The sequence below is a fragment of the Amycolatopsis sp. NPDC051061 genome (genome assembly GCF_040682935.1).
In the GTDB taxonomy this organism is placed as follows: Bacteria; Actinomycetota; Actinomycetes; order Mycobacteriales; family Pseudonocardiaceae; genus Amycolatopsis.
Genome location: NZ_JBFBBZ010000069.1, coordinates 1 through 43,747, shown reverse-complemented (window position 1 = coordinate 43,747; position 43,747 = coordinate 1). Strand labels below are relative to the sequence as shown.

Genomic DNA, 43,747 nt, shown 5'->3' with positions numbered 1-43,747 from the left:
GGCCTGGCCGGCGACGGCGGCGCGGGCAACGCGCTGAGCGGGCTCGCCGGCGGCGCGGCCGGTGCCGCGGGCGCGGCGGCGGCCAAGGGCGCGATGCCGATGATGCCCATGATGCCGATGGGCATGGGCGGTGGCGGCGACATGGGGTCCGGGCGCCGGATCCCGGCGTGGCTGGTCGAGACGGAGAACGTCTGGGGCCAGTCGGCCCCGGTCGCGCCGCCGGTGATCGGCGAAGAGCCGGAAGCGTACTGAACCACTCTGACTCACTCTGAGAACGGAGGCGGGCCGTGACGGCTGCCGGCTATCGCGTCGCCCCGGCCCGCCTCGACACGGTCGCGGGCGAGTTCGGCACGCGGGCGGACACGCTTTCCTCGGCGCAGTCCGCGGTGGCGGGCGAGAAGGTCCCGGCCGCCGCGTTCGGCCGGGTCAGCGAGTCCGCCGCCGCGGCCAAGACGTTCGAGAAGACGATGACGGAGCTGGGTTCGAAGCTCGGCGAGCACGTCACGCGTCTCCGTAAGCTCCAAAGTGGACTGACCGAGTCGGCGGCCGGGTGCCGGCGGGCCGACACGCAGGTCGCCGCGATGTACCGGGCCCTCCTGCCCGAGGATCCCCTGCCGGCCGCCGGAAACCCCGCCGGGATCGGCGGTTCGGCCGACACCGGCGCGTGGGCGCGGGCGATCGAGCAGAACCGTGCGAAGGTCACCGACGCGCTGACCGCCGAGCGCTCGAAGCTCGCGGGGCTCACCGACGCCGACGAGATCGCGCGGTCGCAGTCGCGGATCAAGCTGTACGAAGACATCCTCGCGAACAACCGGCAGATCCTGAAGTTCGACCCGTCGGGCAACGGCCGGATCGCCGAGCTCGTCGGGCACATCGAGCCGGGGACGCGCAACGTCGGGCTGTTCGTCCCCGGCGTCAACACGCAGATGTCCAACTTCGACGCCTACGCCGGGCTCGGGCGCAGCCTGGTGGCCGCGGACCCGACCGGGCGCACGGCGATGGTCGTCTGGGCCGACGGCGTCTTCCCGCAGAACCCGGTGGTGCAGGGCCCGGACGCGAGCTACGCGCAGACGATGGCCCCCGGCCTCAAAAACTTCACCGACGACCTGCGCGGCGAGATCTCCAGCCACGCCGGCTCCGACGTCACGCTGACGGCGATCGGGCACAGCTACGGCGGCGCGACGGTCGGGCTGGCCGAGACGCAGGGCCTCGACGTCGACCGCGTCCTGCACGTCGAGTCGGCGGGCATGGGCCACGGCGTCTGGTCGCCGTCGGACCTGCCGGCGAGCCAGGCGGGCGTCCAGCGGTTCTCGATGACCGCGCCGCTCGACCCGATCGAGGTCGCGCAGGGCAACGCGTGGGGCCTGGAGTGGACCGGCATCGGGCACGGCGCGGACCCGGACACGTTCCCGGGCGTCACGGAGCTGGAGACCGGGCGGGACGCTTCGGGCGATCAGCTGTGGGGCCTGTCCTCGCACAGTGACGTGCTGAAGCCGGGTTCGGAGTCGTGGACGAACGTGTACCGGGTGATCACCGGCGGACCGACCTTGGCGAACGGCACCTTCGACCCGGATGGCATCCTCGAGAACGGCGTCGAGTTCCTCAACGACGGGGGTGTGCTGTGATGAGCCCCGAACTGGACCGCTTGGCGGCCGAGCTGACGGACGTGATCGACGGCGTCGCGGCGGTGTTCGGCCCGTCGGCGGACCCGACGGTGAACGGCGAGCTGGACTGCGACCCGACGAGCCCCGGCAACCTCTTCTGCTGGCAGTACGGCGTCCGGCTCGAACAGCCGGACGAGCCGGAACGCCACCTCACCGAGCTCGTCCCCACCTTGGAACAGCGCGGCTGGCAGGCCCACGACCGCAGCACCCCGCGCGAACTGATCGCGAGGTTCAGCCGCGAGGGCGCGGACTTCACGATCCACGTCGCCCGGGCCGGCCACGCGGTGGCGATCATCGGCTCGACCCGCCCGGTCCCCGCCTGACCGTGATGCCCCTTCAATCACGCGAGATCGCTCTCTGATCACGCGAGTTCCGCCTTCAATCACACGAGTTCCGGCGAACCGACCCTCCAGGTACGCGAGTCGTCCCTCCAGGTACGCGAGTTCGCCGTTCCGGTACACCGAACTCACGTGATCAGGGACGTGACTCGCGTGATTGAGCGCGTAACTCGCGTGATTGAGCGGGTATCTCGCGTGATTGAACGGGCATCACGGCGTGAAACGGGACGGGCGCCAGTTCCGGCGCCGGGCCCGGCGGACCGCCGCCACCGCCACTCCGGCGGCTGCCGCGAGAGCCACCCCGGCCAGGGCGATCGTGCCCGCGGCGACGTCGGACGACGGACGCGCGGGAGCCGCCGCCGGGACCACCGCCGCGGCCGAAGCCGACGCGGGAACCGCGCCCGGCGGGGCGACGTCGGCCGGCAGGGTCGAGGACACCGCCGCGTACGCGTCCAGCACTCCCCAGCCCAGCCGCGCGTCGTGGCCGCCCGTACCCGGGCGGTGCGCCGTGAGCTCGAGCCGCGTGACGACCTGGTCGCCGGTCAGGTCCGGGTGGTAGGCCCGGACCAGCGCCGCGACGCCGGCGACGTACGCCCCCGCCAGTCCCGGGTCGGTCACCGGCCAGCGGTGCGCCACCGCGCCGCCCGCTCCCGCCGACGTGCTGACCAGCTCCGCCCCCGGCGCCGCGACGCCGACGTAGTCGCCCGCTTCCGTCTGCACCGGCTCGCCCGCGGGGTTCACCGACCCGACCGACAGCACCCCGGGTGTCGCCGTCGGGTACGACCGCGCGCCCTGCTGGGTCGCCGACGCCGCCGAAACCACCACGGCGCCCGAAGATCGCGCCCGCGCGACCGCGCCGGTCAACGCCGGGTTGTCGAACGCCGCGGGCACCGCGATCAAGACGACGCTCGCGTGCCGGTCCACCGCCGTGTCGATCGCCCCGGCCAGCGCACCGGGGTCGCCCCCGCCGCCGTCGGACGCCGACGAGCCCGAGCCTTCCGTGTACCGGATCGGCAGCAGGTGTGCGCCGGGCGCGACGCCGGCGAACGTCGTCGACGAATCCGGTTGTGCGCCGACGATCCCGGCCGCGATCGTGCCGCGGCCGTCGCAGTCCGACCGCTCGGTGCCGGAACCGCCCTCGAGCTGCCCGGGCGCGAACTGCGTGTTCTGCGCGTCGACGCCGGTGCCGATCACGGCGACCAGCTGGCCCTCGCCCCGGGTCAGCGGCCAGAGCCGCGCCGGGTCGACCAGTCGCTGCCCCCACGGGACCTCGCCGGTGTAGGTGCCGGACGGGTTCGCGCACTGCCCCGGCGGCGCCGCCACGGCGGACGCGGGCAAGCCCAGCGCCAGGAGGCCCGCGACCGCGAGCACCGCCGGTATCCGCACCCGAACCCCCGAACCGAAAGACGGTGGCGGAAAAGGACTTCCGCCACCGCCAGTCTACCCGCGAAACCCCCGTCAGCGAAGGTCCATGCCCAGATCCAACGCGGGTGAAGAGTGGGTCAGCCCGCCCACGGACAGATAGTCCACACCGGACTCGGCGTAGGCTTTACCACGGTCGAGGGTGAGCCCACCAGAGGATTCCAGCCGCGTCTTGGGGGAAACCTCGTCGCGGCGCGCCACGGCCTGACGGCACTGCTCCGGCGTGAAGTTGTCCAGCAGCACCTCGTCGGCGGCCGCGGCCAGCGCCTCCTCCAGCTGCGCAAGCGTGTCGACCTCCACCTCGCAGGCCAGTTCCGGCGCGTGCGCGCGGGCCGCGGCCAGTGCCGCGGTCACCGAACCCGCGGCGACGACGTGGTTGTCCTTGATCAGCACCGCGTCGCCCAGCCCGAGCCGGTGGTTGACGCCGCCGCCGCACCGGACCGCGTACTTCTGCAGCAGCCGCAGCCCCGGCAACGTCTTGCGGGAGTCCCGGATCGCGCAGCCGGTACCGTCCACTTCGGACACCCACGCGGCGGTCGCGGTCGCGACGCCGGAGAGGTGGCACAGCAGGTTCAGCGCCGTGCGCTCGGCCGTGAGCAGCCCGCGCACGGGACCGCGCAGCACCAGCGCGGGCTCCCCCGCGACCAGCCGCTCGCCGTCCTCGCGCCCGGCCAGCACCTCGTACTCGGAGCCCAGCACCATGTCGAACACGGCCAGCGCGACCGGCAGCCCGGCGACGACGCCGTCGACGCGTGGGGTCAGCTCGGCCACCGCGGTCGCCTCGAGAGGCACCGTCGACGCGGTCGTCGCGTCCGGCCCGTAGCGCAGGTCTTCGCCGAGTGCCGTGGAAACCACCCGCGTCACGTCCTCGACGTCGAGGCCGGAAGCCGCGATCAGGCGAAGGACCGGTTCGGAGATCGGGAAAGTCATGCCACGCCCTCCAGGGGGATCGGGTCGGCCAGCACGGGCTGGCCGGACGGGCTGAGCCGGATGAGCTGGCTGCGCCGCCAACCGTCGTCGAGCGACGGGAAGTCGGACCGCACGTGGCAGCCGCGCGACTCGGTGCGCCGGACGGCCGCGGCGAGCAACGCCTGCGCCACCACGGTCAGCGCCGCGTCCTCGACGGCCGCATGCGTCCACAACGGACTGTCCTGAGCGGACAGGTCGAGCACGGAACCCGCCGCCGCCAGGCCGTCGGCGTCCCGGCCGATCGCCGCGTACCGGCTCATCACGCGCTGGAGCGCGTCACGATCCGCGGCCGGCGCGACCGTCCACGACGGCAGCCGCCCCCGCGACGGGTCGGCCAGCAGACCCGCGGCCAGGTCCGCCGCGACGGCCTCCGCGACGCGCTGCCCGACGACCAGGCCTTCGAGCAAGCTGTTGGACGCCAGCCGGTTCGCGCCGTGCAGGCCGGTCCGCGCCACCTCGCCGGCGGCGTAAAGACCCGGCACCGAAGACCGGCCGTCCACAGTGGTCACCACGCCGCCGCACGAGAAGTGCGCCGCGGGCGCCACCGGGATCGGGTCGGAAGCCGGGTCGAGTCCCAGCACCGCGCACGCCGCGGACACCGTCGGGAACCGCCGGGCGAACCCCGCGATCGACGTCGCGTCCAGGAAGACGTGGTCGTCGACCCCGCCGGGCGCCAGCGCCATCCGGCGGGTGATCGCCGCCGAGACGACGTCGCGGGGAGCCAGGTCACCGAGCGGGTGCACGCCCGCCATGACCGCTTGCCCGGCGCCGTCGACCAGCGTCGCCCCTTCGCCGCGGACAGCCTCGGTGACCAGGGGGCAGCGTCCCCGCGCGCCCGGGGTGAACAGGACGGTCGGGTGGAACTGGACGAACTCGACGTCCGCCACGCTCGCCCCCGCCCGCAGCGCGAGCGCGAGCCCGTCGCCGGTGGCGATCTCCGGGTTCGAGGTGACCTGGTAGAGCTGCCCGATCCCGCCGCTGGCCAGCAGCACGGCCGGCGCCCGGACGACGCCGGGAACTCCGTTGCGATCGAGCACGGTGACCCCCGCGACCCGCCCGCCCGGCGTGCGCAGCGCGTCGACGGCGATGTGGTGCTCCAGTACCGGCACCCGCGCCTGCCCGGCCTGCGCGACCAGGGCGCGTTCGACCTCGGCACCGGTGGCGTCGCCGCCCGCGTGGATGACGCGGAACGCGCTGTGCCCGCCCTCGCGGGTCCGGGCCAGCAGGCCGTCACCCGAAGAGTCGAACGTCGCCCCGTCCGCCCGCAGCCGGGCGATCGCGGCCGGGCCGCCGTCGAGGATCGAGCGGGCGGCGGCCTCGTCGACCAGCCCGGCACCCGCGGTGAAGGTGTCCTCCGCGTGCTTCGCGACCGAGTCGTCGAGGTCGTGCTGGTCTTCCAGGACCACGGCGACGCCGCCCTGGGCCCAGCGCGTGTTGCCGTCCTCGACCGCCGCCTTGGTGACCACCAGGACGTGCAGCCCGAGGGCCTGCGCGCGCAGCGCCGCGGTCAGCCCCGCGACGCCGCTGCCCACCACGACGAGGTCGGCGCGGGCCTCCCAGACCGGGGTTTTCGCCTCTGAATCATTAACCGGCGTGGTCATTCTCCGCCGCCAGGCTGCCCGATCTCGATCATCCGCTGCACCGAAGCCTTGGCGCGAGCGGCCGTTTCGAGGTCGACGTGGACCTCGTCGAGACCGTCACGGAGGCACCGCAGCAGGGCGGCCGGGGTGATCATCTTCATGTACCGGCAGGACGCGCGGTCGTTCACCGCGCGGAAGTCGATCCCCGGCGCGGCCTTGCGGAGCTGGTGGATCATGCCGATCTCGGTGGCCACCAGGACGGTCTTCGCCTTCGTGTCGCGGGCCTCGTGGACCATGTCGCCGGTCGAGAGGATCTTGACCCGGTCCGGCGCCACCGCGCCCTCGCCGGCCAGGTAGAGCGCCGACGTCGCACACCCGCACTCGGGGTGGATGAACAGGTCGGCATCCGGCTCTTCGGCCGCGCGGGCGGCCAGCTCGGCGCCGTTGATCCCGGCGTGGACGTGACACTCCCCCGCCCAGATGTGGATGTTGTCCCGGCCGGTCACGCGCTTGACGTGCGCTCCGAGGAACTGGTCCGGCAGGAAGAGAACTTCCTGGTCAGCGGGGATGGAAGCGACGACGTCGACCGCGTTCGAGGACGTGCAGCAGATGTCCGTTTCGGCCTTCACCTCGGCCGTGGTGTTGACGTAGGAGACGACCACCGCGCCCGGGTGCTCGGCCTTCCAGGCGCGCAGCTCGGCGCCGGTGATGGAGTCGGCCAGGGAGCAGCCGGCCCGCGCGTCCGGGATCAGGACGGTCTTCTCCGGCGCGAGGATCTTCGCGGTCTCGGCCATGAAGTGCACGCCGCAGAAGACGATGGTGGACGCGTCGCTGCTCGCCGCGATGCGGCTGAGCGCGAGGGAGTCGCCGGTGTGGTCGGCGATGTCCTGGATCTCCGGGACCTGGTAGTTGTGCGCGAGCAGGACCGCGTCGCGCTGCTTCGCCAGGCGCCGCACCTCCGCCGCCCACTCCGCGTTCGCCTCGACCCCGCCGAACGGGGTGAGACCTTCCGGAACCAACGTGCTGGTCATCGGGCCCTCCTGGACCTGTCTCCGGTTTTCGCCTTATAATCGAAAACCGTGCGAAGTCATCTTAACACCCAGGCCCCCCTGGCCCACGAGGTTTTGGGAGCGGTCCTTCAAGTGCGCTCGGACACACTGCGGGTGCTGCTGTGGCGCCGCGCGCTCGACCCGCACCTCGGCCGCTGGTCGCTGCCGGGCGGGCGGCTGCGGCCCGACGAGGACGTCGAGACGTCGGTCCGGCGCCAGCTCAAGGAGAAGGTCGACGTCCGCCGGATCGAGCACGTCGAGCAGCTGGCGGTGTTCAGCGACCCGCACCGGGTCCCCGGCCCGCGCGTGGTGGCGACGGCGTTCCTCGCCCTGGTCCCCTCCGACGCCGACCCGGAGGTGCCCGAGGACACCGAGTGGCACGACGTCGCGAAGCTGCCGCGCACGGCGTTCGACCACGAGGCGATCGTGCTGCGCGCCCGCGACCGGCTGCGCTCGAAGCTCTCCTACACCAACCTCGGGTTCGCCCTGGCGCCCGACGAGTTCACGATTTCTGCGCTGCGCGGGCTGTATTCGGCGGCGCTGGGCTACCGCGTCTCGGCGACCAACCTGCAGCGGGTGCTTTCGCGGCGCGGGCTGCTGGTTCCCACTGGTCACACGGCCCCGCCGGGTCGCGCGGGCGGGCGCCCGGCGGCGCTGTTCTCCTTCGCCGGCAAGGGCATGCAGATCACCGATCCGTTCGCGGTGTTCAAGCCGCCGAACCGGTGACCATCCTGCGCCGAACGCGTTCTCCCCTTACGGTTGACGCGTGACCGAGCCGGAATCCGATAGCGACGCGACGACGACCTTGCTGCCGTTGTTCCCGTTGCAGACGGTTCTGCTCCCGGGGACCAAGCTGCCGCTGCACATCTTCGAACCGCGGTACCGGCAGCTGGCGGCGGACCTCGTCAGCGGCACGGTGCCGGGGCGCGAGTTCGGCGTCGTGGCCCTGCGGTCCTCCCTGACGCGCGAAGTACGTGGTCTGGACCAGCTGTACGAGATCGGCTGCAGCACCGTGCTCCGTGAGGCGAAACGCCTGCCGGACGGCCGATTCGACGTCATCACGCAAGCCCAGCGCCGCTTCCGCCTGACCGACCTCGACTGCGTGTCGGCGCCCTACATGATCGCTTCCGTGGAATGGGTCGACGACGACCCGGTGGCGCCGTCCGGGGACATGGCCGAGCGCCTCGCGACGGTCGCCCGCACGGCGCACCGGCGTTACTGCGAAACGGCGTGGCGCAGCGACGACTGGAACACCCCGGACGCCGACACCGAGCTGGCCGAGCTGGCCTACCAGCTGGCCGTGGACTGCCTGCTGCCGCTGGAAGACCGCCAGTGGCTGCTCGAGGAACGCCACCCCCTGCGCCGGCTCCGCATCGCGTGCCGGCTCCTGACGCGGGAGGCGGGATTCCTCGACGCGCTGGGCGCGGTGCCGCTGCCGCCCGGCGAACTGACCGACCTCGGCAAGCCGGCCAGCCTGAACTGACTCAGTCGCCGGTGCCGAACTTGGTCCACACCTTGCCCGCCGTGCTGGAAACCGCTTCGCCGACGTCGCTGAAGACCTTCGTCAGCGGGTCCGTCGACGAGCTCCACGAGTCTTTGTACGACTTCGCCGCCGACTTCAGGTCGTCCTTCCAGTCGGACGTCGGCGCGTCGTCGTCGCGGCGCGGGTAGTCGCCGGCCAGGATCGCGCGGTACTCCGCCGACGCCGCCCACTTCTGCAGCTGCGCTGCGCGGACGACCGCGAACGGGTGCGTCTCGGTTTCGACGTACCGCAGCTTGAGGAAGCTGTCGCGGATGTCCTCGACGGACTCGTACTCACCGGCCTGCCGCAGGAACGACGGGATGTCGATGCGGGACGGGTCGATGCCGCCCGCGACCTGGATCTGGGCGCGCAGCGCGGCGGTCGGGTCCTGGCCGCACAGCAGCCCGGCGCGGTCGCACGACAGCTCGGCCTTGCGGTACCACTCGCGCAGCGCCGCGATGACCGCCCGGATGCCGAGCGCGCTGACCGGCGTCCACGACAGCGACATCTGCAGGCCGATCAGGCGCACCATGATCGTGCGGTAGACGGTGTGCCCCGAGAGTACGTGCCCCATCTCGTGCCCGAGCGCGAACCGCAGCGACTCGTGGCCCATCAGCTCGACGAGCCCGGTGCTGACCCGGATGAACGGCTCGTCCATCCCGACGGCCGACGCCTGGACGCGCGGGTCCTGGTGGACGAACACGTTCGGCACGGCGGGCAGGTCCAGCGTCTCGGCGCATTCGTGGCGCAGGCGATCGAGCTCCGGGTACTGCTTCGGCCCGACGCGGATCGACGACGCGAGCGCCATCAGCCGCTCGCCGCGCTCGTTGTAGAACCCCGAAACGGCTTTGACGACCTGAGCGAACCCGGGCACCGCGCGCAGCGTCGCGAGCGCGCCGCGGTCCACCGGGTGCTCGTACGCGCGCGGGCTGATCCCCGGGAACCGGACGGCGTTGTGCCGCGAGACCTCGATGTCTTCAGTCACTGAACCCCCTGTGTCGAGGGCACCAGCCTAGGGGACGGCGCTCGGCCGGGGACGCGGTTCAGCCGAGGCGGCGGCCGAGGTCGTCGCGGCCGTTCCAGGTGGCGAGCAGGCTGTAGGCCAGCGTCACGCCGAGCGGGCCGGTGAGCAGCACCCACCCCGACTCCAGGCGCGGCGCCAGTTCGATCACCGAGCCGAGCGCGGGCGCGCTGGAGATGGCGTAGTGGCTGTTCGCCCAGCCGACGCCGAGCAGCATGGCCAGGGCGCTCGCGAGGGCGACGCCGAGGACCGCGGCGAGCACCACGACCGGGCCGCGGCGCTCGCGCAGCAGCCAGACGACGACACCGACGACGATCCCCAGCCCGAGCGTCATGAGCCCGAAGACGGCGAGGTCGTCGAAGCGGTGCCAGCTCTCGAGTTCGAGGGCACCCTGGGTGCCGTCGGAGCCGATGATGCGCACGCGCTCCGGCGGCGCGAGGCGGGACCAGGCGAAGGCGAGCGGGAAGCTCAGCAGGCTGAGGGTGCCGAGCACGCTCACGGCGGGCAGCAGGTCGGCCTTGACGACGACCCGCGGCCGCCGTTCGCGGACCAGCACGGGCACCGACCACGGACCGGCCACTGCCGACGGCCGGTGCGCGGGCCCCGACGACTCACTCACCCGGACTCCCTCCTACTGCGTGCGACCGAGCGTAACCGGTCGGTGCGAAGAGGCGGTGAGCCGCTGGCCGTGTCGCGGGCCGGACGACGGGAACGAGTCAGTCACCGCACCGAACGACAGGGGCTCCGGCAAAGTCACGGCCGCGCGGAGTCGAGTGTCGCGAATGAGTCATTGGGGGCGCCGGAGGTCCCGAATGAGTCATTCGCGACGTTCAGCGGGGTTGGCGACGTCATGAACGACTCGTTCATGACGTTCCCGCAGCCCCCGCAGCGCCGTCGTCAGCCGCTCGCCGTCTCGCCGTGCCTGCTGCAGCGGGCCGTCCAGCCGAGCGGGCTCACCTGGACCACCAGCCGCCGCGCGCAGAACGTGCAGTAGCGCGGAGGCTCCAGCGCCGTCCTCGGGTTGTGGCACGCCGGGTGGTCCGCCCCGCCCGGCGAGTCCTGTCCACAGTGGACACAGAAGGTGGCGTCAGAGGCTGTCACTGAGCGCCTTGATGGGCATCTTCAGCTCGTCGAGCATCTCGAGGTCCGCCGAAGCCGGGCGGCCCAGGTTGGTCAGGTAGTTGCCGACGATGATCGCGTTGATGCCGCCGAGCATGCCCTGCTCCGCACCGAGGTCACCGAGGGTCAGCTCACGGCCGCCGGCGAAGCGCAGCATCGTGCGCGGCATCGCGAGCCGGAACGCGGCCACCGTGCGGAGGGCGTCCTTGCCCTCGACGATTTCGTAGTGCTCGTACGGGGTGCCCGGCTGCGGGATGAGGAAGTTCATCGGCACCTCGTGCGGGCTCAGCTCGGCCAGCTGCACCGCGAACTCCGCGCGCTGCCTGACCGTCTCCCCCATGCCGATGATGCCGCCGCAGCAGACCTCCATGCCCGCCTTCGCGACCATCCGGAGGGTGTCCGCGCGCTCTTCCCACGTGTGGGTGGTGACGACGGCCGGGAAGTGCGAGCGCGCCGTCTCGAGGTTGTGGTTGTAGCGGTGCACGCCCATCTCGACGAGCTCGTCGACCTGCTCCTGCGTGAGCATGCCGAGCGAGCAGGCGATCTGGATGTCGTTGCCATCCTCGCGGATCGCCTTGACACCCTCGCGGACCTGCGCAAGCAGCCGCTTGTCCGGGCCGCGGACGGCGGCGACGATGCAGAACTCCGTCGCGCCGGTCTCGGCGGTCTGCCGGGCGGCCTTGACCAGGTTCGGGATGTCGAGCCACGCCGAGCGCACCGGCGTCGGGAAGCGGCCGGACTGGGAGCAGAAGTGGCAGTCTTCCGGGCAGCCGCCCGTCTTGAGGCTGATGATGCCCTCGACCTCGACCTCGGGGCCGCACCAGCGCATCCGCACGTCGTGAGCGAGCGCGAGCAGGTCGGGCAGCCGGTCGTCCGGCAGCCGCAGCACCTCCAGGACTTCGGCTTCGCCCAGGCCGACGCCGTTTTCGAGGACGTGCTCGCGCGCGTAGGCGAGGACATCGGTGTCCGGGACTGCGGTCACGGCGTCTCCTTGGTCGTGGTGGAAGCGTCCCTCATCGTGCCCGAACGCACCCCGGGACGACAGCGACGCAGGTCACTTCCCGGCGGAAGCGCATCCCGCGAAAAGCTCGGGGTCGAACTCGCCGCCGAACCACGGCGAGAGCCCGGCCCGCGCGGCGGACCGGAACTCCTCGGGCGACGCCTCGCCGAGCCCGGCCGGCAGCGCGCCGAGCAGCGGCGCCCCGGCCGCGACGGGCAGGTCTTCGAGGTTGGACAAAGCAGCGAGGTCCGGTTCGGCGGGCCACGAGCCGATGATGACGCCGGCGACGGTCAGGCCCCGCTTGGTGGCGACCTCGGCGGTGAGCGCGGTGGCGTTGAGCGTGCCGAGGCCCGCCTCGGCGACGATGATCACGAGCGAGCCGAGCGACCACGCGACGTCGGCGAGGCTGGAGCCGCTCCGGTCGAAGCGCACGAGCAGGCCGCCGGCGCCTTCGATCAGGGTGAGGTCGTGCCCAGTGTCGAGGTCGGACGCGGCCCGCGCGATCTCCCCGGGATCGAGCGTGGGAAGACCACTCCGGCGCGCGGCGGCCTCGGGTGACAAGGGGTCGGGGTACCGGCGCAGCTCTCGCGTGGTGACGTCGCCGCCGGCGAGGCGCCGGACATCGGCGAGGTCGCCGGGCTCATCGGGGCCGACCCCGGTCTGCGCGGGTTTCAGGACGGCGACGCGCTGCCCGCCGGCCGCCGCCAGGGCGGCGATGGCCGCCGTGGTGATCGTCTTGCCGACCCCGGTCCCGGTCCCCGTCATCACCAGCATGGTCACGGGCCATCAACTTAGTGACTGCGGGCGGAGGCGTGCACCGCGGGCACCGGATGGCTAGGGGTGGCGGGGGAAGATTCCCTGGTCGGAGGCGGGTTCGTGGTCGCGGGTGGTGGGAGGCGGCCCGGGTGCGGCCCCGGGCGACGAATCTCCGACCGGAGCCGCGGACGCTGCTGGCTCGGCCCGGACCGAGAGGCTCGAGCCGGCCGGGCCGAGCCCGGGCCTGCCCTAGCCGGGCGGGCGGGCGGGCCGACCCGAGCGGGCTAGCCGGGCGGGCGGGCCGACCCGAGCGGGCCAGCCGGGCGGGCGGGCCGACCCGAGCGGGCCAGCCGGGCGGGTGGGTGGGTGGGTGGGTCAGGCCGAGCCTGGGGCCCGCAGCCGCAGCCCTCCCCCGGCGCGGCCCGGACCCACCCGGCCCGGCCCGCGCCCGCGCCCGCGCCACCCTCAAGCCCCCGGCACCACCACCGCCGCCCCGGCGGGACGGAACGTCCGTTCCGCCGCGTCGAACAGGTACACCTGGGCGGTCCCCACCGCGAAGTACATCCCCGTCAGCTGCACCTTCCCGGCCTTCTCGGTCGCCGCCACCGACGGGTACTCCCGCAGGTGCTCCAGCTGCTGCAGCACGTTGTGCAGTGCCAGCCGGTCGCCCTCCCGCTCCGGAACCCCGCCGTCCAAGGTCGCCGAGCCCGTCCGGTGCGCGCTCGGCTCCGCGTGCCGGAGCCACACCTCCAACGGGCCCGGTGGCGGGCCGTCGGCCAGTGCCGCCATCGCGCCGCAGCCCGAATGGCCGCACACCACGATCTCCTCGACGCCCAGCACTCCCACCGCGTACTCGATCGACGCGTTCATGGACGGGTCGGCCTGCCCCGGCGGGACGAGGTTGCCGATGTTGCGGATCGTGAACAGGTCGCCCGGGCCGCTGGTCGTGATCAGGTTCGGCACGATCCGGGAGTCGCCGCACGTGATGAACAACGTCCGCGGCCGCTGGCCGTCCGCGAGGCCGGACAGCGTGTCGCGCAACAGCGGAGCCGCGCGGCGGTGGAACTCCGTCGCACCGCGGCGGGTCTGCTGGGCCGGGATGCCTTCCACCGCCTGCCATTCCGACCACGGCGCGAGCCAGCGCGGCACCGCCCGGCTCGCCGCCAGCCGCGACCGCGTCGGACGGCCCGCCTTGCCCTCGCCGAACCACGGGTGGCCGACCTCGTCGACGTCCACCGTGCCGCCGGCGCGCTCGCGCGCCTGCTGCCACGCGGTGAGGCTTTCGAACGCCGCGTGGTCGAGGTAGTCGACGACCAGCTCCAGCCGCACTGCCGCCCCGGCCGGGATGGCGCCGAGCACCTTCGACAGCCGCGGCACCGACAGGAACGTCAGGACGCCTTCGACGACCACGCGCCAGGCGTCGCCCTCCCGCTCGACGTGGATGCCGGACCAGAGCGTGCGGCGCAGCATCAGCACCAGCGCGAGCCCGATCCCGGCGAGGACGCCGGTGAGCAGGTCGAAGACCACGACACCGCCGAGGGTGAGCAGGTAGACGGGCAGGTCGCCGTGGGCGAGGACGGTCCTCATGTGCCCGGGGTCGACCAGCTTCGCGCCGACGTGCACCAGCAGGCCGGCGAGCGCCGCGAGCGGGATGCTCTGGATCAGCCCGGCCAGCAGGACGACGAACACCAGCACCCAGACGCCGTGCAGCACCGCCGACGCCCGCGTCTTCGCGCCGGCGGCGACGTTCGTGGAGCTGCGGACGATGACGCCGGTGACCGGCAGCCCGCCCACCGCCCCGGACAGCATGTTGGCCGCGCCCTGGCCGACGAGCTCGCGGTTGAGGTTGGCGCGCGGCCCGGTGTGCAGGCGGTCGACCGCGACCGCCGAGAGCAGGCTCTCCACGCCCGCGATCAGGGCGATGGTGACCACGGCGAGCGCGAACCCGCCCCAGCCACCGTCCGGGAGCCGCGGGACCAGGTGGACGTCCAGCAGGTCACCGGGCAGTTCGACGCGGGGCAGCGTCATCCCGGCCAGCACCGAGACCAGGGTCGCGGCGGCGATCGCGGCCAGCGGCCCCGGCACCTTGCGGACGGCGGCCGGGAGCTTGGGCCAGAGCAGCAGGATCGCGATGGTGAGCAGGCCGATCAGGGCGGCGGAGTCGTGGTGGGCGACGATCTGGCCGGGCAGCTCGGCGATGTTCTCGATCGCGGAGCTCTGGGCCTTGCCGCCGAGGATGACGTGCAGCTGGCCGAGCACGATCGTGACGCCGATGCCGGCCAGCATGCCGTGCACGATGGCCGGCGAGATGGCGAGCGCGGCGCGGGCGATCCGGCTCAGCCCGAGCAGGATCTGCACCGCGCCGGCGGCGACGGTGATCGCGCAGGTGACGGCCCACCCGAACGTCTGGATGGTTTCGGCCATGACCACGGTCAGGCCGGCGGCGGGCCCGCTCACCTGGAGCGCGGAGCCGCCGAGGGCACCGGCGACGACGCCACCGACGACGGCGGCGACGAGCCCGGCGGCGACCGGCGCGCCCGAGGCGAGGGCGATGCCGAGGGACAGGGGTACGGCTACGAGGAAGACGACCAGTGAGGCCGGCAGGTCGTGGCGGAGCACGGCGAGGGGTCTCATGATCACCATGCAACCGGAAATCAGGTGAAATGTCCGCTATGCGCCACCCGATCGAGTGAATAACTGGCCATATTTAGCCTGAATGTCACAAATCGGACAGGTCGTTTACGCGGCGTTCACAAGATCACTTTCTGTCAGGTGACAGTTGAATCCCGTACGACACAAGGGTTCCCGCCGTCCGACCCGAGCGCCCCAATGTGGCCTTCGGTGCGTCCAACGCACCGAAGGGCCCCTTGGGTGCGTCAGACGCAACCAAGGCCACATTGGGGCGCTCTCCGGTCAGTGCTCCAGCGCGCCCGCCGGGACGAACCCGCGCGCCGCATCGTCCAAAAGGGACACTTGCGCGGCGCCGACGTCGAAGTACATCCCGGTCAGCCGGAGCCCACCCCGCTCCAGCGCCTCCGCGACCACCGGGTAGCCGCGCAGGGTTTCCAGCTGCTGCACCACGTTCTGCAGCGCGAGCTGGTCGGCCTCGACGGCCGGTCGCTCGCCGCCGAGCAGCAGCGGCGCCTCACGACTCCGCCGTCGCACCGTCGCCTCGCCGTGACGCAGCCAGCTGCCGAGCTGCACCAAGCCGTCCGGCGCCCGGCCGAGCAGCGCCTTCATCGCGCCGCAGCCGGAGTGCCCGCACACCACGATCTCGGCGACGCCGAGCACGCCGACGGCGTACTCGATCGCCGCGCCGACCGAAGAGTCGTCGCCGTCCGCCGGTGGCACCAGGTTGCCGATGTTCCGCACGGTGAACAGGTCGCCCGGCCCGCTCGTGGTGATGAGGTTCGGCACGATCCGCGCGTCGCCGCAGGTGATGAACAGCGTGTGCGGCTGCTGCCCGTGCGCCAGCCCGCTCCACGTGTCGCGCAGCAGCGGTGCGGTGCGGCGGTGGAACTCCGAAGCACCACGGCACAACAGGGAGCTGGCCGTGCGCTGGGCGGGCAGCACGACGTGCTCGGCCTGCCACTCCGACCACGGCGCGAGCCACCGCGGCACGACCCGCGCGGCGACGCTGCGGCGCACGGTCGGCGCGCCCGAGCGGCCGCGCTCGAACCACGGGTGCCCGATCTCGTCGACCGTCACCGGCCCGGCGTGCGCCTGCTGCCAGCCGCGCAGGCAGTCGAACGCGGCGTGGTCGAGGTAGTCGACGAGCAGCTCCAGCCGGACTTCGGCGTGCGGCGGCACCTCGGCGAGCACCCGGGTCAGCCGCGGCACGGACAGGAACGTCAGCGCGCCTTCGATGACGACGCGGTGGCGGTCGCCGTCGCGCTCGACGTGGATCCCGGAGAAGATCATCCGCCGGAGCATCATCGCGAGCGCCAGCAGGATCCCGGCCGCGACGCCGGTCAGCAGGTTGACGGCGACCGCGCCGGCGAGCGTGACGGCGTACACCGGCAGGTCGCCGTGGCGGCGCACTTCCTTGAGCCCGTGGAGGTTCACGAGCTTCGCGCCGACGTAGACCAGCAGGGCGGCGAGCGCGGCGAGCGGGATCAGCCGCAGGACACCGGTGAACAGCAGGCACGCGGCGAGGATCCAGACGCAGTGCAGGATCGCCGACGCCCGGGTGCGCGCCCCCGCTTCGTAATTGGTCATGCTGCGCACGATGACGCCGGTGACCGGGAACCCGCCGAGCGCGCCGGCGGCGACGTTCGCCGCGCCCTGCCCGATCAGCTCGCGGTCGAGGTCGGTGCGCGGGCCGCCGCGGAGCTTGTCGACCGAGACCGCGGACAGCAGGCTCTCCAGGCCGGCGATCAGCGCGATGGTGAGCGCGGCCAGCGCGAAGCCGCCCCAGCCGCCGTCGGGCAGCCGCGGCACGAGGTGCAGCGTGGGGAGCCCGGCCGGGAGGTCGACGCGCGGCAGGGACATGCCGGTCGCGACGGACAGGCCGGTGGCCAGCGCGACGGCGGCCAGCGGCGCGGGCATCCGGCGGACGATCTGCGGCAGCCGCGGCCACGCCAGCAGCACCGCGAGGGTCACGACGCCGATCAGCACGGCCTGGTCGTGGTGGGCGGCGATCTGCCGGGGCAACGCGAGGACGTTGGCGAGCGCGGAGCCCTGCGCCGAGCCGCCGAGCACGACGTGCAGCTGCCCGAGCACGAGCGTGACGCCGATGCCGGCGAGCAGGCCGTGGACGATGGCCGGCGACACGGCGAGCGCGGCGCGGGCGAGGCGGGTGAGCCCGAAGAGGATCTGGAGCAGGCCCGCGGCGACGGTGATCGCGCAGGTGGCGGGCCAGCCGTGGGTGGCGATCGTGTCGGCCAGCACCACGGTGAGAGCGGCGGACGGGCCGCTGACCTGCAGCGGCGATCCCCCGAAGAGGCTCGCGACCAGCCCGCCGACGACGGCGGAGATCAGGCCCGAGAGCAGCGGCGCCCCGGCGGCGAAGGCCACGCCGAGGGACAGGGGGACGGCAACGAGGAAGACGACTAGCGAAGCGAGGACATCTTGCTTGAGGTACTGGAAGTTCTTCGGCGACGGCGGTCCGGTGTCGTGCTCTCCGCGAACGATCTCGATCATGGGGGCAGGATCGCCGATACCGCGCGAAAAGTCCGCTACGCAAGCATTTCTCGCGTTTTCCCCGGTACGGATCGGTTCGGTTTCCCGGATCTTTCAGGCGAAAACCGCCCGGGAACCTCCGCCGATCGCGTGGTGTGGACCGCCCACCGGCACGCAGCGCGACGGTGAGGAACCTTCGGGTCTCGGTGTGCGCGTGGTCACACCCGATGTGCTGAATTCACGCCTTTTCCGCCACGGCAAGCATCGCGCGGGTGATCGCGGCCAGGTCGTCGTCAGTCGAAACGTAGGGCGGCATCGCGTAGACGAGGTCCCGGAACGGCCGCAGCCAGACGCCCTGCGCGGTCACGACGTCGGTGGCCACCGCCAGGTCGACCGGGTGGTCGAGCTGCAGCACGCCGATGCCGCCGAGGACCCGGACGTCCACCACCGAGCCGAGATCGCGCGCCGAAGCCAGGCCGTCGAGCAGGCCCTTCTCAAGCCGGCTGACGTCGTGGCGCCACGCGCCGTCGGCGAGGAGCCCCAACGAGGCGTTCGCCACCGCCGACGCGAGGGGGTTGCCCATGAACGTCGGCCCGTGCGCGAGGACCGGCAGCGCGCCGCGCGAGATCCCGGCCGCGACCTCCGGCGTGCACAGCGCCGCCGCCATGCTCAGGTAGCCGCCGGTCAGTGCCTTGCCGAGGCAGAGCACGTCCGGCGTCACGCCCGCGTGCTCGGCGGCGAAGAACGCGCCGGTGCGGCCGAAGCCGGTCGCGATCTCGTCGAAGATCAGCAGCACGTCGTGCGCCTCGGTCAGCTCCCGCAGCGCGCGCAGGTAGGCGGGGTGGTGAAAGCGCATCCCGCCGGCGCCCTGCACCACCGGTTCGACGATGACCGCGGCCAGTTCCCCGGCGTGGGCCCCGATCGCGTCCGCCAGCGTGTCCACATAGGACTGGTCGGGCGGGGTGTCGAAGCCGGTCGGCGGTTCCGGCACGAAGACCTGTTCGGGCAGCACACCGCGCCACAGCGAGTGCATGCCGCCGTCGGGGTCGCACACGCTCATCGGCGTGAACGTGTCGCCGTGGTAGCCGCCGCGCCAGGTCAGCAGCCGGCGCTTCTCCGGCAGCCCGCGGGAACGCTGGTACTGCAGGCACATCTTCGCGGCGACCTCGACCGACACCGAGCCGGAGTCGCAGAGGAAGACGTGCTCGAGCCCGTCGGGGGTCAGGTCGACGAGGGTTTTCGCGAGGGTGATCGCGGGCTCGTGGGTCAGGCCGCCGAACATGACGTGGCTCATCCGCCCGGCCTGCTCGGCGAGCGCGGCGTCGAGCACCGGGTGCCGGTAGCCGTGCACGGCCGACCACCACGAGGACATCCCGTCGACGAGCTCCCGGCCGTCGGCCAGCTTCAGCCGGACGCCGCTCGCCTCGGTCACCAGCAGCGAAGGCACCTTCGCCGGCATCGGCGCGTAGGGGTGCCAGACGTGCTGAGCGTCGAGGGCGAGCAGGTCGGCGGAGTCCATCCGCCGACCATAACGCGCTCAGGCAGGCTGCCTCGTGAACACCCAGCCGTTCTGGTTCATGGCCTCCGACGCGACGTACACCGGCCGCTCCCCCACCAGTACCCACGGCCCGGCCACGGACAGGCGGTAGCGGCCGGTGGGCCCGGCGATGGTGAGGTTCCCGTCGGCGTCGGTCGTCGCGGTGAGCACCTGGCCGGTGTCGACGTCGGTGGCCGTCACCTGCTGCCCAGCCACGCCCTCGCCGGTTCCGGTGACGATCCGGCCCGTGCTGGTGCCGTCGAGGCCGAGGATCTTCGCCGTGTCGCCGGCTTCGGGCACGCCCTCGTGGTAGGCCTCGTCCTGGGTGAAGTCGCAGATCTGCTCGAGGACGCCCCAGCGGCCGGCGCGTTCGGTGACCGTGCCGGGCACCCGGAACGTCCGGGTCTCCCCCGGCCGGATCGTCGCGCCCGGGCCGAAGTAGTCCAGCTCGCCCCAGCCGGCCGGGGTGATGTCGAGGGAGCGGCCGATGTCACCGCGGTCGCAAGCGCCGTAGACGCCCGAAACGACGCGCTGACCGGTGTTGGCCAGCTCGACCGTCAGCACCGCCGGGTCGCCGACGCGATAGCTGTCGTTGTCCAGCGCGACTTCCGCGTGCAGTGTCTCGGACAGCGGCCGCAGCGCCCGCAGCGGCACGTCGACCACCGGCGTCGAGCCATCGGCCCGCACGCTCGTGCCGCCGCCCAGGATCCAGCCGCCGGGCGCGTCGGCCGGGTAGACGTCGTAGCGCCCCGGCGGCAGGTCGTCGAACGAGTACCGGCCGTCGGCGTCGGTCGTGCGGGTCTCGTTCCCGTCGAGCCGGACGTGCGCGCCGGCGAGCGCCTCCCCCGGGTCGGCCACGCCGTCTTCGTCCGCATCGGCGAACGCCTGGCCGCTGATCGTGGTCGTGCCCGTGGCCAGCGGCACGACGACGTCGACCGGCGCCAGCGGCGGGGTCATCCCGTCCAGCCGGGACAGCGAAAGCCGGAACCGCGAGTCGCCCGCGAACGGCGCGATGAAACCGCCGGTCAGCCGGAACTCGCGGGTCTCCCCGGTCTGGAAGGTCGCGCCGGGCCCGCCGGGCCCCAGGTCACCCCAGCCCGAATCCACCCAGAAGGGCGTGCCGCCCTGCTGGTCGACGATGCCGGCGGCCACGTAGGCGCTGTCCCCGGCGTTGGTGACCGTGTACTTCACGGTGACCGGCTCCCCGGGCACGTACGGCCCGCCTTCGACCACCGCCGTGCCACGCAGGTCGTACCCGGCCGCGGCCGCCGGGACCGCGAAACCGGTGACCGCTACGAGCGCGGCGGCCAGAACCATCAACGCGCGCGGAATTCTCAAGGTGGCTCCCCCTCACCAGAGCCCGCACCTCCAGTGCGGGCTTCGGTGCTTTCACGCGCGAAGGAGCCACCCGGCCACTACCAAGTGAGGCACGTCACAGCCGGACGGGCAGCGACTCCAACCCGTGCACCAGGGAGCTGTACCGGTAGACGAGCTCGTCCGGCTTGGCGTCCAGTGCGAGGTCCGGGAACCGCGCCAGCAGGCCGGCCAGCGCGATCTCGGCCTCCAGCCGGGCCAGGGGCGCGCCGACGCAGTAGTGGATGCCGTGCCCGAAGGCCAGGTGCCCGCCGGCCGCGCGCGTGACGTCGAGGCGGTCCGGGTCCGGGAACCGCCCGCCGTCGCGGTTCGCACCCAGCAGCGAGACCAGCACGAACTCGCCCGCCGGGATCGTCACCCCACCGGCCTCGACCGCCTCCTCGGTGAACCGCAGCGTGGCCAGGTGGATCGGGCCGTCGAAGCGCAGGAACTCCTCGACCGCACCCGGCATCAGGGACGGGTCGGCGCGCAGCAGCGCCCGCTGCTCCGGCTCGCGCAGCAGCGCCAGGACGCTGTTGGCGATCAGGTTGACCGTGGTCTCGTGGCCGGCCACCAGCAGCAGGAACGCCATCGCGATGAGCTCGTCCTGCGACAACGAGTCGCCGTCGTCGCTCGCGTGGACCAGGTCCGACAGCAGGTCTTCGGCCTGCTCGGCGCGCTTCTGCGTGACCAGGTCGGTCAGGTAGGTGAGCATGCTCTGCGCCGCGTGCTGCGCGTCTTCCGGCGTCGACGGGCTCAGCAGGGTCTTCGACCAGGCGGAGAACTCGTTCCGGTCCTCCGGGGCGACGCCCAGCAGCTCGCAGATCACCGTGATCGGCAGCGGCGCGGCGAACGCGGGCAGCAGGTCGACCCGCTCCCGACCGGCCAGCGCGTCGAGCAGCTCGGTGGTGATCTCCTCGATCCGCGGGCGCAGCCGGGCCACCGTCCGGCCGGTGAACGCCTTGTTCACCAGCTTGCGCAGGCGCGAGTGGTCCGGCGGGTCGGTGTTGAGCATGTGCCGGCCGAGCGCTTCGCCGAAGCCGCCCTGGTTCGTCGCCCCGGCCGGGAGCTTCGCCTCGAACAGCTCGTACGCGCGCCGGTTGTCCTTGTGCAGCCGGGGATCCGCCAGCAGGGCCCGCGCCTGCGCGAAGTCCGTGACGATGTAGCAATCCAGGCCGCGCGGCATCCGGACCTTGCGCACCGGCCCACCCGCGCGGAGCAGCTCCGCGAACATGTGCGCGTCCTGTGCGAAGTCCTCGGCCACTTCCGTAGTCGTCATACCCGCCCCCATGCAGTCAGCCTCAGCGCTCGGCGAGTGCCGCCACCACGCGCTCGGTCACGTCCTGCCAGTATGCCCGCTGTTCCTCGCGCTCTTCCGCGCCCGAAAGCCATTCCTGGTGGAACCGCAGCGTGGTCTTCGCGCCCGAGCCGCTCAGCCGCACCTGGACCGTCGAGTCGTGGTCCCAGTCGCCCGGCCGCCACGTCAGCCGCACCCGGTCGCCCTCGACGAAGCTCCGGATCTCCCCGACCGTGCCGTTCGCCGTCTCGTACTCCGCGCCCGGCTCCCTCGGCAGCTCGACGCCCGGCCCCAGCCAGATCGCGACGCCCTCCCGGCTGACCAGGAAGTCCCACACCGCGGCGGCGGCGTACGGCAAGGTCCGCGAAACCCCGATGTTCCACCCCACATCGGCCGTCTTCCCCACTGAAGGAGTCATGACCCCATCCTCCCACCGGGGTACGGCAAAACCCGTCCCCGGCCCGGGTGCAGGATCTCCGACTGTGCGCTACCGCCCCATTTCCCCCGCCGTCCTGGCCGGCGAACTGACCGAACGCATCGACGCCCTCACCGGGCGCCGCCGGATCGCGGTCGCCGTCGACGGCGCGGCGGGTGCGACGGAAACCACCGAGCTCGCCGACGCGCTGGTCGACCCGCTGCGGCTGCGCGGCCGCGCGGCCCTGCGCGTGTCGGCGCGCGACTTCCTGCGGCCCGCGTCGCTGCGCTTCGAGCGCGGCCGCACCGACCCCGACGCCCGCTACACCGACTGGCTCGACCTCGGCGCCCTCCGCCGCGAGGTGCTCGACCCGCTGGCCGACGACGGGTCCGGCGAGGTCCTGCCGTCGCTGTGGGACGCCGAGCGCGACCGCGCGACCCGCGCCGAGCGGGTGCCGGTCCCCGAAGGCGGGGTCGTGCTCCTCGACGGCGAACTCCTGCTGGGCGCCGGCCTGGCCTTCGACCTGGCCGTGCACCTGTGGCTCTCCCCCGCCGCCCTGCGCCGCCGGGTGCCGGACGCCTGGGCGGTCCCGGCCTACGAGCGGTACGAGGAGGAGGTCGATCCCCGCTCGCTCGCCGACGTCGTCGTGCGCGTCGACGATCCGCGGCACCCGGCGCTCTACACGCCCTGAGCCCGCTGGGCCACCGGGTCGCCGTCCAGCAGCCCGGACAGCCGCGCGGCCATGGTGTCCCAGCGCCAGTTCTCGGTCACCCACGCCCGGCCGGCCTGGCCCATCCGGCGCGCACGCACTGGGTCCGCGAGCAGGCTGGACAGGGTGTCGGCCAGCTGGTCGACGTCGCGGCCCTCGACGACGTGCCCGGTGACCTCGTCGAGCACCGCCTCGGGCGCGCCGCCGGAGTTGCCCGCGACCACCGGCAGGCCGGTCGCCGAGGCCTCGAGGTAGACGATGCCCAGCCCTTCGACGTCGAGGCCCTTGCCCCGCGTGCGGGCCGGCATCGCGAAGACGTCGCCCGCCGCGTAGTGCGCCGGCAGCTCGGCCCACGGCACGGACCCGGTGAGCACGACGTCGCGTCCGAGGCCCAGCTCGGTGACCAGTTCGGTCAGCCGCTTGCGGTACGGGCCGCCGCCGACGACCAGCAGCGCCGCGTCTGGCACGCGCGCGCGGATCTTCGGCAGGGCGCGGATCAGCTGGTCCTGCCCCTTGCGCGGGACGAGCCGCGACACGCAGACGATCGTGGGGCGGTCGGCCAGACCGTGTCGGGCGCGGATTTCCGCGCGTCCGGCGGGGTCCGGTGCGTACAGGTCGGTGTCGACTCCGGACGGCAGCAGCTCCAGCCCGGCCATCGCGCCGAAGGCGGCGGCGAACCGGCCGCGGGTGTAGCGGCTGACGTAGGTGACGACGTCGACGGTGTCACCGATGCGCCGCAGCGCCTGCCGCGAGCCCGGCAGCATGGACCAGCCGACCTCGTGGCCGTGGGTGGACGCCACGATGCGGCGCGCGCCGGCCTGGCGCAGCGAGTGCCCCAGCAGCGCGAGCGGCGCGGCGGCGCCGAACCAGACGGCTTCGCAGTCTCGCGCCCGCATGATCTGCTTCGCGCGGCGAAGGACGTCCGGCGTCGGCAGCATCAGCGACGTCGGGTGCCGGACTACCTCGAACGGCGCCTCGGCGTCGAACTCCTCGTGCGACCCCGTCCTCGACTCCCACGACGGCGCGTAGACAACCAGGTCGTCCGCCGGCAGCCGGGTGGCGAGGGAGTTCAGGTAGTTCTGGATCCCCCCCGGCCGGGGCGGGAAGTCGTTGGTCACGAGCAGGGTCTTGAGCACGCCCCAGAGGCTAGCGGCCCCCACCGACAGCGAAGGGGCGGCACCGCGTGTGCGGTACCGCCCCTTCGAGTTGCCACAGTGCTGCGAAATCACGACGTCGGGCGTCGCGCTCCCGCGTACTGGCTCTGCAGCGGCGAGATCTTCACGACGTCCCCGCTGTCGGGGGCGTGGACCATCTTGCCGTCGCCGATGTACATGCCGACGTGCGAAACGGGCGAGTAGTAGAACACGAGGTCGCCCGGCTGGAGCTGGTCCCGCGGCACCGCGGCGCCGAAGGTGGACTGCTCGCGGCTCGACCGGGGCAGCGTGATGCCGGCCTGCTTGTAGGCCCACAGCATCAGGCCCGAGCAGTCGAACGTGCTCGGCCCGGTGGCGCCCCAGACGTAGGCGCTGCCCCGCTTGCCCAGCGCCGCGTCCAGCGCGGTCTGGGCGGCCGCGGTGGGCGCCTTGAGGCCGGTGGGCGAGCCACCCTTGTCGCCCTGGACGGCCTTGTCGGCCGCGCTCAGGTTCTTGTTGGCTGCCTTGAGCTGATCGATCTGGTCGTTCAGCGTCTTCTGCTTGCCCCGGATGTCATCGGTCAGCTTCGCGGCCGCGTCGCGCGCGTCTGTCGCGCGCTTCGCCGCGTCGGAAGCCTTGTTGGCGGCATCGGTGGCCTGCTGGACGGCACCGGTGAGGCTGCCCATCGCGCCGTTCTTCTCGGTCGCGATGACTTCCAGCGCCGAAGAGCGGTCGAGGAAGTCCTGAGTGGACGTCCCGGCCAGCAGGGCCGACAGCTTGTTCAGCTGGACGCCGCTGGTGAACGACGCGCCGGCGAACTTGTCGACCTCGGTCTGGTACTTCTTCTGGTTCTCGGCCGCGGACGCGGCCTGGTCCTTCGCCGCGTTGACGTCGCCGGTGGCCTTGTCGAGCTCACCCTGCTTGGCCTTCAGGTCGTCCTGGGCCTTGAGCAGGTCTTCGTTGAGCTTTTCGGCTTCGGCCGCGAGGTCGCGGTACTTGGCGAGGGCGTCCGAACCGGTGGGCGGAGCCTGGAGGACGGGGACTGGGGCGGCGGTGGCCGTGGGCTGGGCGACGGTGACGAGGGTGATCACCGAAGCCGCGGCGAGGGCACCTGAAACCACGCGCCTGAGGGAATGCGACTGCACGGTCGCGCGGGTCTCCTTTGCGTCTCGGCCGCCGAGGGGACCGGGCCGCGAAGAGGTCGGGGGTTCCTCTTCGCCGCTGTCCCTCACCGCGCGTGAGCCGTCTTCTGCCGCAACTGGTTCCGCACGCGGTGGTGGTTCCGGTTCCCAGCTTCCCGACAAAGCTGCGTCCGGCGGCGATCTCGTGTCGCCGCCTTATCGACGGCCAGGGGCCACGAGATCTCGGACAGGTTACGAAAAGACCGCCACCACGTCCACCACCTCAAGGGCAAAAACTCTCCGTAGCGCCGCGAAACACCATCGGACCAGCATCGGAGAAAACATGTGATGGGCGTAACACGCTGGGGTTTCTTCCGGGCCATTTCGGCTACCTACCGTTCATCTGGTCCGATCGACCACTCGGCGCGCCGACACGAAACGGGCCGCTTCAGGCCGTCCTCGGGAGGGGTGGGAGGGGCCCCTCGACCAGCCGCAGCCGAGGCACCATCCCCGCGTCGGCGAACGCGTCCAGGGCCCGGCGCTCGTCGGCATCCCACACCGCGGGTGGCGCGCCGAGCAGCACGCTCACGACGCAGTCGTGGCAGGAAATGCCGCGGACCACGCAACGGTCGCAGTCGACCACCACGTTTTCGATGTCCGCAACCGAAATGTGCGAGACGTCCACTTCGGACAGCTCGGGGGTGTCGTTCATGTGCTCCTCCTCACGCCGGGACTGACTGAGGAGGACGGTAGGCGCCACCACCGACAATTTCCGTCGGTCGGGCTCGGGAGAGGCGGCTGACCAGCACCGCGGCTTGGTTCTCGGGCGGCCGGCAGGTGTCGCGAATGACTCATACGGGACCTCCGACGCCGCGAATGGGTCATTCGCGACGTCCGCCGCCGGTCAGACTCGCGACAGCCGGCTCACCAGCACCGCGGACGGCGTCGGATGGGCCCCGCCGCCGCGCACGGAGTCCGCCACCGCGCGGTCGGACGTCGCCACCACCATGGGGCGGCCCGCGGGCTCGGCCGCGACGAGGTTGCGGATCACGTCGTCGGCCAACACGCCGCGGTCGGAGAACAGCACCCGCACCCCGCGGGGCACCGACGCCGGTACCGACAGCACGCCCGCGCCGTCGAACACGACCGTCACCTCGGCCGACGTGCGCGCCGCCAGGGCGGACAGCTGGTGGATCAGCCGGTCGCGCTGGTCGGCCAGCGCCAGCTCGGGATAACCGGTCTTGGTGACGTTGTAGCCGTCGACGATCAGGTGCACGTTCGGCAGCGCGAGGTAGCGGTCCAACGTGGACACGTCGGCGATCTTGCCGCCCTGGCCGGAGCCGGTGCTGGCGCCGCGGACCATGTCGGCGGGCCGCGCGCCGCGGGCGCCGAGGGCAAGCTCGCGGCGCAGGCCGGTGACCGCGCCGTCGATGGTGTCGATCAGCAGCGCCAGCCGCACTTCGTCGGCCTCGCGGGCCTCACGGGCGGACTGGCGCGCGATTTCGGCGTCCGCGACCGCGCGTTCGGCACGGATGCGTTCATTGGCGACGCGCTGGCGTTCCCGCCCGAGCTGGGCGGTGAGGGCGGCGATTTCCTCGGCGCGGGCGGCGGACCCGCGTTCGGTCTCGACGGACGCCGCTTCGGCCGCGTCCTTCGCGTGGCGGAGCTGGACGCCTTGCTCGCGAAGGCGCTTCAAGAGCTTCTCGACTTCGCCCTCACGCTCGCCTCGCGCGCTCTCGGCGGCTTTCCTGGCCTCGGCGAGCTCGACGCGCAGCTGGGTGAGCTCGCCCTCGAGACGCTGGCTCCGGGCCAGCGCGGCGTCGCGTTCGGCGCGCAGGACGTTTTCCTCGGCGTTCTTCGCCACCAGCCGGACCCGCCCGGCTGCGCCGGACTCGCCGAGCAGGACGGCCGCGGCCGCCGCGGCGACCGAGTCGGCCGCGTTGGGGTCGAGCGCGTCGGTGCGGTGCTCGCGCAGCCATTCGATGACGGCGGTGCGGAACTGGGACGACTCCCCGAGCGCGCCGAGCAGGGCGGCGCCGCCGAGCTTGGCCCGTTTACCCGGGGCGAACTTGGCGACGGGCCGCAGGTGGCGGGGCACGTCCGTGGCGGGCAGCTTGGCGACCGCGGCCGCCGAGAGCTCGGCGATCCGGTCGCGGACCGGCTCGGGCAGCGCCGGCCAGGTGGCCGGTTCCGGACGTCCGGCCTGGTCAGCGGGCTCCTCGACCTCCTCGGCCTGCTCCGGCCGCGGCGCGACACCCGACGGACCGGCGGGGTCCTCGGGCGGCTCCGGCACGAGCGGCTGCGGGTGCATTGGTCCAGGGTAGGCCCCGGCCCCCGATGACGCGCCGCGCGGCACACGGACCGGGCACGAACGGAAACTCTCGGTACCGTCCGGTCCTCTCGAAAATGTCAGCGCCCATCCGAGGCTTCGCCCCGACCGGGGGCTCCGCCACCCGCACCCCCGAAAAATGTCAGCGCCCACCCGAGGCTTCGCCCCCACCCGGGGGCTCCACCACCCGCACCCCCGAAAAATGTCAGCGCCCACCCGAGGCTTCGCCCCGACCGGGGGCTCCGCCACCCGGACCCCCGAAAATGTCGGTGGTCGCCTCTACTCTCCCGCACATGCGTTCGATCCAGGCACAGCTCGCGTTCGACGAGCTCGGAACTCCCTTGCGGGACACGACTTTCGTGGTGTTCGACCTCGAGACGACCGGGGCCGCGCCGAGTCCGTCGGGGATCACCGAAATCGGCGCCGTGAAGGTCCGCTCGGGCGAGGTCCTCGGCGAGTTCGCGACGCTCGTGAACCCGGGAATGCTCATCCCGCCGCAGATCGTGTCGCTGACGGGCATCACGCAGGCGATGGTCTACGACGCGCCGCCGATCGAGGAGGTGCTGCCGGCGTTCCTGGAGTTCATCGGCGGTGCCGTGCTGGTGGCGCACAACTCGGGGTTCGACACGTCCCACATGCGGGCGGCGTGCGAAGGGCACGGTTACGTGTGGCCGAAGCCGACGGTGGTCTGCACGGTGCGGCTGGCGCGGCGGGTGGTGCCGCGCGACGAGGTGGGCCGCTACAACCTGACGGCCCTGGCGTTGCTGTTCGGGGCGCGCACCCGGCCGACGCACCGGGCGCTCGACGACGCGCGCGCGACGGTCGACGTGCTGCACGGGCTGCTGGAGCGCGTCGGCAACCTGGGCGTCCATTCGCTCGAGGAGCTGATGGGGTACCTGCCCGAGGTCACGGTGGCGCAGCGCGCGAAGCGGCACCTGGCGGCCGACTTGCCGTCGGCGCCGGGCGTCTACCTCTTCAAGGGGCCGAAGGACGAGGTCCTGTACGTCGGCACGGCGAAGGACCTGCGGCGGCGCGTGCGGACGTACTTCACGGGGTCGGAGGGGCGGAGCCGGATCCGCGAGATGGTCGCGCTGGCCGAGCGCGTCGACCACGTGGTGTGCGCGCACGCGCTGGAGGCGGAGGTGCGCGAGCTGCGGCTGATCGCGGCGCACCGGCCCGCCTACAACCGGCGGTCGAAGAACCGGCACCAGGGCTGGTGGATCGGGCTCACGGAGGAGGCGTTCCCGCGGCTGTCGGTGGTCCGGCTGCCGCGGCCGGGGGTGCTGGGCCCGTTCCGCAACCAGGCGGACGCGAAGGCGACGGCGGACACGCTGGCCGGGGCGTCGGGGCTGCGGACGTGCACGCAGCGGATCTCGCCCCGGACGGCGAACGGGACCCCGTGCGTGCTGGCGGAGCTGGGGCGCTGCGGAGCGCCGTGCGCGGGGCGGCAGAGCGTGGAGGAGTACGTCCCGTCGGTCGAGTCGGTGTCGGGGCTGATCGCGGGCCTCGACGGCCGCCCGCTGCACGTGGCGGCGGCCCAGGTCGAGCGGCTGGCGGAGGGCCGGCACTACGAGCAGGCGGCCCGGCACCGCGACGAGCTGGCGGGGCTGATCCGCGCGCTGGGCCGCGCCCATCGCCAGACGGCGCTGGCCTCGATCGCGGAGCTGATCGCGGCGGCCCCGGACGGCGACGGCGGCTGGGAGCTGGCGGTGATCCGCTACGGCCGCCTGGCCTCGGCGGGAGTGGCACGGCGCGGGGTGCCGCCGATGCCGGTGGTGGAGCTGCTGGTGGCCTCGGCGGAGACGGTGCTGCCCGACCCGGGACCGCTGAACGGGGCGCCGCCGGAGGAGGTGGGGGTGTTGCTGCGCTGGCTGGCCCGGCCGGGGGTGCGGCTGGTCCGGACGACACGGCCGTGGGCGGAACCGGCGGCGGTGGCCGGGTGGCGGGGATGGCTGGACCTGGTCTCGAGCGCGCACTCACTGGAGCACGTGGGGTGAGCCGAACCGCCGGCTCCGCCGCGGTGCCCAGGGTTCGCCTTCGGCGTGATCCGAGCCGGAACCCACGTGATCCGAGCCGGATCTCGCGTGATGGGGGCCGGAACTCGCGAGTTACGGCCCCAATCCACGCGAGTCACGGGTCTGATCACGCGAGTTACGGGTCTGATCACGCGAGTTACGGGCCTGATCACACCGGACTGGTCGCCGCTCAGGCGACCGAGCGGTCCAGGGCGTCCAGCAGCCACGTGTGCGTGACCCCCATTGGCGCCGCCTCCCCCGTGACCTCTCCCGCCAGGTGCCAATACCGCCGCACCTTCGCGGCCCGGTCCGGCGCTGTCCGGTGGTTCAGCGCCCGGCGGAACTCCGGCGTGTCCCCCTCCCCCAGCGCCGCCGCGTGGGCCGCCACGAAGCGGTCCAGGGCCGGCCCGGGCGACGGCGGATCCCCCGCCGCCACCGACGTGAACGCCAGCTCGCACGCCGCCCCCACCTCCGCGTGGAGCGCGCCCAGATCCGCCACTCGCTCATGACCCGCCAGCGTGCTCGCCCGGACGTGCCCGGCCAGCGTCCGGTCCGCCGCCAGCACCACCAGCGACGCGTACGCCACCACCTGACCCGTCGACGGCTGCTCCGGCGGCCGCGGCGCGCTGACGGCCAGGAACATGCCGGCCGTGTCCGGCGGGATCGGGCCTGTCGTCATCGGGTGCCAGAGGCGGACCAGCACCTCGTGCGCCGAGAAGCCGTCCTGCACCGCCGACAGCAGCTCCAGCCGGGCCGCGCGGTCCGCCGGCGACGACTCCTCCACCGCGCGAAGCACCGAACGCCGCCAGGCCAGCGTCGCGACCTCCCGGTCCAGCGCCGCGCGCTCGGCAGCCACCGCCTCGTCCAGCGAACAAGAGCCGGTCAGGACGTCGGTGATCGACCGCAGCCCCAGGCCCAGCCCGCGCAGCCGCCGCACCAGGTTCAGCCGGTCGACCGTCTCCCGGTCGAACCGGCGATGACCGCCGACGCTGCGCCCGGGCTCCAGCAGCCCCTCGTCGCAGTAGAAGCGGATCGTGCGGACCGGCACGCCCGTCCGCCGCGCGAGGTCGCCGATCCCGAGTGTGTCTTCGGTCACCTTCGGTCGAACCTCCAGCCGGGTGGAATTCCTACCGTACGGCCATGGACACCACCAGCCTCGCCGAAGCACTGCACGCCCGCACCGCCGCGTTCGCGGACGCCGTCACCGGCGCCGACCCGGACGCCCGCGTCCCCACCTGTCCGGACTGGCCGCTGCGGGTGCTCGTCGGCCACCTCGGGCAGGCCCACCGCTGGTCCGCCGACATCGTCCGGTCCGGGCCGTCGCCGGTCCCCGACCCGGTCGACGCCGACCCCGGCGCCCCGGAGACCTGGCGCGACTGGCTCCGCCAGGGCGCCGACGACCTCGCCAAGACGGTCCTGGACGCGGGCGATACGCCGGTCTGGACGTTCTTCGGCCCCCGACCGGCGAAGTTCTGGCTGCGCCGGATGCTCCAAGACACCACGATCCACCACGCCGACGCGGCACTCGCGACGGGAACCGCCTTCGAAGTGGCCCCGGACCTCGCGGCCGACGCGATCAGCGAGTGGCTGGAGATGCTGTCCGACCCCGTCACGGCGAGCCTCCGGCCGGACTTCGCCCGGCTGCGCGGCACCGGCCAGACCCTCCAGCTGCGCCACGGACAAGATCCGGGCTGGCTGATCACCCGCGGGCCCGACGGCGTCCGGTGGGTCCGGGAGACGGCCACCGCCGACGTCACGCTGGCCGGCCCCGTCCGGGACCTGCTGCTCGTCCTCACCCGGCGGCGGCCCGCGGAACGCGTCACCATCACCGGTGACCGCGCCCTGGCTGACCATTGGCTGGCGCACACCGCGGCCTAGGATCGCGGGCGACCCCCGCAGACGAGTCTTGGAGGACCCAGGTGATCACCGCGATCGTGTTGATCCAGGTTGAGGCGGACGCGATCCCGGACGCCGCGCAGGCGATCGCCGACATCGACGGCGTCGGCGAGGTCTACTCGTGCGCCGGGGACGTCGACCTCATCGCCACCGTCCAGGTGTCCGCGCACGAGGAGCTGGCCGACCTCATCCCCGGCCGGATCGGCAAGGTGCCGGGGGTGCTGGACACCGTCACGCACATCGCGTTCCGGTCGTACTCCCGCGCCGACACCGAGCAGGCCTTCGCGATCGGTGCCGAAGACTGACCGCGGCCGTCGCCCGAACCTGAACATGAAGAAGGCCACCTCCGGACGTCCGGAGGTGGCCTTCTTCGTGACTGACTAGTGGTCCGAGCCCTTGGCGGTCTCGATGCTCTCGAACTCGCCCGGCTCGCCCTGGGTGACCGAGTGGCCGTTGCCGTTCCCGTGCCCGTTGCCGTGGGCACGCTGCAGGGCGACGGTCTCCTCGGCCGGGTCCGGCGACCAGAACGTGCCCGGCACGGCCTGACCGGCCGAACCCAGCTTGTTCATCTTCTTCGGCACGGATGCGCCCTGGTACTCGAGCGGGATCGCGTGGCCGTGGCTGTCGACCCCGGCCAGCGGCTGGTGGACCTCGATGAACTCACCGTGCGGCAGCCGCTTGATGATGCCCGTCTCGACGCCGTGCTCCAGCACCTCGCGGTCGGCCCGCTGCAGGCCCAGGCAGAGCCGGTAGGTCAGGTAGTAGGCCACCGGCGGCACGATGAGCACGCCGATGCGGCCCGCCCACGTCGTCGCGTTCAGCGAGATGTCGAAGCTGTCGGCGATGATGTCGTTGAAGCCCGACAGCTCGATGACCATGAAGAAGCCCAGCGCCATCGCGCCCAGCGCCGTGCGGACCGGTGCGTCCCGGGGCCGCTGGAGCAGGTTGTGGTGCGCGGTGTCCTTGGACAGCTTCCGCTCGAGGAACGGGTAGGCCAGCAGCAGGCCGATCAGGACCGGCATGCCGACCGCGCCGGGGAAGAAGACGGCCGGGATCGTGTAGTTCCCGAGGTAGACCTCCCAGGCCGGCCAGATCCGGAGCATGCCGTCGGCCCAGGCCATGTACCAGTCGGGCTGGGAACCCGCCGAAACCTGCGCCGGGTTGTACGGGCCGAAGTTCCACACCGGGTTGATCTGGAACAGGCCCGACATCAGCGCCAGCACGCCGGTGACCAGGGTGAAGAACGCCCCGCCCTTGAGCGCGAAGTACGGCATGATCCGGACGCCGACGACGTTGGTCTCCTTGCGGCGCACGCCCGGGAACTGCGTGTGCTTCTGGTACCAGACCAGCGCCAGGTGCGCCCCGACCAGGGCGAGCATGATGCCCGGCAGCAGCAGGATGTGCAGCGTGTACAGGCGCGGGATGATCTGGTCGCCGGGGAACTCCCCGCCGAAGAGCGCCCAGTGGATCCAGGTGCCGGCGACCGGCACCGAGAGCACGATGCCCGACAGCGTCGCCCGGATACCGGTGCCGGAGAGCAGGTCGTCCGGCAGGGAGTAGCCGAAGAAGCCCTCGAAGCAGCCCAGGATCAGCAGCAAGCCACCGATGACCCAGTTGGCCTCACGCGGCCGCCGGAAGGCGCCGGTGAAGAAGATGCGCAGCATGTGCACGGCCATCGACGCGACGAAGATCAGCGCTGCCCAGTGGTGCAGCTGGCGCATGAAGAGGCCGCCGCGGACGTCGAACGAGATGTCCAGCGTCGTGCGGAACGCCTGCGACATCTCCAGGCCCTGCATGTTCTTGAAGCTGCCCTGGTAGACGACCTCCTGCATGGAGGGGTCGAAGAACAGCGTCAGGTACACGCCGGTGAGCAGCAGGATGATGAAGCTGTAGAGCGCGATCTCGCCGAGCAGGAACGACCAGTGCGTCGGGAAGACCTTGTTCAGCTGGTGCCGCAGGCCCTTGGCCGCGTGGTACCGCTGGTCGGCGTTGTTCGCGGCGTCGCCCAGCGCCTTCTCGACCGGGCTCGACCCCTTGGTCGGCGTGGTGAGTGAACTCATGACTTACGCTCCCAAAAGGCCGGACCGATGGCCTCGATGAAGTCGCCTCGCGCGATCAAGTATCCCTCTTCGTCCACCGTGATCGGTAGCTGGGCCAGCGGACGCGTCGCCGGGCCGAAAATCGGCTTGGCGTAGTGCAGCGCGTCGAACTGCGACTGGTGGCAGGGGCACAGGATGCGGTTGGTGCGCTGCTCGTACAGGGAGGTCGGGCAGCCGACGTGGCTGCAGATCTTCGTGTACGCGTAGTAGTCGCCGAAGTTGAAGTCCTCCTGGCCGGCCCGCTTGACCACCTTGGCGGCGTCGGTCGAGCGCAGGCGGATCAGCATCACGGGGTTGTCGATCCGGGTCAGCGCGGCGGCCAGCAGCTCCGGCTTGCCCTTCTCCGAGTCCCGGTACGGGAAGACCGTCTCCATCGCGCCGGCGTCGAGGTCCTCGGCCTTGACCAGGCTGGCCTCTTCGCCCTCTTCCAGCGGCTTGCCGGTGTCGCGGCGCAGGTAGACCTTCTCGCCGGGGAAGTTCGGCAGCCAGCCGGTGTGCCACAGCGACGCCCGGTTCTCGGTGTCCTTCCACGGGTCCTTGATGAAGGACGCGAGCGGCAGCGCGGCGGCCGCGAGGCCCAGCGTGCCGGCCCCGGCGATCGCCGAGCGCTTGATCAGCGAGCGGCGCGCGATGGTGCTGCGGCTCCCGGCGTCGGACAGGTGCGCGAGGAACGTCTGGCGGTCGACCTCGGCCGACCCCTTGCCGTCACCGTCGTGGCGCTCCTGCACCGAGACCTCGGCGGGCACGAACTTCTTGGTGTACAGGATCACGCCGATGCCCAGGCCGAGGATGGCCAGGCCGAGCGTGATGCCGAGCATCGGCGTGTACAGGCTGTACCAGAAGTGACCGCTCTCGTTGTCCGGCGCCTCGTACTTCCACGGCCACCAGATCAGCGAGACGACGAACCCGAGCCCGGCCAGCGCCGAGAGAGCGAACCAGAACGCGACCAGGCGCTCGGCCCGCTTCTCCGCCCGGGTGCCCTCCACGGGCCACGGGGTCGGGTACTCGACGATCTCGACACCGTCGAGCTGACCGCCCAGCTTCAGCAGCTGGTCACGGTCCATCTCAGCCAGCTCCGCCTCCGTCGGCGGCTTAGGCCCCTCGGCACTCATGCCTTCGATCCAATCCACAACGTCGCGCCGATCAGCGCGGCGATCCCGACGATAAAGGCGATGACGCCCTCCGAGGCGGGACCGACCCCGCCGAGGCCGTTACCACCCGGGTCATTGTTGCCGTCGGACACCGACTTCACGTAGGCGACGATGTCCTTCTTCTCCTCCGGCGACAGCTGCCGGTCGGAGAACTTCGGCATGTTCTGGGGGCCGGTGAGCATGGCCGTGTAGATCTGCTCTTCGCTGGCCGGATCCAGGTTCGGCGCGTACTTGCCCGCGGACAGCGCGCCACCGCGGCCGGTGAAGTTGTGGCACGACGCGCAGTTGAGGCGGAACAGCTCGCCACCGCGGGCCGGGTCGGACCCGCGCAGGGCCTCGCCCTTCTCGGCGGGGCGCTGGGCGCCGCCGCCGTGCGCCTGGATGTAGGCGCCGACCGCGTCGATCTCGGCCCCGGTCAGCTTCGGCGGCTTGCGCTCGATCTGCGCCTCCTGGCGCGAGGCGGGCATGCGGCCCGAAGAGGTCTGGAAGTACACCGCGGCGTCGCCGATGCCGATCAGGCTCGGCCCGCGGTCCTGCACGCCCTCGAGGTTCGCGCCGTGGCACGCGATGCAGGTGTTGTTGTAGACCTGCTCGCCGAGACGCAGCTGCGCCGGCGTGCCCTGGGCCTGCGCGGTCTGCGGCTCCGGGGCGAACACGGCGTACAGGGCGCCGGCGCCCACCAGCGCGATACCGAGCGCGAGCAGGCCGGCGAACCGCCTCCGCAGCTTCGACCGCGCGCGGTAGCGGCGCTCTGCCGACTGGCGCCTCCGCTGAGGAGAGCCCGTCGGCGCCGAGGACTTGGTGCTGGTGGTCATCTTGCGGCAACCCTTGCTGTCAGTTCAGGCCGATGGTGAAGGTGGTGGCGGCTGGGCGTGAAGCCCTCACGGGAGGAGGTAGATCACACCGAACAGGCCGACCCACACGATGTCGACGAAGTGCCAGTAGTAGGACACGACGATCGCCGACGTGGCCTGAGCGGGCGTGAACTTGCTCAGTTTCGTGCGGATGAGCAGGTACACGAAGGCGATGAGCCCGCCGATGACGTGCAGGCCGTGGAACCCGGTGGCGAGGTAGAAGACCGTGCCGAACGGGCCGGACGGGATCGTCATCCCCTCTTCGACCAGGTTGTGGTACTCGTTGGCCTGGCCGCCGACGAAGATCGCGCCCATGATCAACGTGATGATGTACCAGCGGCGGAGTCCGTAGACGTCGCCGCGCTCGGCGGCGAATACGCCGAACTGGCAGGTCAGCGAGGACAGCACGAGGATCACCGTGAACGGGATCGCGTACGTCACGTTGAGGTGGAACTCTTCGCCGTGCAGCGGCGGCGGCCACTGGCCGGAGGAGTTCTGCGCCTTGACGGTGAAGAACATCGCGAAGAGCCCGGCGAAGAACATCAGTTCGCTGGACAGCCACACGATGGTGCCGACACTGACCATGTTCGGCCGGTTCAGCGAGTGAACCCGCTGACTGATGGTGGGAGCTGCCGTTGTCACGGATCGCATTATGTCCTCTCGCACCACCGTCCCGCCGGGTGGGTCCACGGCGGGTCGTCTGCGTAACCGATCACACCGGATGCCCGGGAAGGTGAGAGCTACTCATGGGTTTACTCGACCGGCTGCTTGACCTGGTCAAGAGGCACGAAACCCCCGGTCTGACGGCTGATACGGCCGGTTTGGAGATCGTCGCCGAGGCCTTCGACCCGGTCGTCGCGGACTCCGCCGTCCTCGCCGGTTCACCCGCCTGGGTCAGCACGGCACCGGCCGTCCTGCGACACCACCTGCTCCTGCCGCCGGACCGGCTCGCCGAGGCGGCGTCGATTCTCGCCCAGGACGGCTACGACCTGCGGGAACAGTCTGTTTCGGGTGGCCTGACGCGGGTCCACGCGGTCCGCGTCCAAGTGCTCGACGCGCTGCACTGCGCCCAGGAACGGTCCCGGATGGCGGGTCTGGCGCAGCGGCTCGGCGGGGACGCGCTCGGCTGGGACGCGCTCCAGCCGGAGGCGCCCGCGTGATGTCGGTCTCGGCCGATACGATCGGGCGAGACGTGCGGTGACGAGTATGGAGGCGTGCCTGATGGGCGAGCAGTCGATGCGGGTCCTGGTGTTCAGCCACAAGGCGGAGGTGCGCGAAGCGATCGTGAACGCGGTCGGCCGACGGCCCGCCGCCGACCTGGCGCGCGTGGACTACGTCGAGGCGACCGGGATCGCCGACGTGCTGTCCGAGGTGGACGCGGGCCACGTCGACCTGGCGATCCTCGACGGCGAGGCCCAGCCGACCGGGGGCATCGGCCTGTGCCGGCAGCTGAAGAGCGAGATCACCGACTGTCCCCCGATCGTGGTCGCGGTACGGCGCCGGGACGACCGGTGGCTGGCGACGTGGTCGCAGGCGGACGCCGTGCTGGTGCACCCGCTGGACCCGTTGACCGCCGCGGAGACCGTCGCCGACGTGCTGCGCGCGCGACGGGTCCCCGTCGTGAACGGCTGAGCCCGGTGGCCACCCCGGTCCCCCGCACCTGGCCGCCGCTGCTCAAGCAGCTCGTCGCACGCGTCGACCTGTCCGAGGAGGACACGGCGTGGGCGATGGACCAGATCATGAGCGGCGCGGCGAGCCCGGCGCGGATCGCCGGGTTCGCGGTGGCGCTGCGCGCGAAGGGCGAGACGCCTTCGGAGATCGCGGGTATGGCCGCGACGATGCTGGCGCACGCCCGGCGGGTCGAGCTGGACCGCGCGGCCGTCGACATCGTCGGCACGGGCGGCGACGGCTCGAACTCGGTGAACATCTCGACGATGGCGACGATCGTCACGGCGGCGGCCGGCGCCCCGGTGGCCAAGCACGGCAACCGCAGCGCGTCGTCGAAGTCCGGCGCGGCGGACGTCCTGGAGGCGCTCGGCGTCACGATTTCGCTGCCCCCGGAGGAAGTCCAGCGCAGCCTCACCGAGGTCGGCGTGGGGTTCTTCCTGGCGTCGGCGTTCCACCCCGCCCTGCGCCACGCGGGCCCGGTCCGCGGCGAGCTCGGCATCCCGACGACGTTCAACCTCCTCGGCCCGCTGACCAACCCGGCCCAGCCGGGCAGCGCGCTGATCGGCTGCGCGTACGAGGACAAGACGCACGTGCTGGCGGAGGTGTTCGCCCGCAGGGGCACGACGGCTCTGGTGGTCCGCGGCGACGACGGGCTCGACGAAATCACGACGACGACCACCTCGACGGTGTGGGTGGTGTCGGGTGGAACGGTGACCCGGACGGCGTTCGACCCGGCTTCGCTGGGCATCCCCCGGGCCACGGCGGCGGACCTGCGCGGCGGCGACGCGGCGGCGAACGCCGAGGTGGTGCGTGAGCTGGTGGGCGGGAAGCCGGGGCCGGTGCGGGATGCGGTTTTGATCAACGCGGCCGCGGCTCTGGCGGCGTTCACGGGGTTCTCGGAGTCCCTTGAGGACGACCTGCGCGCGGGGTTGACGCGGGCGGCCGAGGCCATCGATTCCGGGGCGGCCGCGGCGGTCCTGGACCGCTGGATCGCTTTCGCCTGAGCCCGGACCCGAGCGCCCCAATGTGGCCTTGGTTGCGTTCAACGCACCGAAGGGCCCCTTGGGTGCGTTCAACGCACCGAAGGCCACATTGGGGCGCTTCAGCCGCGGAACGCCGTCCGGTACGAGGACGGGCTCGTCCCCCGCAGCCGGGTGAACTGGTGCCGCAGGGCGGCCGACGACGCGTACCCGCACGCCGCCGCGATGTCCTCCACCGACAGCCGCCCCTCCTCCAGCAGAGCCTGGGCCCTATCCAGGCGCCGCTCCGTCAACCAGCGGTGCGGCGTCGTCCCCGTCGCCGCCGAGAACCGGCGAAGGAACGTTCGTTCTCCCAAACCGCTCCGCCGGGCCAGCTCGGCCACCGTGAACGGCTGGTCCAGCCGCCGCTCCACCCACTCGAGCGCCTCCGCCACCACCGAGTCGTCCGAAACCCGCGGGACCGGCGCCTGGACGAACTGGGCCTGCCCGCCGGCCCGGAACGGCGCCGCCACCATCCGGCGCGCCAGCGTCGTCGCCGCCGTCACGCCGCGCAGCCGCCGGACCAGGTGCAGGCAGAGGTCCACCGCCGCGACCGTGCCCGCGCTCGTCAGCACCCCGCCGTCGTCCGCGTACAGCGCCTGGGTGTCCACGGACGCCGCCGGGAAGCGGGCGCGGAACTCCGCCTCGTAGACCCAGTGGACCGTGCACCGGCGGCCGTCGAGCAGGCCCGCGTAGCCCAGCGTGAACACGCCCGCGCAGAACCCCGCCACCCACGCGCCCCGCGCCGCCGCGTCGCGCAGGACGTCCAGCACCGGCGACGGCGGTGGCGCCGTCCGGGGCGCGCACGTCGGCACGATCAGCAGGTCCGCCGACGCCGCGAAGTCCAAGCCGTGGAGCCCGGACAGCCCGAAACCCGACCAGCTCGAGACCGGCGCCCCCGCGGGCGAGCAGACCCCGAAGTCCCAGCCCTCGATGCCGTCGGCGCTGCGGTCGGTGCCGAAGACCTCGCACGCGACGCCCAGCTCGAACGGCGAAACGTGGTCCGCCAGCACGACCGCGACCCGGGTGACGTCCATGCCGGCCAGCATGTCACAAGTTTTGCGGCCGTTGTCATCTCTGACACTGGTCGCTCGAGGCCGACCGGACGAATCTGGTCGCCATGACGAACTCCGAAACCCGCCCGCTGCTCCAGTGGTCCGCGGCGATGGCGATGTCCGGCACGATCGGCGCCGTCGTCCTCGAGAGCGGCGCGGCCGCGCCGGCCGTGGCCTTTGCCCGCTGCTTCGTCGGCGGGACGCTGCTGGTGCTCTGGTGCCTCGCCCGCGGCTGGCTGCCCGCCTGGCGGCCCTCGAAGCGCGACCTCGGGCTGGCCGTCCTCGGCGGGCTCTTCCTCGTCGGCAACTGGGTGCTGCTGTTCGCGTCCTACGCGCTGTCGTCGATTTCGGTCAGCACGGTCGTCTACCACACCCAGCCGCTGATCCTGGTCGGCCTGGCGGCGGCGTTCCTCGGCGAGAAGGTCGCCAAGAGCCACCTGGTCCGGGCCGCGATCGCGTTCGGCGGCGTGGCCCTGATCTCGCTGTCCGCCCACGGTGAGGACGGCAAACCCATCCAGCTCGCCGGGATCGGGCTCGCGCTCGGCGCGGCCCTGCTCTACGCCGGCGCGTCCTTCGTCGCGAAGCAGCTGAAGCACATCCGCCCGCACCTGCTCGCGGCTGTCCAGACGACGGTGGGCGCGGTCCTGCTGGCGCCCGTGTTGTTCGTCACGCCGCTGCCGACGGCCCCGCGCGAGCTGCTCTGGCTGGTGCTGCTGGGCACCGTCCACACCGCACTGATGTACGTGCTGATGTACGCGAGCATCGGCAAGCTGCCGACCACGACGGTGGCGCTGCTGTCCTACCTCTACCCGGTGGTCGCGGTGCTGGTGGACGTCGCTTTCTACGGTCACCGCCCGACCTGGCCGGAGGCACTGGGGATGCTCGCAGTACTGGCCGCCGCGCTGAGTCCTCAGCGCAACGGCCAGTCAAAGGGTGCGAAGGTCAGTCGTGCGACGGACCCGTGTGGTACTCGAACACCAGCCCGCCGATCGTGATGAGCAGCGCGACCAGCGCCATGACGAGCAGCCAGATGTGGAAGAACGCCAGGGCCAGCGCGGCGAGGGCCGCGGTGGCCGCCATGGCGATCGGCCAGTAGCTGCCCGGGCTGAAGAAGCCCAGCTCACCGGCGCCGTCGCTGATCTCGGCGTCCTCGCGGTCTTCCGGACGCGGCTCAATGCGCCGGGCGACGAACTGCATGTAGCTGCCCGCGAGGAACGCCAGGCCACCGGTCAGGACCAGCGAGACGATGCCCACCGGCTCGGGCTTGCCTCCGTAGCGGGGGTCCAGCACGGCCCACACCCAGTACACGGCCGCCATGAACACGGCGAAGATCGCCACGATGAAGAAGATGCGGGCTTCGACCTTCATGGGTCTTTCCTACTCCCTGTGTGAACCGGCGTCAGTTGGACGCGGAGCGCGCCGTGCGGTCGGTGTTGAACGGCTGGGTGGTCACCGCGTGCGGGGTGCACAGCTCGCCGCAGTTCATCTTCGTCAGCGCTTCGGACGCGGTGAACGTCTGGCCGGTGGCCGGGTTCACCTGCTTGCGCAGCGCGATGTACGCGTCGTACTTGTCCGCCGACAGCGCGCGGACCTCGAAGTTCATCACCGAGTGGTAGGTGCCGCACAGCTCCGCGCACCGGCCGACGAAGGAGCCTTCGCGGTCGATCGTGTTCTGGAAGGAGCTGTCCTGGTTGTTCTTGTCCGGGTTCGGGAAGACGTCCCGCTTGAAGTGGAACTCGGGCACCCAGAAGGAGTGGATGACGTCGGTGGAGATCAGGTCGTACTGGATGACCTTGCCGACCGGGAGCACCAGCAGCGGGATCTCGCCGGACGAGCCGACCGTGCTGACCTGGCCGCTGCCGTCGGGCTTCGCCGCGTTGGCGTCCTCGTACTTGAACTCCCAGTTCCACTGGAAGGCCACGACCTGAACCTTGACGTCCGGGTTCGGGATCTTGGCCAGGACCTTGTCCCCCGTCATCGTGGTGAAGAGGAACAGGACGCAGACCATGATCGTCGGGACGACGACCGTGAACATCTCGAGCGGGATGTTGTACTGGAACTGCCGGGGCAGCTCCTCCGGCTCGCCGTCGACCGTCTTCTTCTTGCGGTGGAACGCCGCGGTCCAGAAGATCAGGGCCCACACGATGGCGCCGACGACCAGCGCGGCCACCACGGTCCAGGTCCACAGCGTGCGCATCTCGTCCGCTTGCCGCGTGACACCCACCGGCCAGCCGAACCGCAGGATCTCGTCGCCGGAGCAGCCCGTCGCGGTCAGCGCGACCAGCACGGCCAGCGCGGCGACGCGCACGGTCCGCTTCCCCAGGGTGCGCTTGGGTTGTCCCACTGCGCCTCGCCCTTTCACCCAGAGCCTCCTACGACCGATCTTTGTGACAGGTGCGGAGCCTAGCCGAGTTGGCGCGCTCCGCTGACCAAGGGGTAACCCTCGACGCGCGTGTTACTCGCCACGGGCCGCCCGGCATACTGGGCACTTCCCCCAGCCCGGTGAAGAACTCCGAAGGTGTGTGAGTACCCGTGTGCGGCCTGCTTGGACTGATCTGCGCGACCGAGACCGGCGCGGCGAACGCGCGTGACGCCGTCGGCGCGGCCATGCGCTGCCAGCGCCACCGCGGCCCCGACGAGCAGGACACGTGGGCCGACGCCGAGGTCGTCTACGGCTTCAACCGGCTCGCGTTCATCGACGTCGAGCACGCCCACCAGCCGCTGGTCTGGGGGCCGCCGGAGGCGCCGGGCCGCTACACGATGAACTTCAACGGCGAGATCTACAACTACCTGGAGCTGCGGGCCGAGCTGGCCGAGCAGCACGGGGCGAAGTTCGAGACCGAGGGCGACGGCGAGGCCATCGTCGCCGGCTTCCACTACCTAGGCGCCGACTGGGTCAAGCGGCTGCGCGGCATGTTCGCCTTCATGATCTGGGACTCCCAGGAGAAGCGGGTCTTCGGCGCGCGCGACCCGTTCGGGATCAAGCCGCTCTTCTACTCGGCCGGCCCCGGCGGGGTGGCGTTCTCCAGCGAGAAGAAGAGCCTGCTGGAGCTGTCGGACACGCTCGGCGTCGCGCAGGAGCTGGACCGCAAGGCGCTGCAGCACTACCTGGTCCTGCAGTACGTGCCCGAGCCGGAGTCGCTGCACACCGCGATCCGCCGCGTCGAGTCCGGGACGTCGTTCGAGGTGGTGCCCGGCGGTGAGGTGAAGTTCACCCGCTACTTCCACCCGCAGTTCGCGACGAAGCCGGTCAACGGCCCCGCCGAGGCCGAAGCGCTGTACGAGCGCATCGCCGATGTGATGCGCGACTCGGTCGGCAAGCACATGATCTCCGACCCCGACGTCACCGTCGGCGCCTTCCTCTCGGGCGGCATCGACTCCACGGCCACCGCCACGCTGGCCAAGGAGCACAACCCGAACCTGATCGCGTTCACCACCGGGTTCGAGCGCGAGGGCTACTCCGAGGTCGACGTCGCCGCCGAGTCGGCCGCCGCGATCGGCGTGAAGCACGTGGTCCGGACGGTGACGGCGGACGAGATGATGGAGGTCCTGCCGCTCATCGTCTGGTACCTCGACGACCCGGTGGCCGACCCGGCGCTGGTCCCGCTCTGGTTCATCGCCCGCGAGGCCCGCAAGCACGTCAAGGCGGTGCTGTCCGGCGAGGGCGCGGACGAGCTGTTCGGCGGCTACACGATCTACAACGAGCCGATCTCGCTGGCGCCGTTCGAGAAGATCCCGGGCGGCATGCGGAAGCTGATCGGCAAGGTGTCGACGAAGATCCCGGAGGGCACCCGCGGCAAGGACCTGCTGCGCCGCGGCGCGCTGCCGCTGGAGGACCGCTACTACGGCAACGCCCGCAACTTCCGCGACGACCAGCTGCGTCACGTGCTGAAGACCTACCAGGAGGGCGTGGGCTTCAAGGACGTCACGGCGCCCTGGTACGACGTCTCGCGCGGCTGGGACCCGGTGGCCCGGATGCAGCACGTCGACCTCTACACGTGGCTGCGCGGCGACATCCTGGTCAAGGCCGACAAGGTGACGATGGCGAACTCGCTGGAGCTGCGGGTGCCGTTCCTCGACGCCGAGGTGTTCAAGGTCGCGGCGTCGATCCCGCTGGACCAGAAGCTCGCGCACGGCACGACGAAGTACGCGCTGCGCCAGGCTCTGGCCAAGATCATCCCGGCGCACGTGCTGAACCGCCGCAAGCTCGGCTTCCCGGTGCCGATCCGGCTGTGGCTGCGCAACGAGATGTACGACTGGGCGAAGGGGATCATCAACGACTCGAAGACCGAGGAGCTGCTGGACAAGAAGGCGATCCTGGGGCTGCTCGAGGAGCACAAGGCGGGCCAGCTGGACCGCAGCCGCCAGCTGTGGGCGCTGCTGGTGTTCATGCTGTGGCACGGCATCTTCGTCGAGCACCGGATCAAGCCCGAGATCCCGGAGCCGGTGTACCCGGTCAAGCTCTGACACTCGCCTAAAAGCCGTGAAGGCCTCCTTACCGGCCATAAGAGCCGGTAAGGAGGCCTAAACGGCTA

At 72.0% G+C, this 43,747-nt stretch carries 40 protein-coding genes and 1 pseudogene; 14 read left to right on the top strand and 27 right to left on the bottom strand.

Translation table 11 applies throughout. The annotated features are described in order from the left end of the window. From AB0N03_RS47425 to AB0N03_RS47415, 3 genes and pseudogenes are all read left to right on the top strand, one after another. A pseudogene (locus AB0N03_RS47425) lies at positions 1–252 on the top strand (WXG100 family type VII secretion target); the annotation flags it as partial. Between the two features lie 35 nt (positions 253–287). Continuing rightward, positions 288–1,625, top strand: a complete 1,338-nt coding sequence (locus tag AB0N03_RS47420; RefSeq protein WP_364387233.1) for an alpha/beta hydrolase — start codon at positions 288–290, stop codon at positions 1,623–1,625. Then, positions 1,625–1,987, top strand: coding sequence for a hypothetical protein (locus tag AB0N03_RS47415; protein WP_364387231.1), 363 nt, complete (start codon positions 1,625–1,627; stop codon positions 1,985–1,987). Before AB0N03_RS47420 ends, AB0N03_RS47415 begins: the two co-directional genes overlap by 1 nt. A gap of 225 nt (positions 1,988–2,212) precedes the next feature. On the opposite strand, the gene AB0N03_RS47410 is transcribed toward AB0N03_RS47415, so the two are convergent. The 4 genes from AB0N03_RS47410 to nadA form a co-directional block, all read right to left on the bottom strand. Beyond that, positions 2,213–3,388 (bottom strand): S8 family serine peptidase, encoded by a 1,176-nt coding sequence (locus AB0N03_RS47410; RefSeq protein ID WP_364387229.1) that lies wholly within the window; start codon positions 3,386–3,388, stop codon positions 2,213–2,215. A gap of 72 nt (positions 3,389–3,460) precedes the next feature. Next, positions 3,461–4,354, bottom strand: a complete 894-nt coding sequence (nadC, locus tag AB0N03_RS47405; protein WP_364387227.1) for a carboxylating nicotinate-nucleotide diphosphorylase — start codon at positions 4,352–4,354, stop codon at positions 3,461–3,463. Continuing rightward, on the bottom strand, positions 4,351–5,994 hold the full coding sequence (locus tag AB0N03_RS47400; RefSeq protein WP_364387225.1) for an L-aspartate oxidase: 1,644 nt from the start codon (positions 5,992–5,994) through the stop codon (positions 4,351–4,353). Before AB0N03_RS47400 ends, nadC begins: the two co-directional genes overlap by 4 nt. Beyond that, positions 5,991–7,004, bottom strand: coding sequence for a quinolinate synthase NadA (gene nadA, locus AB0N03_RS47395; protein WP_364387223.1), 1,014 nt, complete (start codon positions 7,002–7,004; stop codon positions 5,991–5,993). Before nadA ends, AB0N03_RS47400 begins: the two co-directional genes overlap by 4 nt. A gap of 111 nt (positions 7,005–7,115) precedes the next feature. On the opposite strand from nadA, the gene AB0N03_RS47390 reads away from it, so the two are divergent. After that, positions 7,116–7,748 carry an NUDIX domain-containing protein gene (locus tag AB0N03_RS47390; RefSeq protein WP_364387221.1) on the top strand — a complete coding sequence of 211 codons (633 nt, stop codon included), beginning with the start codon at positions 7,116–7,118 and terminating at the stop codon, positions 7,746–7,748. Positions 7,749–7,788: 40 nt separating this feature from the next. Continuing rightward, a complete protein-coding gene (locus AB0N03_RS47385; RefSeq protein ID WP_364387219.1) occupies positions 7,789–8,505 on the top strand; it encodes an LON peptidase substrate-binding domain-containing protein in 717 nt (238 codons plus the stop codon). A gap of 1 nt (position 8,506) precedes the next feature. Here AB0N03_RS47385 and AB0N03_RS47380 read toward each other — a convergent pair whose 3' ends face one another. The 11 genes from AB0N03_RS47380 to AB0N03_RS47330 form a co-directional block, all read right to left on the bottom strand. Then, complete coding sequence (locus AB0N03_RS47380) at positions 8,507–9,529, bottom strand: M48 family metallopeptidase (protein ID WP_364387217.1); 1,023 nt, start codon at positions 9,527–9,529, stop codon at positions 8,507–8,509. 58 nt (positions 9,530–9,587) lie between these two features. Beyond that, positions 9,588–10,184, bottom strand: a complete 597-nt coding sequence (locus tag AB0N03_RS47375) for a DUF2567 domain-containing protein (RefSeq protein WP_364387215.1) — start codon at positions 10,182–10,184, stop codon at positions 9,588–9,590. A gap of 278 nt (positions 10,185–10,462) precedes the next feature. Then, positions 10,463–10,666, bottom strand: coding sequence for a hypothetical protein (locus tag AB0N03_RS47370; protein ID WP_364387213.1), 204 nt, complete (start codon positions 10,664–10,666; stop codon positions 10,463–10,465). Next, positions 10,653–11,666 (bottom strand): biotin synthase BioB, encoded by a 1,014-nt coding sequence (bioB, locus tag AB0N03_RS47365; RefSeq protein WP_364387211.1) that lies wholly within the window; start codon positions 11,664–11,666, stop codon positions 10,653–10,655. The genes AB0N03_RS47370 and bioB overlap by 14 nt, the downstream gene beginning before the upstream one ends. A gap of 72 nt (positions 11,667–11,738) precedes the next feature. Beyond that, a complete protein-coding gene (gene bioD, locus AB0N03_RS47360) occupies positions 11,739–12,458 on the bottom strand; it encodes a dethiobiotin synthase (protein WP_364387237.1) in 720 nt (239 codons plus the stop codon). A gap of 447 nt (positions 12,459–12,905) precedes the next feature. Next, on the bottom strand, positions 12,906–15,083 hold the full coding sequence (locus AB0N03_RS47355) for a bifunctional SulP family inorganic anion transporter/carbonic anhydrase (RefSeq protein ID WP_364387209.1): 2,178 nt from the start codon (positions 15,081–15,083) through the stop codon (positions 12,906–12,908). Between the two features lie 270 nt (positions 15,084–15,353). Beyond that, positions 15,354–17,582, bottom strand: coding sequence for a bifunctional SulP family inorganic anion transporter/carbonic anhydrase (locus tag AB0N03_RS47350; RefSeq protein WP_364387207.1), 2,229 nt, complete (start codon positions 17,580–17,582; stop codon positions 15,354–15,356). A gap of 217 nt (positions 17,583–17,799) precedes the next feature. After that, the gene (locus AB0N03_RS47345; protein WP_364387205.1) at positions 17,800–19,080 is read right to left on the bottom strand and encodes an adenosylmethionine--8-amino-7-oxononanoate transaminase; all 1,281 of its coding nucleotides are present in this window, start codon (positions 19,078–19,080) and stop codon (positions 17,800–17,802) included. 18 nt (positions 19,081–19,098) lie between these two features. Further along, the gene (locus AB0N03_RS47340; RefSeq protein ID WP_364387203.1) at positions 19,099–20,436 is read right to left on the bottom strand and encodes a carboxypeptidase regulatory-like domain-containing protein; all 1,338 of its coding nucleotides are present in this window, start codon (positions 20,434–20,436) and stop codon (positions 19,099–19,101) included. A 94-nt stretch (positions 20,437–20,530) separates the two neighbouring features. After that, on the bottom strand, positions 20,531–21,730 hold the full coding sequence (locus AB0N03_RS47335; protein WP_364387201.1) for a cytochrome P450: 1,200 nt from the start codon (positions 21,728–21,730) through the stop codon (positions 20,531–20,533). 22 nt (positions 21,731–21,752) lie between these two features. Then, positions 21,753–22,166: an SRPBCC domain-containing protein gene (locus AB0N03_RS47330; RefSeq protein WP_364387199.1), complete on the bottom strand. Its 414-nt coding sequence runs from the start codon at positions 22,164–22,166 to the stop codon at positions 21,753–21,755. Positions 22,167–22,230: 64 nt separating this feature from the next. Here AB0N03_RS47330 and AB0N03_RS47325 point away from each other — a divergent pair, with 64 nt between their 5' ends. Next, the gene (locus AB0N03_RS47325) at positions 22,231–22,854 is read left to right on the top strand and encodes a uridine kinase (RefSeq protein ID WP_364387197.1); all 624 of its coding nucleotides are present in this window, start codon (positions 22,231–22,233) and stop codon (positions 22,852–22,854) included. Here the strand turns inward: AB0N03_RS47325 and AB0N03_RS47320 are convergent. The 4 genes from AB0N03_RS47320 to AB0N03_RS47305 form a co-directional block, all read right to left on the bottom strand. Further along, positions 22,842–24,008 carry a glycosyltransferase family 4 protein gene (locus AB0N03_RS47320; protein ID WP_364387195.1) on the bottom strand — a complete coding sequence of 389 codons (1,167 nt, stop codon included), beginning with the start codon at positions 24,006–24,008 and terminating at the stop codon, positions 22,842–22,844. The genes AB0N03_RS47325 and AB0N03_RS47320 overlap by 13 nt on opposite strands. An 89-nt stretch (positions 24,009–24,097) precedes the next feature. Further along, entirely contained in the window at positions 24,098–25,150 is a 1,053-nt protein-coding gene (locus tag AB0N03_RS47315; RefSeq protein WP_364387193.1) for an NlpC/P60 family protein, read from the bottom strand. A gap of 424 nt (positions 25,151–25,574) precedes the next feature. Beyond that, positions 25,575–25,838, bottom strand: a complete 264-nt coding sequence (locus AB0N03_RS47310) for a hypothetical protein (RefSeq protein WP_364387191.1) — start codon at positions 25,836–25,838, stop codon at positions 25,575–25,577. 192 nt (positions 25,839–26,030) lie between these two features. Beyond that, entirely contained in the window at positions 26,031–27,437 is a 1,407-nt protein-coding gene (locus AB0N03_RS47305; RefSeq protein ID WP_364387189.1) for an NYN domain-containing protein, read from the bottom strand. A gap of 311 nt (positions 27,438–27,748) precedes the next feature. Between AB0N03_RS47305 and AB0N03_RS47300 the strand changes: the two genes are divergently transcribed. Next, the gene (locus AB0N03_RS47300) at positions 27,749–29,452 is read left to right on the top strand and encodes a DEDD exonuclease domain-containing protein (RefSeq protein ID WP_364387187.1); all 1,704 of its coding nucleotides are present in this window, start codon (positions 27,749–27,751) and stop codon (positions 29,450–29,452) included. A gap of 208 nt (positions 29,453–29,660) precedes the next feature. Here AB0N03_RS47300 and AB0N03_RS47295 read toward each other — a convergent pair whose 3' ends face one another. Beyond that, positions 29,661–30,566, bottom strand: coding sequence for a MerR family transcriptional regulator (locus tag AB0N03_RS47295; RefSeq protein WP_364387185.1), 906 nt, complete (start codon positions 30,564–30,566; stop codon positions 29,661–29,663). A gap of 44 nt (positions 30,567–30,610) precedes the next feature. On the opposite strand from AB0N03_RS47295, the gene AB0N03_RS47290 reads away from it, so the two are divergent. Next, complete coding sequence (locus AB0N03_RS47290) at positions 30,611–31,348, top strand: maleylpyruvate isomerase family mycothiol-dependent enzyme (protein WP_364387183.1); 738 nt, start codon at positions 30,611–30,613, stop codon at positions 31,346–31,348. A 41-nt stretch (positions 31,349–31,389) separates the two neighbouring features. Continuing rightward, positions 31,390–31,671 (top strand): Lrp/AsnC ligand binding domain-containing protein, encoded by a 282-nt coding sequence (locus AB0N03_RS47285; protein WP_155541919.1) that lies wholly within the window; start codon positions 31,390–31,392, stop codon positions 31,669–31,671. Positions 31,672–31,746: 75 nt separating this feature from the next. Here AB0N03_RS47285 and AB0N03_RS47280 read toward each other — a convergent pair whose 3' ends face one another. The 4 genes from AB0N03_RS47280 to AB0N03_RS47265 all read right to left on the bottom strand — a co-directional run bounded on the left by AB0N03_RS47280 (position 31,747) and on the right by AB0N03_RS47265 (position 36,121). Continuing rightward, the gene (locus tag AB0N03_RS47280; RefSeq protein WP_364387181.1) at positions 31,747–33,426 is read right to left on the bottom strand and encodes a cytochrome bc complex cytochrome b subunit; all 1,680 of its coding nucleotides are present in this window, start codon (positions 33,424–33,426) and stop codon (positions 31,747–31,749) included. Next, a complete protein-coding gene (locus tag AB0N03_RS47275; protein ID WP_364387179.1) occupies positions 33,423–34,577 on the bottom strand; it encodes a ubiquinol-cytochrome c reductase iron-sulfur subunit in 1,155 nt (384 codons plus the stop codon). The genes AB0N03_RS47280 and AB0N03_RS47275 overlap by 4 nt, the downstream gene beginning before the upstream one ends. After that, positions 34,574–35,431 (bottom strand): c-type cytochrome, encoded by an 858-nt coding sequence (locus tag AB0N03_RS47270; RefSeq protein WP_364387177.1) that lies wholly within the window; start codon positions 35,429–35,431, stop codon positions 34,574–34,576. The genes AB0N03_RS47275 and AB0N03_RS47270 overlap by 4 nt, the downstream gene beginning before the upstream one ends. Positions 35,432–35,497: 66 nt before the next feature. After that, positions 35,498–36,121 (bottom strand): heme-copper oxidase subunit III, encoded by a 624-nt coding sequence (locus AB0N03_RS47265; protein ID WP_364387175.1) that lies wholly within the window; start codon positions 36,119–36,121, stop codon positions 35,498–35,500. Positions 36,122–36,216: 95 nt separating this feature from the next. Here AB0N03_RS47265 and AB0N03_RS47260 point away from each other — a divergent pair, with 95 nt between their 5' ends. From AB0N03_RS47260 to trpD, 3 genes are all read left to right on the top strand, one after another. Next, positions 36,217–36,630 carry a hypothetical protein gene (locus tag AB0N03_RS47260; protein ID WP_364387173.1) on the top strand — a complete coding sequence of 138 codons (414 nt, stop codon included), beginning with the start codon at positions 36,217–36,219 and terminating at the stop codon, positions 36,628–36,630. 61 nt (positions 36,631–36,691) lie between these two features. Then, the gene (locus AB0N03_RS47255) at positions 36,692–37,102 is read left to right on the top strand and encodes a hypothetical protein (RefSeq protein WP_364387235.1); all 411 of its coding nucleotides are present in this window, start codon (positions 36,692–36,694) and stop codon (positions 37,100–37,102) included. Positions 37,103–37,107: 5 nt separating this feature from the next. After that, the gene (trpD, locus tag AB0N03_RS47250) at positions 37,108–38,142 is read left to right on the top strand and encodes an anthranilate phosphoribosyltransferase (protein WP_364387171.1); all 1,035 of its coding nucleotides are present in this window, start codon (positions 37,108–37,110) and stop codon (positions 38,140–38,142) included. Positions 38,143–38,240: 98 nt separating this feature from the next. Here trpD and AB0N03_RS47245 read toward each other — a convergent pair whose 3' ends face one another. Beyond that, positions 38,241–39,194 (bottom strand): helix-turn-helix domain-containing protein, encoded by a 954-nt coding sequence (locus AB0N03_RS47245; RefSeq protein ID WP_364387169.1) that lies wholly within the window; start codon positions 39,192–39,194, stop codon positions 38,241–38,243. Between the two features lie 83 nt (positions 39,195–39,277). Between AB0N03_RS47245 and AB0N03_RS47240 the strand changes: the two genes are divergently transcribed. Then, positions 39,278–40,207 (top strand): DMT family transporter, encoded by a 930-nt coding sequence (locus AB0N03_RS47240; protein ID WP_364387167.1) that lies wholly within the window; start codon positions 39,278–39,280, stop codon positions 40,205–40,207. Here AB0N03_RS47240 and AB0N03_RS47235 read toward each other — a convergent pair. Together AB0N03_RS47235 and AB0N03_RS47230 are read right to left on the bottom strand one after the other, a co-directional pair. After that, the gene (locus AB0N03_RS47235; RefSeq protein WP_364387165.1) at positions 40,155–40,580 is read right to left on the bottom strand and encodes a cytochrome c oxidase subunit 4; all 426 of its coding nucleotides are present in this window, start codon (positions 40,578–40,580) and stop codon (positions 40,155–40,157) included. The genes AB0N03_RS47240 and AB0N03_RS47235 overlap by 53 nt on opposite strands. Positions 40,581–40,611: 31 nt before the next feature. Then, positions 40,612–41,556: a cytochrome c oxidase subunit II gene (locus AB0N03_RS47230; protein WP_364387163.1), complete on the bottom strand. Its 945-nt coding sequence runs from the start codon at positions 41,554–41,556 to the stop codon at positions 40,612–40,614. Between the two features lie 188 nt (positions 41,557–41,744). Between AB0N03_RS47230 and asnB the strand changes: the two genes are divergently transcribed. Beyond that, positions 41,745–43,679 carry an asparagine synthase (glutamine-hydrolyzing) gene (asnB, locus tag AB0N03_RS47225; RefSeq protein WP_364387161.1) on the top strand — a complete coding sequence of 645 codons (1,935 nt, stop codon included), beginning with the start codon at positions 41,745–41,747 and terminating at the stop codon, positions 43,677–43,679. Positions 43,680–43,747 lie beyond the last annotated feature (68 nt).

Bases quoted from the DNA above. Each gene is read 5' to 3' on its own strand.
- AB0N03_RS47415 (WP_364387231.1), top strand. From the start codon at position 1,625: ATGAGCCCCGAACTGGACCGCTTGGCGGCCGAGCTGACGGACGTGATC.
- nadC (WP_364387227.1), bottom strand. From the start codon at position 4,354: ATGACTTTCCCGATCTCCGAACCGGTCCTTCGCCTGATCGCGGCTTCC.
- AB0N03_RS47400 (WP_364387225.1), bottom strand. From the start codon at position 5,994: ATGACCACGCCGGTTAATGATTCAGAGGCGAAAACCCCGGTCTGGGAG.
- nadA (WP_364387223.1), bottom strand. From the start codon at position 7,004: ATGACCAGCACGTTGGTTCCGGAAGGTCTCACCCCGTTCGGCGGGGTC.
- bioD (WP_364387237.1), bottom strand. From the start codon at position 12,458: ATGCTGGTGATGACGGGGACCGGGACCGGGGTCGGCAAGACGATCACC.
- AB0N03_RS47355 (WP_364387209.1), bottom strand. From the start codon at position 15,083: ATGGTGATCATGAGACCCCTCGCCGTGCTCCGCCACGACCTGCCGGCC.
- AB0N03_RS47350 (WP_364387207.1), bottom strand. From the start codon at position 17,582: ATGATCGAGATCGTTCGCGGAGAGCACGACACCGGACCGCCGTCGCCG.
- AB0N03_RS47345 (WP_364387205.1), bottom strand. From the start codon at position 19,080: ATGGACTCCGCCGACCTGCTCGCCCTCGACGCTCAGCACGTCTGGCAC.
- AB0N03_RS47335 (WP_364387201.1), bottom strand. From the start codon at position 21,730: ATGACGACTACGGAAGTGGCCGAGGACTTCGCACAGGACGCGCACATG.
- AB0N03_RS47330 (WP_364387199.1), bottom strand. From the start codon at position 22,166: ATGACTCCTTCAGTGGGGAAGACGGCCGATGTGGGGTGGAACATCGGG.
- AB0N03_RS47310 (WP_364387191.1), bottom strand. From the start codon at position 25,838: ATGAACGACACCCCCGAGCTGTCCGAAGTGGACGTCTCGCACATTTCG.
- AB0N03_RS47305 (WP_364387189.1), bottom strand. From the start codon at position 27,437: ATGCACCCGCAGCCGCTCGTGCCGGAGCCGCCCGAGGACCCCGCCGGT.
- AB0N03_RS47300 (WP_364387187.1), top strand. From the start codon at position 27,749: ATGCGTTCGATCCAGGCACAGCTCGCGTTCGACGAGCTCGGAACTCCC.
- AB0N03_RS47290 (WP_364387183.1), top strand. From the start codon at position 30,611: ATGGACACCACCAGCCTCGCCGAAGCACTGCACGCCCGCACCGCCGCG.
- AB0N03_RS47280 (WP_364387181.1), bottom strand. From the start codon at position 33,426: ATGAGTTCACTCACCACGCCGACCAAGGGGTCGAGCCCGGTCGAGAAG.
- AB0N03_RS47275 (WP_364387179.1), bottom strand. From the start codon at position 34,577: ATGAGTGCCGAGGGGCCTAAGCCGCCGACGGAGGCGGAGCTGGCTGAG.
- AB0N03_RS47270 (WP_364387177.1), bottom strand. From the start codon at position 35,431: ATGACCACCAGCACCAAGTCCTCGGCGCCGACGGGCTCTCCTCAGCGG.
- AB0N03_RS47265 (WP_364387175.1), bottom strand. From the start codon at position 36,121: ATGCGATCCGTGACAACGGCAGCTCCCACCATCAGTCAGCGGGTTCAC.
- AB0N03_RS47260 (WP_364387173.1), top strand. From the start codon at position 36,217: ATGGGTTTACTCGACCGGCTGCTTGACCTGGTCAAGAGGCACGAAACC.
- AB0N03_RS47255 (WP_364387235.1), top strand. From the start codon at position 36,692: ATGGGCGAGCAGTCGATGCGGGTCCTGGTGTTCAGCCACAAGGCGGAG.
- AB0N03_RS47245 (WP_364387169.1), bottom strand. From the start codon at position 39,194: ATGGACGTCACCCGGGTCGCGGTCGTGCTGGCGGACCACGTTTCGCCG.
- AB0N03_RS47240 (WP_364387167.1), top strand. From the start codon at position 39,278: ATGACGAACTCCGAAACCCGCCCGCTGCTCCAGTGGTCCGCGGCGATG.
- AB0N03_RS47235 (WP_364387165.1), bottom strand. From the start codon at position 40,580: ATGAAGGTCGAAGCCCGCATCTTCTTCATCGTGGCGATCTTCGCCGTG.